Raw genomic sequence first — 57,671 nt, forward strand, 5'->3', positions numbered from 1 at the left:
GGCCGCGGGCCGAACGCCCGGCGGCGTGCTCGTGGCGGCCGGCGCCGGGGACAATGCGGGCGCGGCGCTCGGGCTCGACGCGCGCCCGGGCGATGTCGTGGTCTCGATCGGCACGAGCGGAACGGTGTTCGCGGTGACGGAGCATCCGGTCGCCGACGCCAGCGGCACGGTCGCGGGCTTCGCCGACGCGACCGGGGCGTGGCTGCCGCTCATTGCGACGATGAACGCGGCACGCGTGCTCGACGCGATCGCCGAGCTGCTGGGCATCGACCACGACGAGCTCGGGCGGCTCGCGCTCGAGGCCGAGCCCGGGGCGGGAGGGCTCGTGCTCGTGCCGTATTTCGAGGGCGAGCGCACCCCGAACCTGCCCGACGCGACCGCGTCGCTCACGGGCATGACGCTCGCGAGCACGACGCGACCGAACCTCGCGCGCGCGGCGATCGAGGGGCTGCTGTGCAGCCTCGCCGACGGGCTCGACGCGGTGCGCGGGCAGGGCGTCCAGGCGCGGCGCGTGCTGCTCATCGGCGGGGCGGCGCGCAACCGGGCGGTGCGCCGGATCGCGGCGCAGGTCTTCGACGTGCCGGTGGTCGTGCCCGCCGCGGGCGAGTACGTCGCCGACGGCGCGGCGCGACAGGCGGCGTGGGCATTGACTGGTGACCGGCCGACCTGGCCCGTCGTACTCGACGCCGAGCTCAAGCCCGAGCCCGTACGGGCCATCCGTGAGGCCTACCGGGCGGCGGCTGCTCGCGCGTAGCGTCTGACCGCTCACCTCGCTGAGACGGAGCCATCGCGCGTCGTCGGAGCTAAGCAAGACAGCTCAGGTCGGAGCCAGACGATGCCTGGCGGTGTCTGCTGCAGCGGAATACCTGGATGGTCAGAATGCGTTGCGTAGGTCATCGCCGATCTTATCCGTCTGCGTTCGCAGATTGGTGACGACCTCGATCCCCGGAATCGAGTGCGTCTTCATGAGGCTCTCGGCTCCCTCTAGCTTGCCCTGGGCAGACTTCAGCGAGTCCAAGAAGAGGTCCGTCGTCTTCATGTCCATCATCGGCGGTGTGGTCTCGAGTCCAGTGACGAGGGTCTTCGCCGAGCTTTTCGCTTTGGTGATGTGGAAATCGGCCGACAGCAGCAGGTCCTTCAACTCGCTATTGGACGTCCTGAACAACCTGTCCAGCACCGAGGTGTCGAGCTTGGCGACGGACTTGTACGCATTGACCAGATTGCGCTGCTGTTCGGGCGTGAACGCCTCGTCGACCGTACGTTCGCGGTTGGTGGGTGTGACGCGCGAGAGGACGGGAGACCAGCCGTCGTTCTCGACGACGATGATCGGGTACTCCCCGCCCGATTCACTGCTTGTCGGATCGTCGCCGTCATCGGCGTTCGAATCGCCGTCATCGGACTTTCGCGAGTCGTCGTCGGCATCCGGCTTCGACCGAGGGCGTTGCTCGGTCACGACGGGCGTGGCTTTCGTCTCGGTCTGCGCCACCTGCTCGGGCGCCCCACTGCCGGTCGCAGAGGCCACCTTCTTGCTCCGTGTGAAGTATTTGACAGCTCCGCCGCCACCCAGGATGCCGAGCCCTGTGGCGAAGACCACCCACGCGGCGATCATCGTGACTTCCGGCGCAAGGAACCGCGGGCCACTGAGGGCGATGAACAGCTCGGCCCCCGCGGCCGCGAAGTCGAGCCCCGCGACAAAGGCGCCGATCCCACCCATGACCGTGAACAGCGTGCTGGGGTTTGAGAGCATGAGCGCGGCACCGGCCGCCGTGAAGACGAATCCGGCGATCGCGAGCCCGACGTTGACCCAGTCGTCTATGGCTTCCCGGCCCGACGGGTCGACGTTGGTGATCGGGTTCAGGTCGCCGAACGCGTAGAGGTTCGCCAGGGGAGCGTCGTCTTCGGTGAGGAATCGTGCCTGTTGCGGGTCGTAGGTGCGCGGCCCGAGGGGTTGGGTGCCGTCGCGGTAGGTGTACTCGGCGGCGTACTGGAACGGGTTGTACGCGAGCTCGCCGATCCCCGCCGGCATGCGCCCGGAGCGGTCGCCGGTGACGGTGGCGACCCCGTAGTCGGAGTACGTGTATGTCGTCGTGCGCGCGCCGGCCTCGTCGGTGAGGTCGGTGACGTTGCCGTGTCGGTCGGTGCCGAAGTATGAGGTGCTCGCGGCCTCGCCGTCGGCGCGGGTGGTCCGCGCGTGTCGGGTCGTGCCGATCAGGTAGCTCGCGGTCCCCTGGCTCGCGGCCGGGGTCTCGTGGACCTCGTTGATCAGCCGGACGCCGTCCCAGTAGTACCGGGTCGCACCGGTCGAGGTGGTGTGCTCCTTGCGCGCACCGTCGGCCCAGTACGTCGTCTCGATGCGTACGCCGTCGGGTGTGGTGTGCGCCAGGAGCCGGTCCGCGGCGTCGTACTCGTACCGGTCGCCGTCGGCGGAGGCCAGCAGGTTCCCCTCGACATCGAACTCCTGGGCCCGGCGCTGCCCGTCGGCGACGATCGCCGTGAGCTCACCGACCGCCGAGTACTCGAACTCACGGGTCGTACTGACCGCCTCGGCGGTGTCCGGGTGGGTCGTGACCGTCTCGGCGGCGAGGTCGCCGCCGATGGTCGGCTCGTACTCGGTCCGGGTCAGCACCCGGCTATCGGCGCCGTCGCCTTCCCGGATGTTCGACCGCACGAGCCGGTCGAGCGCGTCGTACTCGTACTCCGTGCGCGTCACGTGCAATCGGCCGTCGTCGCCTCGCACCCGATCGATGCGACTGCTCAGCGTGCCGGCGGGGGCGTACGTGTATTCGCGCTCGGAGAGGACCCCATCGGGCGCAGTCGTGACCTCGGTCGAGATTTGCGCGGCACTCGTGAACGTGTAATCGGTTCGCACGCCGTTCTCGCGCTCGAGCGAGTTCACCCGGCCGTAGTCGTCGTAGCCGTATCGCATCCCGCCCACCGGGGCGCCGTCACGATCGGCCTGCGTCGCCGCCACGAGCGCCCCGGCCTCGTCGTACGCGTACGCCGTGCGATTGCCGTCCGCGTCGATCGTGGCCGTCGCATTGCCGAACACGTCGTAGTCAGTCGTCGTGACCAGGTCACCCGACGTCTCGCGCACGGGATACCCCGCCGCATCGTAGTACGTGGCCACCCCACCGAGCTCGTGCAGCACGTACGCGTACGGCGTCTCCCCCACCGACCCATCGGCGCGCGCCGGCACCACCGCGCCGGCCGCCGCCGCCGCGAACGACACGTCGTTGCGCGGATAGCCCGCGAGCCCGGTCGGCGCGGACGCGTCCATCTCGAACGCCCCGCCCGAGGCCGGGTGTACCCAGACCCCGCCGGTCACACGGATCTTCGAGACCCCGAACGACCACCCTCGACCGAGCGGAGCCGGCTCCACACCCAGTGCACGCGAGTCCCACGCGAGCTGCACCCCACCGGCGGGGAGCGAGAAGCCGAACGATCCGTCGAGCTCACCGATCGTACCCTCGAGCCCGTCGGCCAACGAGAACGAGCCCAACTGCACGTCGCCCGCCGTGTCACCGGGCGCCGAAGCCGCCCAGACCGGCGACACCAGCCCGCCGGTCAATCCGGCACACAAGACCGCACCGGTGACGAGTAGCCAGCCCCGACTTCGCCCATGCTCTGTGTGGTGCCGCGCATGTCGCATTCGCCAACTCCCTCACCATCGCAGTCACACCAGTATATTCGTACTCACGGTGGCTGCAGGTCGACGTGTGGAGAAGCCACGTCAGACCGCCGATACCGTCGAGCGCCGCGCGGTGGACCGACGCTGCGAACTCGGAGCTCGGGACACCAGCAATCCTGTGGCGAAGCGCATCGAGGCCCCGCCCACTGGTCGAGTGCCGCCCGACACGATCTCGATAGGCGTGCCCTCGCAACCGGCTCGGGAGACCGGCTCACCCGGTCTCGAAACCCGTTCGACCTCGTCGTCAGCTCCTCGACCAGCGACTCGGCGCGGAAAGGGTCAGGCGGGCGAGGCCTGGCGAGCGAGCGCGCGGCCGGCCTCCTCGAGCCAGCGCGAGGGGTCGGCCATGGCTGCGGCGCCGCCACCGGCTAGGTCGGTGAGCGAGACGGATGCCACGAACGAGGCCGGCTCGGCCGTGATCGCGCCCGCGGCGAGCGCGACCGGCACGTCGGCGTCACGGGCGATGCGCGCGACCTCGGTGGGCGCCTTGCCCGCCTCGGACTGCCCGTCGAACCGACCCTCGCCTGTGATCACGAGGTCGGCTCCGGCGATGGCGTCGGCGAGGCCGACCGCGTCGGCGACGAGCTTCGCGCCCGCACCCATCTCGGCGCCCCACGCCAGCAGCCCGAACCCGGTTCCCCCGGCGGCACCCGCGCCGGCTGCGCCGGCCAGCGGTCCGCCCTCGGGCATGAGCCGTGCGAGCCGGGCGAGGTTCGTCTCGATGATGCTCACGAGGGCGGAGTCGGCGCCCTTCTGCGGCCCGAACACGGCCGCGGCGCCGTACTCCCCCAGCAGCGGATTGGTCACGTCGCCGACGATGAGCACGCCGCGCGGCGGACGCGTGCGGAGGTCGTCGAGCTGCACGTCGACGAGGTCGGCGAGCCCGCGGTTGCCATGCGAGATCGGCTGCCCCGAGGCATCCGAGAACCGTGCACCCAGTACCGCGAGCGCGGCGACGCCGCCGTCGCTCGACGCGCTGCCGCCGAGGCCGACGAGCAGACGCGTGACGCCCGCGTCGAGTGCGGCGACGATCGCCTCGCCGAAACCTCCGGTGTGCGCGTCGAGCGGCCGCAGCGGATCGACCAGGTCGAGCCCGCTCGTCGCGGCAAGCTCGACGACCCCGGTGCCGTCTGGCAGCCGCACCCACGACGTCTCGACCGGCGGATCCCCGTCGACGGGCCCGCTGACCGTGATGGACCGGCGCTCCGCGCCCGGCACCGACGCCTCGAACGCGTCGAGCGTGCCCTCGCCGCCGTCGGCCATGGGGCGCAGCACGGTCTCGTCGCCGGGGCGCTCGGCCGCCCAGCCGCGCGCGAGCGCCGCGGCCGCGTCGGCGGCATCGATCGTGCCCTTGAACGAGTCGGGGGCGATGACGATGCGGCTCATGCGTCGGTTCCTCGGGGGTCGGGGCGGCTGGTCGGGCGATCGGATGCCTCGGGCGCACCGCCGCGAGCGTCGGGCGCATCGACCGTGCCGGGCGCAGCGGGCCCGCCGGCACCGCCGGACGGATCAGGCCCGCGCGCCGCGCCGGACGCACCAGGCCCACCGGCCGCGTCAGACCTGGTGGGCGCGCCGACCGCGCCGGGAGTACTCGGCGCCGGCACCTCGCGGAGCCAGCGCAGCGCGCGATGCAGCAGCTCGCGGTGCTCGGCTGAGGCGTAGGAACGGACGTCGTGCCCGAGCGCCGAATAGACGAGACGCGACCGGCCGAGCTCGCGTGCCCAGACGAGGGGATGCCGGATGCCGTCTTCCTCGTGTTCGGCGATCGGCTCGATGACGCCAGTGAGCGGCAGGCCGGTATAGCACTCGTCGAGCACGGTGAAGTCGTCGAGGCCCTCGCGGATCAGGTGGCGCCCGACGAGGTGCACGCTCGCCTCGCCGATGGGCGGATGCCACGACTGGCCCGCAATCCACCGCGCTCCAAGGGCCGTGCCGAAGGCCGGCAGCTCACGCAGCGTCGCCGCAGCCGAATGCACCGCGAGCAGGCCGATGCCGCGTTCGAGCGCGGCGTCGAATCGGGCCGCTGCCCGCGTGACGAGCGCGCCGGCGGGCGCGCCGGGGTCTGGCGCATCGTCGGGAAGCGGCCCGTCGGGGTCGCCCGCGTTGACGATGACCACGCGCACGTCGTCAGCCAGGTCGGCGAACCCCTCGACCGGACCGAGCACGATCTCGACGTCGAACCCCGCCTCGCGAGCGATCGCGGCGAGCTCGGCGCTCGTCTCGGCGTACGAATGCCATGGGTCGGCCGTCCGGCCGGACCCGCTCAGGATGACCGCACGCATCGACCCTCCCTCGGTGTCGTCTGCATGCTATCGCGGGGGCTGCCTAGAAGTCCTCGGCCAACATGAGCGCCGCATCGAGGTCCATGTCATCGCTGCTCGCAGCGGGCGATCCACTGCCGGGCGCTCGTGGAGTGCCGAGTGTCGCGGGGGTCGCGCCAGGGACCTTGCGGAGGTGTTCCTCAGCCGCCGACAACCACGCGAAGGCGTTCTCGGTCGCCAACTCGAGCCGCACGTCGATCTCCACGAGGTCCTCCAGCGCGGCCCGAAGATCGCCCGCGGGATCCAACGGCAAGTTCGCTCCTTGCGCCGCAAGCTGCTTCGCCCGTTCGAGGTCGACCAGGCCGACGTTGAGACGCACTGTCGCGTCCGAAACCCCACCCGAGGCGAAGGACGCTCGGAGCGCATCGACATCGATCTTGCTCAGATTGGCATGCGACTCGCGGAACTTGCTGTGGAGCCTGGTGATCTGCGCGGCAGGATCCTCGTCGAGGATCTCCCCCTCGGCGCTCTCGGGCGCACCGTCGGCCTCTTGACTCGAGCTGCTCGGGTGCTTCGACGGAGGTCGGCCGACGTTCACAGGCCGCTCGCGTCCATCTGGAACGCCCCACCCGACGCCGGATACACCCAGACGCCGCCGGTCACACGGATGCTCCCCAGGCCAAACGACCAGCCGCGACCGAGGTGCGCCGCATCCGCGCCAGAGGCGCGCGAGTCCCACGCCAGGTGCAGGCCGCCGGCCGTGAGTGAGAACCCGAACGAACCGTCCAGCTCTCCGATCGTCGCGTCGAGTCCGTCGCCGAGGGCGAACGACCCCAGCTCCACCCGGCCCGCCTCGCCAGGCTCGGCGGCGGCCCACACCGGCGACACCAGCCCTCCGGTCAGGCCCACGCACAATATTGCGCCGGTCAGCACCCGCCAACCCGTGGCACGCGTGCGCCCAGGGCCGAGTTCGACTGTTCGTTGCATCCTCTTGCACTCCCCGCGGTGTCGAGCGTAGAGCAAAGTACTATCTGTATACTGCCACTCCGCCGAACATCATCGGGTGAGCTCCCGAATGGGTGCTCAACCTCCGGCGGGCGGGAACGCGGGCCGGACGCCGCGCTTCCGCCGTTCCTGGCTCGCATCGGCTTCAACGCGTCGCCGGAATCTAGTACTCGTTGTACACGACCGCGTCGCGGGTGAGGGGATTATCCGAATCCAGGAGATTCAGGTCCCGCGGCGAGTCGAGGCTCGGTGGGGTATCTTCTCTGGACAAGAACCTGACCGGGGTCGGATCAGGGTCGAACCCGTCCATCAGTTTGGATTGGAATACCACGCCCGGCTTCAATGCGTCGCCGAGCACCTTATGTGCGTTCTCAATCTCCTGTGTTGCGTAGTCCTTCTTGGCGCCCGTGACCCAGCCCTTCTTCACGATCTTCGTGAGGCGCTTGTTCGCGAGGACGATGTGGGCGAACGCGGCGCGCTCGTATTCCAGGATCTTGGCATCGACTTCGCGAAGCTTCTTCTCGGGATTCTGGTACGCAGAATAGTCCATCATCAGCTGGCGGTTGCGGGCATCCCTGGCGAGCGAGATGTTGTTGACGGCGGTGTTGACGTGCAGTCCGTACTTCCCGTCCGTAACCTTGAGCGCAGCCCTTTGCAGACGACTGATCTCGATCGAATCGACGTGGCTGCCGCGCCGACTGGACTCGATGAGCACTTCGCTCGTGACCTGTTCCAGGCTCTTCGGGGGCGCGGTCGAACCGCTCACAAGCGGTGTGGTCTCATCGACTTTCTCCACCGCCGCCTTCATTCCGAAGCGGCCGGCGAGCTTGGCGCCGATCGCGCCGATCCCCATGGCGAGGCTGGTGGCGAAGAGACCATAGGCGGCGATCTCCATGGCCTTGGGGTCGGTCCACTGCACCTTGCCGAGCCCTCGCGCGAGCTCGAATCCGGCGAGCGCGGCATCGCCCCCAGCAAGCACCCCGCCGACGAACCCGAGCACGCCGGAGGCGCCACCGCTGAAGGCGAAGAACATGCCCGCGGCCACGGTGACCACGAACCCGGCGATGAGCGGGCCGAGGTGGTTCCAGTCCACCTGGGCCTGGCGCCCGCTCGGGTCGACGTTGGTGATCGGGTTGAGGTCGGCGAACGCGTAGAGGTTCGCGAGCGGCGCATCGTCCATGCTCAGGAACCGGGCCTGCGCCGGGTCGTATGTGCGCGGGCCGAGTGGCTGGGTGCCGTCGCGGTGGGTGTACTCGCCGGCGTACTGGAACGGGTTGTACCCCAGCTCGCCGATGCCAGCGGGCTGCGCGGCCACCTGGTCGCCGACCACCGTCGCCACCCCGTAGTCGGTGTAGTCGTACGCGGTGGTGACGCGACCGTTCGCATCGGTGAGGTCGGTGACATTGCCGTGCCGGTCGGTGCCGTAATACGACGTGATCGCGGTACCGTCCTCGGCGCGGATGCTGCGTGCCTGCCGGTTGGCCCCGATCAGGTAGCTTGCCGTGCCGTGCTCACCGGCCGCCTCGTGGACCTCGTTGATCAGCCGGTCGCCGTCCCAGTAGAACCGGGTCGTGCCGGTCTCGGTCGACTGGTCCTTGCGTGACCCGTCGGCCCAGTACGACGTCTCGATGCGGACCTCGTCTGCGGTGGTCCGGGCGATCTGCCGCCCGGCCTCGTCGTACCGCGCGACCGTCGTGTTGCCGAGCACGTCGGACTCGGTCAGCCTGCCGCCGTGCACGAGCGAGGCCACCGACACCGCCGAAGACTCGATCGGCGTACCGGCCGCGACCGTCTGCACGACGCGCTCCGTGCCCGTGGCCGGGTCGAGCTGCCTCGACCACCGGGTCACGACCGGCACCGCCGTCGCGTCACCGCCGGGGAACACGCGCTGCTCAGTCACGAAGCCGTCTTCGACGTCGCGCTCGACCCGGTCGGTGCGGACGAGCTCGCCGCCCTCGCGCCCCGACCACAGCTCGGTCGCCTCGACGACGGCGCGGTCATCGCGCAGCTCGTACCTGGTCGAGCTCACGAGGCCGTCGGGCGCCGTCGTGGTCTCCTCGGTGACGAGGCCGATCGGCAGCGCGCGCCCCGCGAGCACCTCGCCGTCGTAGGCCCGCCGGATGATCGTGCCGTCGGTCGAGGTCCGTGACACCATGCGGCCGAGCTCGTCGAACTCGTACGACTCCGTGACCGATCGCGTGCCACCGCTGCGACCGTGGTGCGTCGTCGTGACCGAGGTCGGTTTCGCGTCCGCGGCCGGCGCGCCCGGCGTCTCGGCTCGCTCGGCGTAGGCGTACGCATGCTCCTGCACGACGCGCTCGCCCGACGCGGACGTGACCGAGACGGCACGCTCCATGATCCGTTGCGCTCCGGTGCCCGACCCCGCGACCGTCGACCCGATGCGGGTCTTGCCGTCGGAGAGCGACGTCTCGAACTCGAGCGCCGCTGCCGCGGCACCACCGCCTGAAGCCAGGTCTACCGGGCCGGACACCGCCGGCCACCCTGACGGCGAGATCTGCCCCTCGACCGCCCACCGCCGCTCGCTCAGCTGACTCCCGCTCACATCGTCGACCACGCGCACACGATCCACGCGCGCGACCGCGTCGAGCGACGACCGCCACTCGACGACCGTCGACGCACCGGCGGGGGTCGAGACCCGCTCGACGAGCCCCTGATCGCCGTAGGCGATCGTGGTGCGCGCACCCACCGGATCGGCCACGGCTGACACCCGCCCGCCGTCGAGCTCGACCTGCCATCGGCCACCGGCGCCGGACCCGTCGGCCGGGTCGGTCACGTTACTCCCGGGCGCGATCGTCACGCGCGACGGATCGGACCAGTCCAGCGCCGTCACGATGCCGTCGGCACCGACCACTGCGACCAGCTGCCCGGCCTCGCCGGCCGCCCACCGCCAATCGATGCGATCGCCCTCGACCACGAGCTTCGCGAGCGGATACCCGGCCGCGTCGAAGTAGGTCGAGACCCCGCCGAGCTCGTGCAGCACGTACGCATACGGTGTCTCACCCACCGAGCCGTCGGCCCGAGCCGGCACGACCGCGCCCGGCTCGGCCGCGGCGAAGCGCACCTCGGACCCCGGATACCCCGCCAGCCCCGTCGGCGAGGTCGCACTCATAGCGAAGGCGCCACCCGACGCGGGGTGCACCCAGACTCCGCCATCGACGCGCAGGGTCGCCAGCCCGAACGACCAGCCCGGCCCGAGACCCACGGGGTCGGCAGCCGCGGCGCGCGAGTCCCACGCGAGCTGCAGCCCGCCGGCGGACAGCGTGAAGCCGAACGATCCGTCGAGCTCGCCGATCGTGCCCTCGAGCCCGTCGCCCAGCGCGAACGACCCGAGCTGCACGTCGCCCGCTTCGCCACCCGGCGACGAGGCGGCCCACACCGGCGACACCACTCCGCCGACCAGCCCCGCGCACAACACCGCGCCGGTGACGAACGACCACTGCTTCACTCCGCCGAGTCGCGCTCGGCCCCCGACTTCCGTCGGGCACTCACGGGTCTGCCGCATCACGCGAACTCCTCTGTTCCCCATTTGTCGGCTAGTATATTCATTTCAGCCCGACCGATGCACAGCCTGTGGAGAGCGCGACCCGAACGACGAGCCGACGCGCCGACGAGCCGACGCGCCGACGTGAGTCAGCTTTCCCGCACGATCCTCCAGTCGTGCGGCTCCAGCACGACCCCGCCCACCGACTCCCCCGAGACGAGATCGGTGCCCCGCACCGGCACCTCGACCGGTTCGGCGCCGTGGTTGATCACGGTCAGCACGTCGCCGCGACGCGCGACCTCGACGCCTTCGGGCAGCCCCGCGAGCACGGGCGCCACCCCCGTCGCCGCGAGCACGTGATCGACCACGGCCTGCACGCCCGCCTCATCGGGAATCGTCGCGACATACCGCGCACTCCCGCCACCGCCACCGGCACCGGCCCGCACCGTCACCGCCGGCGCCCCCGCACGACGGCCCGCCGTGAACGACGCCTCGACCGAGGCATCCGTCACCCGCAGCTCCTCCGCGAGCAGCGTGCCCATGCCCGCACCCGCCACGCCAGAGAACGGCGCGAAGCGCTCTCCCGGCTCGCTCGCCGGCGCGTCGGGCGCGACCATCGCACCGAAGTCCTCGACCCGCAGGCCGAGCACGCCGCCCAGCTGTGTCTGGAACCCACCCATCCGGAACCGGTCGATCTCGTCGACGACATCCGTGAACGGCCCGGTCACGAGATGCCCGCCGCCCTCGACGAACGCCGCGAGCGCGGCCGCGCCCTCCTCGCGCAGCAGGTACAGCAGCGGCGCGATGACGAGGTCGTAGCCCTCGCCCACGCGCTCGGGCGTGACGAGATCGACCTGCACGTGCCGGCGGTGCAGCGCGCGGTACCAGCGCTGGACGACGGCGAGATAATCCACCTGGTTCTGGGGGTGATCGGAGCCTTCCACGGCCCACCAGTTCTCCCAGTCGAACACCAGCGCGACGCGCGCGTCACGAGCTCCCGCCGGCAGCGACGGCAACGCCGCGAGGTCCGCCCCCAGCGCGACCACCTCACGCCAGGTGCGCGTACCCGTGCCCGCGTGCGGCAGCATCGCCGAGTGGAACTTCTCCGCACCCGCGCGGGACTGCCGCCACTGGAAGAACAGGATGCCGTCGGCGCCGCGGCCGATCGCCTGGGCGCTCAGCGCGGCCATCTGGCCCGGCGCCTTCGGCGCGTTCGCCGGACGCCAGTTCAGGGCGTTCGTCGCCTGCTCCATGAGCAGCCACGGCACGTCGGGCTTGAGCGAGCGCAGCAGGTCGCGCTGGAACGCCGCTGCACGGAACGACTCGGGGTCGTTCGGGTCGGGGTAGCAGTCGTCGCTCAGCACGTCGAGGTGCGGCGCCCACTTCGCGTAGTCGGCGGGCTTGAACGCGCCCATGAAGTTGGTCGTGATCGGCTGTGTCGCGCCGGCGGCGCGGATGAGGTCGCGCTCCATGAGGAAGCACTCGAGCAGCATGTCGCTCGTGAACCGCCGGAAGTCGAGCATCTGGCCTGGATTTCGGCTGTACGGCGCCTTCCGTGGCGGGAAGACCTCGTCGAACGACCCGTACCGCTGCGACCAGAAGTTCGTGCCCCACGCCGCGTTCAGCGCGTCGATGTCGGCGTACCGCTCGCGCAGCCAGCGTCGGAACGCGTCGCGCGCCGCATCCGAGTAGTCGGCGTGCAGGTGGCAGCCGTACTCGTTGTTCACGTGCCAGAGCACGACCGCCGGATGCCCCGCGTACCGCTCGGCGATCGCGGTGACGAGCTCGCCCGCGAGCCGGCGGTACACGGGCGACGACGGCGCGAACTGCTGGCGGCTGCCCGGCCAGTACACGCTGCCGTCCTCGTCGCGCGGGAGGATCTCGGGGTAGGCCGCGCTCGCCCACGGCGGCGGCGACGCGGTCGCGGTCGCGAGGTCGACCGCGATGCCGCCCTCGTGCAGCAGCTCGATGACCCGGTCGAGCCACGCGAAGTCGAACTCGCCCTCGCGCGGCTGGATGCGCGCCCACGCGAAGATGCCGAGGCTGACCGTCGTCACGCCGGCCTCGCGCATGCGGGCCACGTCGTCGGGCCAGACCTCTTCGGGCCATTGCTCGGGGTTGTAGTCGGCGCCGTAGTGCACGGGGATTCTCCATCGACTCGGGGTGCGGGGCGGTCTGTGAGCGCCCTCACCGGCACGGGGATGCGGCACGTGCGCTCAGCTTCCCCCTAGGGACATCCATCTAGGATGCCATGGTTGAGACGATTCAAAACCGGAGCGCCGACTCCGACGAGACGAGCCCGACGCGACCATGGAAATGTCCATGCTGCTTCGTGAATCGACTATGGGTGCAGGCCGCATGAGGCGCGTAGCGTCACATCCCGCACCCGCATTCCCCTCCCATGCAAAGGAGCATCCCATGTCGCTTCGTGACCACCGGCGCACCCGCACCGGCGTCGCCCTCGCCGGAGCCGTCGTCGCGACGCTGGCTCTCGCCTCGTGCGCGAGCGGCGACGCCTCGTCCGACTCGTCGGGCTCGGGCGAGCCCGTCGAACTGACCTTCCAGTCCTGGGTCCCGAACATCGACCAGGCCGTCGACGCGTTCAACGCCGCGCACGACGACATCCAGGTGACGCTCGAGACCATCACGGCCGGCCCCGACGGCGGCTACGCGAAGATGTTCTCGGCCGTCCAGGCCGGCAGCCCCGCCGACGTCGCCCAGGTCGGGTACGACGCGATCCCCGAGTTCCTCGTGAACGACGCCGTCGAGGACATCACCGAGTACGTCGGCGACTCGGCCGACCTGTTCACCGACTGGCAGTGGCAGACCGGTGTCTTCAACGACTCGGTCTACGCCGTGCCGCAGGCCTCGGGCCCGCTCGGCCAGTTCTACCGCAAGGACATCTTCGACTCGCTCGGCCTCGCGGCGCCGACCACGTGGGACGAGTACTACGAGGCCGCCAAGGTCATCCGTGCCAGCGACCCGAACCGGTACATCGCGGCCTTCGCGTTCAACCAGGCACCGTGGCTGATCGGCCTCTCGCAGCAGGGCGGCGGCGAGTGGTTCACGCCCGAAGACGACGCCTGGACCGTCGCCATCGACGACGAGGACACCCTCAAGGTCGCCGCGTTCTGGCAGAAGCTCATCGACGAGGACCTCGTGAAGCTCGAGGCCGACATGTCGAGCGAGTGGAACGCCGACATCCAGAACGGCAACATCGCGAGCTGGATCTCGGGCTCCTGGGCCGACGCGATCGTGCGTGGCACCGCGCCCGACACGGCAGGCAACTGGGCCGCAGCGCCGATGCCGCAGTGGACCGCCGGTGAGAACGTGTCGGCGACGTGGGCCGGCGGCTCGGCCAGCATCGTGCTCAAGGGCTCGGAGCACCCCGCCGAGGCCGCCGAGTTCGCCCTCTGGCTGAACAGCGACCCCGAGTCGGTCTCGATCCTCACGAGCGTCGGCGCCGGCTGGCCTGCCATCAAGGACACGTCCGCGATCGAAAGCCTGCAGGACGACCCCGAGGTGTTCGCCTTCTACGGCGGGCAGAACATCTGGGAGGTCTTCGCCGAGTCCGACGCCGCGGTCTCGACGAACTGGACTTGGCCGCCGCTGTCGCAGACCCTGTTCGCCGACCTCACCGACAACGTGAAGGCCGCGGTCGAGTCGGGCACGCCGCTCCCCGAGGCGTTCACGCAGACGCAGGCCGACTTCGTCGCCGCGCTCGAAGGCAAGGGCATCTCGGTCGCCGAGTAGGCCCAGCGGGGCGGGCCGGATCTTCCGGCCCGCCCCGAACCCGCCTCCGGCCGGATCAGCGGATGCCCCGGGGCATCCGTTCACCGCATCACCAACCGGATGCCTCGCCGGCAGCCGGTCCAGCACCACCCGAAACACCCGAGGAGTCACCGTGTCGGCAACCACCGCCGCTCCGCTCGCCCGACGTGGAAGCCGCCGCACCCCCGCTGCCCTGTGGGTGCTGCTCGTGCCGTTCCTCGTCATGTTCGCGGCGTTCTTCGTCGCGCCGATCGTGTTCGCGATCGTCGACAGCCTGTTCACGCAGCGGTCGAGCGGTCTCGGGCTCGGTGCGCCGACGCGCGAGTTCGTGTTCCTCGACAACTACCTCGGCGCGCTGTCGAACCCGTCGTTCATCGCGAGCCTCGGCCGCCTCGTGTTGTTCGCGGCGATCGAGGTGCCGCTCATGGTGGTCACCGCACTCGGCCTGGCGCTGTTGCTCGGTGCCGCGGCCGCGAGATTCCCGCGGTTGTTCCGTGTCACCTACTTCATGCCCTACGGCGTGCCGGGCGTCATCGCCTCGCTGCTGTGGGGCTTCCTGTACATCCCGGCGACGAGCCCCGTATTGCAGTTCCTCAGCAGCCTGGGCATCCAGGTGAACCCGCTGTCGAGCGACGCGGTGCTGTTCGCGATCGCGAACATCGCGCTCTGGGGCTTCGCGGGGTACAACATGCTCATCCTGATCGCGGCGCTCGACGCGATCCCGTCGGAGCTGTACGAGGCCGCGCGCCTCGACGGCGCGGGCGAGTGGCGCATGATCTGGCACATCAAGCTGCCGCTCATCCGGCCGTCGATCGTGCTCATCACGCTGTTCACGATCATCGGCACGCTGCAGCTATTCGTCGAGCCGCTCGTGCTGCGCCCGCTCACGACCGCGATCAGCTCGGACTTCACGCCGAATCTCGCCGCGTACAACCAGGCGTTCGCGCAGGGCAACCCGAACCTGGCGGCGGCCATGGCCGTCATCGTGGCGGTGCTCGCGTTCGCGTTCTCGGCGCTGTTCCTGCGGATCGTCAACCGGAAGGGGAACCGCGCATGGTGACCACCGACTCCCCCACGCGCGCCGCGGTCACGGTCGACGCCGACGCCTCGGGCCGTGCGCGCCGCGCGCGCCGGGCTCCCGCGCCCATCGCACGACCGGTCGGCCGCCCCGGCGGCGTCGCCGGCATGGTGCTCGTCAATGCCGCGCTCGTCGTCGCGGCCATCTATTTCCTGCTGCCGATTGTGTGGGTGCTCATCGCGGCGACGAAGTCGCCCGGCGACCTGTACTCCACGTTCGGGCTGTGGTTCTCGGATGCGCCGCAGGCGTGGGAGAACCTCGTGTCGCTGTTCACGCAGGACGGTGGCGCGTTCTCGATCTGGATCGTGAACTCGGTCATCTACTCGGGCGTCGGCGCGCTCGTCGCGACGGTGATCTCGACCGCGGCGGGCTACGCATTCGCGAAGTACGCGTTCCCGGCAAAGGAGACGTTGTTCTGGACGATCCTCGGCGGCGTGCTGGTGCCCGCGACGGTCATTGCGCTGCCGCTGTACTTCCTGCTGAACTCGGTCGGGCTGACCGGCTCGTACTGGAGCGTGCTGCTGCCGTCGATGGTGAGCCCGTTCGGCGTGTACCTCGCGCGCATCCACGCGAACTCGTCGGTGCCCGACGAGGTGATCGAGGCCGCGCGTATCGACGGCGCCGGCGACCTGCGGATCTTCGCGTCGATCGCGACGCGCATGATGACGCCCGCGATCGTCACGATCTTCCTGTTCCAGTTCGTCACGATCTGGAACAACTACCTGCTGCCGCTCGTCATGCTGAACGACACGCGGCGGTTCCCGATCACGCTCGGGCTCACCCTCTGGAACTCGCAGATCCAGCGCGACCCGGCATTCACGACGCTCGTCGTGACCGGGTCGGCAGTGTCGGTGATCTTGCTCGTGGTGCTCATGGTCTCGTTGCAGCGCTTCTGGAAGGCGGATCTGACGGCGGGCGCCTCCAAGGGTTGACCGGCTGCAAGGCTGGGCGGATGCCTCGCGGCGGGCGCCCTGGCAACGCCGCGCGCCCGTCGTGGTGAATCACGACGGGCGCGCGGCGTCGAGTCGGCAGCTGGGTGACGGAGGAGGGATCAGCCTTCCCGCACCATCTACCCGCCGAGGGATCGCAAATTGCAGGTGCGAGTGGGTCTATTACCAACCACCGGTGTAGTCGCCGCCGTCTTCACCCGAGCTGCTGTCCCTCTTGAGAGGGGCTGGCTTGCCGTCCCCGACCCCGCTGACGTGCCTGGTCGCTGGCGGGGTGCTGTCGGCGGAGGGAACGTGGTAATCCGTGTGCGCGTCCGCCGGGATGTCGACCACAGCCTTCTTGACGCCGAGCACCTCATCAGCCTGCTCCAGAGCCGTGCGGACGGTCCCAGCGTGAATCGCGTGATGTCCCTGCGGGTCGATCTTCGACAGCCGTGCCTGCGCCTTCGTGAGGTGCTTCTGCACGTCCTTTGCGTACATCACGAGGTTCGCGTCGATGTCAGCGAGCTTCTGCACGAACGTGTCGTAGTTCGCGGCTCTTGCGGCGTCGTTGCCGGGGTCGGGGAGGTTCGTATAGTTCGTCCTGAGGGTCATGAATCTCTTGAGCACGCGCCCCACGTGCGCGTCGAGCGTGAGCGTGACCGTCGCGAGATGCGTCTGGAACTTCAGGTCGTTGACGGCTTTGACGGCGTTATCGAGTTCAGTGACACCGATCTTTTGGAGGTCAATGGAACGGCCCTCGATTCTTCGAATCAACGTTTCCGCGTCGAGGCGCTTGCCGACACTCTGAGCGATCTTGGTCACACCAGCGCCGATGAAGAGCGCGGCGCTCACTGCGGCGAAGGTCCATGAGGCGATCTCGACTGCCTCCTTGTCGACCCACTGCACCTTCCCAAGCGCGTGGGCCACCTCGAACCCGGCGAGCACGGCGTCGCCGCCGGCGACCACGCCCGTGACAATGCCGAGCGCGCCAAGAGCAAAGCCACCGCTTGCCAGGAACGCCAGCGCGCCGACGAACGCCATCGCGAACCCGACCGCGACCGCGCCGAGTCGGAATGTGTCGACCTCCGACTGCCGCCCACTGGGATCGATGTTGGTGATCGGGTTCAGGTCGCCGTAGGCGTAGAGGTTCGCCAGGGGCGCGGCGTCTTCGGTGAGGAAGCGTGCCTGAACGGGGTCGTAGGTGCGCGGCCCGAGGGGTTGGGTGCCGTCGCGGTACGTGTATTCCGCGGCGTACTGGAACGGGTTGTACCCGAGCTCGCCGACACCGCCGGGAAGCGGGGTGGACTGCGCACCGGTGATGGTCGGCACACCGTAATCGGAGTACGCGTACCAGGTCCGGATCGCGCCATCCTGATCGAGGAGCTCGGTGACGTTCCCGTGCCGGTCGGTGCCGTAGTACGACGTGACCGCCGGCCCATCCCCGGTATCGGTGATGCGCGCCTGCCGGCTCGTGCCGATCAGGTAGCTCGCGGTGCCGCCCTCGCCGTCCGTGGTCTCGTGGACGTCGTTGAGCAGGGTGGCCCCGTCCCAGTAGAACCTGGTCGAACCGGTCTCGGTCGTGCGTTCACGACGGCTGCCATCGGCCCAGTACCTGGTGCCGATCTGCACGCCGTCGATCGTGGTCTGCACGATCGGGCGGTTCGCGGCGTCGTATTCGTACGCGGCGCCGACCCCGGACACGGTCAGGTTGCCGTCGGCGTCGAACTGCTGCGCACGCCGGTCACCGTCGGTCTCGATCGCGAGGAGTTCACCGACCTCGGAGTACTCGAACCGGCGTGTGGTGCTGACCTGCTCGGCCGTGTCGGGGTTCGTGATCACCGTCTCCGCGGCAAGGTCCCCACCCACCGTCGGCACGTACTCGGTGCGTTGCACGACCCGGCTGTCGGGTGCGTCGCTCTCGTGCACACTCGACCGGATCAGCCGCTCACGCAGGTCGTACTCGTACGCGGTGCGTGTGGCGTCCAGCTGCCCGGCGTCGTTCCGGACCCGGTCGACCCGGCTGGTCATCCGCCCGAACTCATCGAACACATACGACTCCCCCGCCGACCGCGACGCACCCTGCCCATCATGGAAGACCGTCGTCGCCGCGACCGGCTTCGAACCCGCGACCGGCGCACCGGCCGACGCATCCGGCTCGGGATACTCGAACGCCTGCTCCTGCACCACCCGCTCACCCGACGTCGCCGTCACCGCAACCGCACGCTCCGTCAACCGACGCTGCGCATCGACCGTGGAATCAACCCGCGTCTTCCCATCCGACAACCACGCCTCATACCCCGGCGCACCCGGCGCGGCGACAGCCAGCGCCGCACCGCCCACCGCGACCGACGCGTCGACGAACGGCCACCCACTCGGCACCGCCCCACCATGCACACCCCACTCGCGCACGCTCAGCTCGGCACCGGTCACCTCATCGACCAGCCGAACCCGGTCCACCCGCGCCACACCATCGGTCGACGCCTGCCACTCCACCACCGTCGACCCACCCGACGGCGTACTCACCCGCTCCACCAGGCCCGCACCGTCATACCCGACCCGAGTGGACCCCCCACCCGGACCGGACACCGCCGACACCCGACCACCATCGAGCTCGACCAGCCACCGCCCGCCCACACCCGAACCCTCGACCGGCGCCGTCACATTACTCCCCGGCACGATCACCAGCCGCGACGGATCCGACCAATCCAGCGACGTCACCGACCCATCAGGGCTCACCGCGGCAAGCAACTGGCCGCTCCCCCCAGCCTGCCAGCGCCAATCCAACCGGTCACCACCGACCACCAGCTTCGCGACCGGGAACCCCGCCGCATCGAAATACGTCGACGCGCCACCCAGCTCATGCAACACGTACGCGTACGACGTCTCGCCGACCGACCCATCGACCCGCGCCGGAACGACCGCGCCCGCCTCCGCACGCGCGAACCTCACATCCGACCCCGGATACCCTTCCAGCCCCGAAGGCGACGTCGCACTCATCGGGTACGCCCCACCGGTCGGCGGGTACACCCAGACACCCCCGGTCACCTTGAGCGTCGTCAACCCGAACGACCAGCCACCACCCAACCGCACGGCATCGGTCGCCGCGGCCCGCGAATCCCACGCCAGGCGCAACCCACCCGCCGCGACCGTGAACCCGAACGCCCCGTCCAGCTCACCGATCGTCGCCTCGAGCGCGTCGCCGAGCGCGAACGACCCCAGCTGCACGTCGCCCGCCTCACCGTCGGGCGGCGCCGCCGCCCACGCCGGCGAGACCAAACCCCCGACCAACCCGGCGCACAACACGGCGCCGACGGCGAGCCCCCACCTCCCGAGCCCGCGTTCTCGAGATCGGTCGACTCGACATTGGTCGGCACGCAGCATTGCACACTCCAAACTCATGGATATCGAAGGGATCAAAGTGCACTCTAATATACTTCTACGGAAGGTTCCATACCTGTTTCAAGGAATCGCCTCGGGTCTCGGGAATCGCCCCACTGCGCGTCGCGGTCGGCTGACGAGCCTCGTGGCGGATGCCTCGGGCCCGGTGCCGTGCGCCGATTCAGGCGTCGGCGGGCTGGCGGCGCAGTGCGAGGTACTGGTGCACGAAGGCGATAGCCATGCCGCCTTCGCCGACGCCCGCCGCGACGCGTTTGACCGAGCCCGAGCGCACGTCGCCGATGGCGAAGATGCCGGGCACGCTCGTCTCGAGCGCGAACGGCCGGCGGTCGAGCGGCCAGGCGCCGGCGTCCGAGGCATCCGTGCCCGTGAGCGTGAAGCCGTGCGCGTCGCGCACGACGTCCGCCGGCAGCCAGCCGGTGACCGCGTCGGCGCCGATCATGATGAAGACGACCGTGAACGAACGCCGGGTCGTGTGCTCCGCCCGGCGGTCGTAGACGTCGACGGACGCCAGCTCGCGGTCGCCGTGCAGCGCCGCGATCTCGCTGCGCGTCTCTACGGCGATGCCGCCGTGGTCGCCGATCTGGTCGATGAGGTAGCGCGACATGCTCGCCTCGAGCGATGGACCGCGAACCAGCATCGTGACGGTGCGGGCGTGTCGTGCGAAGAAGATCGCGGCCTGTCCGGCGGAGTTGCCCGCGCCGACGATCGCCACGTCGGCGCCTTTCGCGAGCGCGGCGTCGCTGCGTGCGGCGCCGTAGAAGACGCCGTTGCCGAGGAACCGCTCGATGCCCGGGACCGGCAGTGTGCGCCACGCCACGCCGGTGGCGACGATCACGACGGGGGCGCGCAGCGTGTCGCCGCCGTCGAGCACGACCTCGTGCAGTGCAACACCCGCACGGCCCGGCCGGATGGTCTCGACCGTGCGCGTCACCACGATCTCGGCGCCGAGACGTTTCGCCTGCTTGAGCGCACGGCTCGCGAGGTCGTCGCCCGAGATGCCGAACGGGAACCCGGTGTAGTTCTCGATGCGGGTCGAAGTGCCGGCCTGCCCGCCGGGCGCGAGCGACTCGATCACGACGGTGCGCAGCCCCTCGGCTGCGGCGTTCACCGCAGCGGTGAGCCCGGCCGGCCCGGCGCCGAGGATGACGACGTCGTAGTCGGTGGCCGTGGGCTCGACCTCGAGCCCGGCCGCGACGGCGACCGCGCGCAGGCTCGGGGCGACGAGCCGTGCACCGTCGGCACGTTCGAGGATCGGCCAGGAGGCGCCGGTTCGATCGGTGTCGGGCGCGTCGACGGTCACGCGCTCGAAGGCAACCTGGTTGCGGGTGAGGAATCCTGCGATCTCATGCGTGCGTGCGTGCTGCCGGGGCCCGACGAGTCGCACCTCGGTCTCGGGTTGTTCGGCGGCGAGGTCCTGGAGGGAGTCGAGGTAGCGGCGCGCGAGCGACGCGACGCGCGCCGGGATCGACGGCGCCATCGAGGCGACGGTGTAGAACGCCGTCACGTCGAGCTTGACGATCCGCGCGGCGCGGTCGGCGCGGCCGCTCGCGGGGAACGGCGTGCTGAGCGTCATCGGCACCTCGCCGAAGAACTGCCCGGGCTTGCGCCGCCCGATCACGCGCTCCTCGCCGTTGACGACCTTCGTGATCTCGGCGCCGCCCTCGACCACGACGAACAGCGCCCGCTCGTCGCCCTCGTGCGCGAAGTACTCGCCGGGGACCAGCCGGATGTCCTCGACCGCGTTCGCGAGGTACACGAGCGTCGGATCGGGCAAGGGCGCGAAGATCGGGATGGCCCGGAGTTCGCCGATCGTGATCATTCGCCGAACGTATCGAGCAGGTGCCGCACCGGTCAACGGACCCAGGTCGCCGATGTTCGGTGCACCGACGCTCGGTCGCCCGTCAGAAGTCCGCATCGAGCAGCGGGCGCCGGCTGTCGTCCGGCGACACGCTTCGGAGCAGGAGCGGAGAAGCCTCGCTCCGGTCCGGCGACGACTCCCTGGAACTGCGCGACGAGTGGGCTGGCGTGGGAACCGGGGTCGTCTCCTTGGCGAACAGGCCACCGATCTCCTTCTGCATCGCTCCCACCCGGCTGAACGCGTCGCGCGCCTGTTCCGTTCCGGCGAGACCCGACCTCGCCTGCCTGCGGAGCCGGGTCTCAGCCGCAGACAAGTAGACGCGAGCGGCCTTCAGATCGTACGTGAGGCTGTGATGCACGGTCTTGACGGCCGTGCGCGTCTGTTCCAGCACGTTGCCGCCGAAATCACGTGCGGTGTTCGCCTCGGTCGCCGCGATCGATTTCGCGAAGCGCAGATGCTTCAGCGCATTGTCGACGGTCTTCGCCGTCGCGCGATCCGTGAGGTTCGCCGCCGCACCGGCGAGCCCGTCCAGATCGGCATTGGCCAGCCAGGTGTTCCAGCGCATGATCTGCTGTTGCCGCCGTTCGAGGCTGCTCACCCCGTCGCTCAGGCGATCGGCGCAGTTCATGAGTTCGAAGCAGGTCGTCGCGGCTTTGCTGCCGCCGCGCGCCGCCCACCTGGCGGCCGCACCCCCGAAGCCGACGACGACGCTCGCGGCGGCGAACGCCCAGGAGGCGATCTCGATGGCGCGGTCATCCTTCGCGATGTCGATCCTCTGGCTTGCCTCGATGGCCTGAATGGCCGCAAGCAGGGTGTCGCCGAAGGCGATCGCGACACCGATGAACCCGAAGACGTTGAACAGTATGCCCGGCGTCATGACCATCGCCAGGCCACCGAACAGGGCCATGCCGAACGCGACCGCGCCGACGATGGTGTGCATCAGGTCCTTTTCGGCGTCGCGTCCGGTGGGGTCGATGTTGGTGATCGGGTTGAGGTCGCCGTAGGCGTACAGGTTCGCGAGGGGTGCGTCGTCTTGAGTGGTGAAGCGGGCCTGTGCCGGGTCGTAGATGCGCGGGCCGAGGGGTTGGCTGCCGTCGCGGTACGTGTATTCGCCGGCGTATTGGAACGGGTTGTGGCCGAGCTCGCCGATGCCTGCCGGAAGCTGGTCGGGCTGGTCGCCGGTCACGGTTGCGATGCCGTAGTCGGTGTACGCGTACGAGGTGGTGACCGTGCCGGTGTGGTCGGTCAGGTCAGTGATGTTGCCGTGTCGGTCGGTGCCGTAGTACGACGTGCTCGCCGCGTCATCGGCGGGGCGGATGCTTCGGGTGTGCCGAGTGGCTCCGATCAGGTAACTCGCGGTGCCGTGCGCGCCGTCGGCGGTGTCATGCACGTCGTTGAGGAGCCGGTCGCCGTCCCAGTAGTACCGGGTCGACCCGGATTCGGTCGTGTGCTCGCGGCGTGAACCGTCGGCCCAGTACCTGGTGCCGATCCGCACCCCCTCCCCGGTGGTGTGCGTGACCGGCAACCCCGCCGCGTCGAAATACGTCGACACCCCACCCAGCTCATGCAACACGAACGCATACGGCGTCTCACCCACCGACCCGTCCGCCCGCGCCGGCACCACCGCACCCGGCACCGCGGCCCGGAACACCACATCCACACCCGAATACCCATCAAGCCCCGACGGCACCGACGCATTCATCGCGAACGCCCCACCCGACGCCGGATACACCCACACCCCACCAACCACCCGCACCGTCGCCAACCCGAACGACCAACCGCCACCGAGCCCCACCGCATCGACCGCCGCCGCACGCGAATCCCAGCCCAGCTGCACCCCACCCGCCGACAGACCGAACCCAAACGACCCATCCAACTCACCGATCGTCCCCTCAAGCGCATCCCCCAGCGCGAACGACCCCAACTCCACCCCACCCGCACCACCACCAGGCGGCTCAACCGCCCACCCCGGCGACACGAGCCCGCCGACCAGGCCGACGCAGAGCACCGACCCGATGGCGATCGCCCAGCCCGCCCGGCCTCCGGATTCGATCCCGCAGCCACGTTCCACTCGACTCTGACCGGCACGCGCCATGACACACTCCAAGCATTCGACGATTGCATGTCAATATACTTGAACTCACCACATCGAGTAGTCCACTCGGCCGGCCCATTGTGGACAAGTCCCGCGGCGAGCGCGTCCGGGCCACGACACGGCCGCCCGCTCAGCCCTTCCGCTGCACCCGGTACTCCGTCGGGCTCATCCCGTGCACGCGGCTGAACTGCCGCGAGAAGTAGAACGCGTCCGCGTACCCCACGTCACGAGCGATCTCGGACACATGCAAGGCGGTCGTGTCGAGCAGCCTCCGCGCCCGAGCCATCTTGAGTGCGGTGTGATAGGCGAGCACGCCACCACCCGTCGCCTCCCGGAACAGCGCCCCGAGATGCGAGGTCGACACGCCCACGAGCCGCGCCAGGTCCGAGACCCTGATCGCCCCGTCGACCCGCTCCTCGAGATACCGCATCGCGCGTTCGAGCGGCTCGCCCTGCTCGGGCAGCTTGCGGTCGACCGCCAGCTGCGTCATGAGTCGCCACGCGATGCCCGCGGTCGCGAGCAGCCGAGCGGGCGACTGGTCGCGTTCGAGCGCCGACACGATCTCGTCGAGCAACACGGTCACGCGGTCCAACGCGCGCAGCGACACGAGCGGCCGACCCACGTCCGCCCCCACGGCGGCCCACAGGTCGGCGAGATCACTCCCGCGGAGATGACACCACCAGATCGTCCATGGATGCTCCGGATCAGCCCCGTACGAGTGTGCGGCCCCCGGCGGCACGAGCACGGCCGTCGACGGGCTCACCCGCACGCGCGTCCCGTCCAGGTCGAGCCAGCCGGCGCCGTCGACGCAGACGATGACGATCGCCTCCTCGGCGCCTCTCTGCCGCACACGCAGGTGCCCCCCGGCCCGCGGGAACCAGCCCGCGTCGGTCACGACGAGCCGCCGCGTGACCGGTCGCGCGAGCGCCTCGGCGACCGCGGGCCTCGGCACCACGCACAACCGCTGGTTCTCGAACCCGTCGCGACGCTCCACGTCCTCATCCTGTCATGGCCGCGCAGCGCCACGGCGTGGAATCGTCCATGTGCGTCCGACGATCGGCCATGTGCCAGAGACATCCGCCGACCTAGCGTTGACGCGTGACTTCCCCGAACCACCCCATCGCGCTGCCCGACGCCCCCGAGTCGCAGCAGCAGATCCTCGAGGCCGGCGGCGTCGCCTGCTGGGAGGCCCCGCTCACGATCGACACGTACGAGCCCGCCGAGCCCGACCGCTACCCGCTCTTCCTCGACCGGCGCGTCTATCAGGGCTCGAGCGGCAAGGTGTACCCGATCCCGTTCACCGACCGTATCCAGTCCGAGAAGGCGCCGCGCGCCTGGCGCGCGATCCACCTCGAGAACCGGTGGGTGCGCCTCGTGCTGCTGCCCGAGCTGGGCGGCCGCATCCACATCGGCTACGACAAGACCGCCGACTACGACTTCTTCTACCGCAACAACGTGATCAAGCCCGCGCTCGTGGGCCTCGCTGGCCCGTGGATCTCGGGCGGCGTCGAGTTCAACTGGCCGCAGCACCACCGGCCCGCGACCTACCTTCCCGTCGAGACGACGATCGAGCACCACGACGACGGCTCGGTCACGGTCTGGCACAGCGACCTCGACCAGCTGCAGCGCATGCGCGGCAGCCACGGCATCCGGTTGCACGCCGACCGGGCGCTCATCGAGCTCGACGCGCGGCTCACCAACCGCACGGATGTGCCGCAGACCTTCCTCTGGTGGGCGAACGTCGCAGCCCGGTCGCACGAGCGCTACCAGTCGTTCTTCCCGACCGATGTGCGCTACGTCGCCGACCACGCACGCCGTGCGATCACCGCGTTCCCGCGAGCCGACCGCCCCTACTACGGCGTCGACTACCCGGAGCTCGCGGCCGAGCGCCCCGATGCCGATCGCATCGACCTCTACTCGAACATCCCCGTGCCGACGTCGTACATGATCACCGACACCGCCGACGACTTCTTCGGCGGCTACGACCACGACGCCCGGGCCGGGTTCGTGCACTGGGCCGACCGCGCGATCGCGCCCGGCAAGAAGCAGTGGACGTGGGGCGATGGCGAGGTCGGCCATGCCTGGGATCGCCACCTCACCGACGGCGACGGCCCGTACGTCGAGCTCATGGCGGGCGTCTTCACCGACAACCAGCCCGACTTCAGCTGGCTGCAGCCGGGCGAGACCCGCGAGTTCCGCCAGTTCTGGTACCCGATCCGTGAGATCGGGCCTGCGGTGCAGGCCACGCTCGAGGCGGCGGTGGCGGTCGAGGTCAGCGAACGCGGGCCGGATGCCTCGGGCGATACGGATGCCCCGGGCGGAACGGATGCCCCGGTCGGAACGGATGCCTCGGGCGATACGGATGCCCCGGTCGGAACGGATGCCCCGGTCGGAACGGATGCCCCGGGCGCCGGCGCCCGTCGTACCGTGCGCGTGGGCATCGCGACGACCGCCGCGCACGAGTCGGTCGCGATCGAGGTCCGCCGGGGCGAGGCGGTGCTGGCCGCGTGGACGACGGCGATCAGCCCGGAGCATCCGTTCACCGCGACCGTCGACGCGACCGGCGACCTGACGCGCGACGACCTCGTCGTCGTCGCGACCGCCGCGGGCCGCACGCTCGTCGAGTGGCGCGCGCACGAGGTGCCCGCGGGCGAGCCGTGGGTCGCCACCGAGCCGCCCGCCGCCGCCGACATCGACAGCGCCGACGAGCTCTACCTGACCGGGCTGCACCTCGTGCAGTACCGCCACCCGACGCGCGCCGCCGAACCGTACTTCGCCGAGGCGCTGCGCCGTGACCCGGGCGACAGCCGCGCACGCATCGCGCTCGCGCGCCTCGCGTACGACCGCGGCGAGCTCCACGTCGCACTCGACCACCTCGACCGCGCGGTCGAGCGGCTCACGCGACGCAACCTCAACCCCCAGCACGGCGACGTGCACCTGCTGCGCGCGCTCGTGCTCGAACGTCTCGGGCGCGAGCAGGAGGCGGGCGATGCGTTCGGCAAGGCCGGCTGGGACGGCACGCTCACGCTGCCCGCCGCGCTCGGCCGCGCCCGGCTCGCGCTCCGCGCCGGTGACGCGGCACGTTCGCTGCAGTTCGCCGACGCCGCCCTGGCAGCCGACCCCGCCAGCCCGCAGGCGATCGCCGCGCGCATCGTCGCGCTCCGCGTGCTCGGCGCGGCGACGTCCGCGAGCGCACCGTCGTCCCTCGGCACGACCGCTGCCGCGACCGCCGAACGCGAGCTCGCGGCTGCGCGAGCGGCCGACCCGCTCGACCCCCTGCTCGCGGCGCTCGACGACGCGCTCGACCCGGTCGACGCGCGTACGCTCGTGACGATGGCACACGAGCTGCACCGCATGGGCGATCGCGCCCGCGGGCTCGCGCTCGCGCGGCGCGCGAGCGCGGCCGAACCCGGTCCCTTCGGCAATCCGGCACCGCTCGCGCACTACACGGTCGCGGCGTTCCTCGAGACCGACGGTGATGCGGCCGGTGCCGCCGAGGCCCGCGCCGCCGCCCGCGCGGCTGATCCGCGGCTCGCGTTCCCGGCGGGCCTCGACGACCTCGCCGTGCTCGAGGCCGCCCTCGCGGCCGACCCCGCCGACACGCGGGCCGAAGGCTACCTCGGCTGCTGGCTGCTCGATGCCGGCCGCACGGCCGACGCGCTCGTCGCGCTCGACGCGGCCATCGCAGGTGGCGATCCCACCGCGACCGGATCCGAGACCGACTCCGCTGCGGCCCGCTCCGCGACCGACCCCGCCGGGGCGGCCGACCCCGTCGTCTGGCGCAATGCCGCGGTCGCCCTCGTGAACACGGGCGGCGACCTCGCGGAGGCCGACCGCCGCTACGGCATCGCCCTGCGACTCAGCCCTGGCGACGCCCGCCTCGTGTACGAACGCGACCAGCTCGCCGCGGTCCGCGGCATCGCCGCCGCCGACCGGCTCGCCGCGATCGAGGCCGCAGGCCCCGGCGTGCTGATCCGCGACGACCTCGCGATCGGCTCCGCGAACCTCCTCGTCGACGTCGGCCGCGCCGACGAGGCACTCGCCTTCCTGGCGGGCCGTGCGTTCCAGCCGTTCGAGGGCGGCGAGGGCCAGGTCATCTCGGTGTTCGACCGGGCGAGCGCCGCGGTCGCCCGCGACCTGCTCGCCCGCGGCGAGACCGCCGCGGCGATCGAGCTGCTCGAGGGCGGCATCCGGGTGCCCGAGCACCTCGGCGAGGGCCGCCACCCCGCGGTCGTCGTCGCCGAGCGGTTCGTGCTGCTCGGCAACGCGCACGCCGCGCGCGGGGATCGCCTGTCCGCCGAGGCGGCCTGGCGCCGCGCACGCGACGGCGGCGGGCCACTCGCCGCCGGCGAGCACGTCGTCACCGCGGGCGACGCCTGGATCGGCCACGCGCACACGCTGCTCGGCGAGACCGACGCGGCCGAGCGGGTCTGGGCCGCGCTCGAGGCCCGCGCCGATGCGCTCGACGCCGCCGCCGACACGGTCGACTACTTCGCCACCTCGCTCCCCGAGCTGCTGCTGTTCTCGGTCGACACGGCCGAGCGCCGCGCCGCCGAGGCGCACGAGCTCCGCACGCTCGCCGCCGCAGGCCGAGCCGGAGGGCGGGCCGCCGCATGACCGAGCGCTACCTGGGCACGCCCGCCGCACCCGCGGCGCCCGAGCCAGGCCTGACCGGCCCGATCCCCGGGCATCTGCCCGAGCGGCTCGCGATCAGCCTGTGGGACTTCTCGTGGTACACGCGTGCCGGCGCCGGCGAGCCGTACGAGCACCTCGACCGTGCCATGGCCGAGACCGTCGACCGCGGCTACAACGCGATCCGCATCTGCGCCGCGCCGCTGCTCGTCGCGGGCGGGCTGCAGGTCGACGGCGCACGCCTCGACGACCTGGCCGCCGATCTGCCGATCGAGGGGCTCGGCGCGGCCACCACCGGCGGCTACTATGGCGAGCGCACGCGCTGGTACGACACGCCGGGCGGCTATTCGATCGACGTGCGCTCGCGCCTCTTCGAGCTCGTCGAGACCGCGAAGCGGCACGGCGTCGTCGTGATCCTCGCGAGCTGGGAGTACCAGCAGTCGCCCTCGTTCGCGGGCGACGAGCGCTGGTTCCGGGCGATCGACCAGGTGCCACTCGCCGACCGGTACCGCGTGCTCGCCGAGGCCTTCGACCGCATCCTCGCCGAGCTCGAGGCATCCGGACTCGCCGACGCGATCGCGTTCACCGAACTGCACAACGAGGTCGACTTCTCGATCCTGCCGCCAGTGCAGGAGGGCGGCGAAGCCGCCATCGAGTGGCTGCGGTCGAGGCATCCGAACCAGCTCGTGACCGCGAGCTACGGCAAGCCGCCGCACCTGGCCATGCACCGGCTCTCCCCCGCGCTGGGCGTGGCGCAGTTCCATGTGTACAGCTACGGCGTGCTCGACGCCCTGCAGCGGCGCATCGACATCCGGTCCGAGGGCACCGAGGGCTTCCCGAACGCCGAGCTGCGCGCGCTGCTGCGCCCGGACGCGCCGAGCTTCGCCGAGTACGGCCGGCCCGCGCCGTGGAAGCTCGAGGCCACCGTGATCACCGACCAGATGATCTACGGCTACGACCAGCTCGACGCGGACGCGTGGGACACCTGGCTGTACGACCACTACGGCGAATACCGCGAGGTGATGCTGCGCGAGATCGAGTCGCGCGTGATCGCGATCGCCGAGTGGGCGAGGTGGCGCGGCGTGCCCGCGGTCGTGGGCGAGGGCTGGGTCGGCTACACGCCGCTGCACGGCACGTTCGAGGAGGGCCCGGTCGGCCGCGCGCTCGCCGAGCACGGCGTGCGCACCGCGCTCGAGCACGGCGTCTGGGGCGTGGTCGCGTGCTCCAACGCGGCTCCGCATCACCCCATGTGGGCGGATGCCACGTGGCAGCGCCGCGTCAACGCGCTGGTGACCGGCGCCGCCTGACCCACCGAGGCGACACGCGACGCTCGACCCCTGGACGACCGTCCTGACAGACCCCTCCCATGCGAGCATCCCTCACGATACGATGAGGCGCCCCGTACCGATGCAGTCGCGTGCCCAGGAGGACCCATGTCCGAGTCCAGCCCCACCGCCCCGGCGACCCTTCACGATGTGGCCCGTGAGGCGGGAGTCTCGCTCGCGACGGCCTCGCGCTCGCTGAACGGCAGCACGCGGCGCGTCAACGACGACTACCGCCAGCGGGTCATCGAGGCGGCGGCACGGCTCAGATACACCCCGAACCTCTCCGCGCAGGCCGTCGCGCGCGGCACCACGACGACGGTGGCCCTGGTGGTCGCCGACCTCACCGACCCCTACTTCTCCTCGATCGCGTCGGGCGTCATCGCCGAAGCCGATCGAGAGCGATTGATCGTGACCATGGCCGCCACCGAACGCGATCCCGAACGCGAGCTCGACCTCGTACGACGTCTGCGCGGCCAGCGTCCGCGGGTGATCGTGCTGGCGGGCTCGCGGCCAGAGGTCGACGAGACCGGCGCCGCCCTGGCCGCCGAGCTCGCCGCCTACGAGGACGCGGGCGGCCGCGTCGTGCTCATCAGCCGCAACGAGCTCGGCTTCCGCACCGTGCGACTCGGCAACCGGGCGGGCGCAGAGGCGCTCGCCCGAGAGCTGCTCGGGCTCGGCTACCGGCGGTTCGCGGCCATCACCGGCGCCGACGACCTGCGCACGACGAGCGATCGGCTCGACGGGTTCCGTGCCGGGATCACGGCCGGCGGCGGCCGGCTCGATGATGCCGACGTCATGCGTGCCGCACTCACGCGAGACGGCGGGTACGCCGGCACTCGCGAGCTGATCGAGCGCGGCCTCGACGGTGTCGAGCTGGTGTTCGCTGCGACCGACGTGATGGCCATCGGCGCACTGTCGGCCATCCGCGACGCCGGGCTGGCACCGGGTCGCGATCTCGCGGTCGCAGGCTTCGACGACATCGCCACGGCTCGCGACGTCAGCCCGTCGCTCACGACGGTGCACCTCCCGCTCGATGAGATCGGCTGCCGCGCGCTCCGCCTCGCCCTCGACGAGGCCGGTGGCGACGCCTCGATCGAACCCCTGGTCGTCCTCCGCGATTCCACCCCGCGGCGCGACTGACCTCCGTTCCTGGGCCGCTACTCCGGGCCGCTACTCCGGGCCGCTATTCCGAGACGCGGGTGGGCGCGGCGGCTCGGCGGCGTTCCTCCATAATGCCGACGAACACGCCGTACACGCCGGCCGACGCGACGATGCCGATGACGAAGGCCCAGGCCGCCGGCCGGTCCCACGCGACGTCTCCGCTCCGGATGACGAGGCCGAACAGCATGGCGGCGAGACTCACGAGCTGTGCCTGGAACACCCATCGGAACGACGACCAACGACGGTCGCGGAGCATCCAGATGTTCACGAAGCCCGGCAGCGTCAGCACCGCGCCGACGACCCGCGCGGTGAGCGGAGTCACCTCCCAGCCCCAGGTGCCGATCAGCATCAGGGGCATGCTGAACAGCACGAGCCCGGTGACCGCGGCCGCGCCGCCGACGAGGGCGAGCGATACACGCCACGGTGCGGGGATCTCGACGTCCCCCGGCTCCATCGTGCGCGGGTCGTGCCGGACGTTGAGGATGAGCGCGAGCAGCGTGAGCGGCGGCGTGAGCACATACAGGGTCGCCCAGGTCACGAACGACGGATGCCCCGGGTGGAAGCGGTCCCAGTGCAGCGCCGTCGCGGTGCCGAGGAGCGTCGCGAACACGACGACCGCAGGGAACCCCCATGCGACACGATGCCAGGCACGCTGCCGGACGACCTGGATGAAGAACCAGATCCCGCCCGCGTAGGCCGATCCCAGAAGGGTCGCCGTGAGCGGCGGCAGGATGGTCCACGCGAAATGGGTCTCGGTCTCCCCCGGCAGCCCGAGCAGCAGCACCGCCGCGACGACGAGGAAGGGCAGGATGAGCGCGCCCACGACGCGCGTGAACGGGAGGACCCGATCGTCCCGCGCGGCGGTCATGTGGGCTCCCCCACGATGCCCCGCCTCGCCTCGGGAGGCGGCTTCGCCGGGACGCCCGGCCCGGAGTCATCGGGCACCGAGGCATCCGGCACCGAGGCATCCGGCCCCGCAACCCTCGTCGCCGAGGCATCCGCCACCGAGGCATCCGCCACCGAGGCATCCGGCCCCGCAACCCTCGTCGCCGCGGCATCCGCCACCGAGGCATCCGTCGCCGCCAACGCGACCGCCTCGGCGACGCGCAACCCGCGGCCGGTGCGCCGGCCCGCCGCGAACTCGCCCGCGAGCGGCCCCGCCGTGAATGGCTCGACGAAGGGCCCGAAGAAGCTGAACGAGGGCGCGTTGTAGAGACCCGTGCGCTCGCGCAGCACCTCGGCCGCGCCGAGCAGCTCGCCCGAGCGGCGTGCGTCGCCGCGTGCGGCGGCGACCGCGACGAGCCCCTCGAGTCCGTACGCGACACCCTCGTCGTGGCCGAGCCCGTGCGACAGCGCGAGACTCCGCGAGAACTGCGCAGCCGCCTGCCCGACCGCTCCCTGCAGGATCTCCGCCCAGCCGCGGTGGTGCATGGCGATGGCGGCACCCAGCTCATCGCCCTGCGTCGTCGCGACCCGGAGGCTCGCATCGAAGTACCCCTGCGCCGCGGCGAGCTGCTGCTGCACGAGCGCGATCCGGCCCATCGTGACGAGCGCCATGGCCTCACCCCAGTGGTCGCCGGCCTCGCGGAACCGGTTCAGCGCGGTCTCGAGCGCGACCCCGGCGCGCTGGGCGTCGGGGCGCTCGGCGCCGAGCAGCGCGAGCCCGAGGGAGATGAGCGCGAGCGCCTCACCCGACCGGTCGCCCGCGCGGTGGAACCGTTCGGCGCTCTCCTCGAGCCCGGGCACGACCCAGTCGTTCGGGTTCTGCCAGAACCCGATCGCACGCGTGAAGTAGAGCGCCGTCGCACGTGTGAGATCGTCGAGGTCGCCGTCGGCGTCGAGCAGCTCGGTCATCCAGGCGTGGACGGCGCCGAGATGCCCGTCGACCCACCAGTACACGTAGAGGGTCCACGCGAAATGCGCGGCGAGCTCCGACTGTCCGGTGTCGAGCAGATGCCGCATCGCGGCACGCAGGTCGTCGGCCTCCTCCGAGAGCCGCGCGACCCAGGCGTGCTGCCGCGGCCCCTCGAGCTCGGCCTCGGCCTGCTCGCCGAGCGCGACGTACCAGCGCGCGTGCACATCACGGAGCTCACGCGCATCGGCGCGGCCGTCGAGCTGCTCGCGGGCGTACTCGCGCACGGTCGCGAGCATCGTGAACACCGCCCGGTCGCCGTGCTCCTGCTGATGCACGAGGCTCCCGTCGACGAGGGCCGCGAGGTCGTCGAGGAGATCGCCGTCGGCGATGCCGGCCGCGACCGCCTCGACCGCTTCGAGCGGGAAGGCACCCGCGAACACGCCGAGCCGGGTGAGCAGCTCGGCCGCGGACGGTTCGAGGAGCTGCGTGCTCCACTCGATCGCGCGCCGCATGGTCCGTTGCCGTTCGGGCAGGTCGCGCGGTCCCCCGGCGAGCAGCGGCAGCCGACGGTCGAGACGGTCGAGCAGCGCCGCGGGCGTCAGCACCCGTGCCCGCGCGGCCGCGAGCTCGATTGCGAGCGGCACCCCGTCGAGCGCGACACAGATCCGCGCGACGTCGTCGGCGTTCTCGGTCGTGAGCTCGAAGTCGGGCGTCGCCGCGCGCACGCGCTCCACGAAGAGCGCGACCGCGGGATTGCGCGCCGCTTCCCCGACGGCGGCCGCCGCGCGCTCGGGATCGGGGAGCGGCAGCGGGCCGACCTCGACCCCGTGCTCGCCGGAGACGCGCAGGAGGATGCGGCTGGTCACGAGCGCACTCACGGTCGGCACGTCCGCGAGCAGCGCGCGGAGCTCAGGTGCCGCATCGACGACCTGTTCGAAGTTGTCGAGCAGCATGAGCAGCCGACGACCGTGGAGCGCCGTCCGCAGCTTCTCGTCGAGCCCGCCGCCGCCGAGGTCGCGCACGCCGATCGCCTCGGCGACCGCTCGCGTCACGAGCGCAGGGTCGGTCACGGGCGCGAGGTCCACGAAGGCGATGCCGTCGGCGAATCGGTCGTGCATCGCGCGCGCCGCCTCGATCGCGAGCCGGCTCTTGCCGATGCCGCCGGGCCCGGTCACCGTCACGAGGCGGGCGTCGCCACCCAGCAACCCGGTCACCGTCTCGAGCTCGTGGGCACGCCCGATGAGCGGCGTGAGCACGGCCGGCAACGTGGCTTCCGCCCGGAACCCGGCCGTCGCCTCGTCGTCCGGTTCGGCGCGCACGCCGGCGCCCGCGAGGGCGAACCGCTCGGCGAGCAGCGTCGTGAGGTCGGCGCGCACGAGCGCGGCGAGATCGTCGGGACCGCTGAACGACACGTACGACGCCCCGTCGTCGTCCCGGATGCGGTGCAACAGCTCGGCGAGCCGAGGCTCGCGCGTCGACGCCGCCTCCTTGACGTACACGAGTTTCGGCAGCTCGGGCGGCGCGAGCCGGTACTCGTCCTCGAGCCCGGAGATCTCCTCGCCCGGCGCGACCCAGCCGTACCGTTCCCCGTAGAGGCCGACGAAGATGTCGCTCTGCGCGAGGTAGGCGCGGTAGAGCTCGCGCGGCGGGTGGGGGCGCGCGCCGAGCTCGAACATGACGGGCGCGAGCCCGAGCTGCTCGATCGCGGCGCGCACGGCGCGTCGCTCAGGCGCCAGCTCCTTGAGCGTGGAGCTGACGAACACGCGGAGGCGCTGGTCGGGTGTCCTGATCGCGCCCGCGACCCGGTTCATGAGGGAAAGTCTGGTTCTCCGGCGTCCGGCTGTCCAGAGGCGGTGCGTGAGGCGTAGCCTGGCGGCGTGCGCTGGTCGCGCACGACCGTCGATCGGAGGCGGGCATGGTCGAGGACAACACCGACGTCGCGCAGACGGCTCCGATCATCCTCGTCTCGGCCGCGGGCGAGGCCGGGCGGTCCGCGATCGCGGCCCTGCGCACGCGCTATTCGGCCGACTACGAGCTCGTCGTCGTGGGCGATCCGGCGGATGCCTCGGGGGCCGCGCCCGCGGCCGGCCAGGCCGAGCGCCCCGCCGAGGCGCTCGATGCGGTCGTTGCGGGCCCGGCCGAGGCGCTCGACGCGGTCGCTGCACGGCGCGCCGCCGCGCTGGCCGAGGCGCTCGACGCCGCCGCCGCGGCGCATCGCGCGATCGCCCTCGCGCTCGTCGACGCCGCCGCCGCGGGCGACGGCGGGAGCCTCGCGGGCATGCGCGAACGCTGGCCCGACGCTCGGCGCTCGTTGCTCATCGGCTGGGGCGGGTGGGCCGACGCCGTCACCACCCGAACACTGCTCGAGCTCGCGTCCCAGGGGCGGGTCGACGGCTACGTCGTCGCGCCCGACAGCCCGCACGACGAATCGTTCCACGCCGAGATCACGGGGTACCTCCGGGAGTGGGCGGTGGCCTCGGCCGTGCATCCGGCGAGGTTCACCGTGGTCGGCGACGACGGCGACCCCCGCGTGCACGCCGTGCGCGCGCGACTCGCCCGCCAGGGCACGCCCGCGCGGGTCATCCAGTCCGAGCAGCCCGAGGCTGAGACACTCAGGACCCTCGGCCGCCCCTCGGCAGCCGTCCTGGTCGGCACCCCCTCGGGCGACGTGCTCGCCGACCCGACCGACGCCGACCTCGCACGTGCCGCGGGCCTCACGACCGAGCTCCCCGACCACGAGGTCGAGGTCACCGTCGTCGGGGCCGGACCGGCCGGTCTCGCGGCCGCGGTCTACGCCGCGAGCGAGGGCCTCGACACCCTCGTGCTCGAGTCGGGCGCGGTCGGCGGTCAGGCCGGATCGAGCTCGTTGATCCGCAACTACCTGGGATTCCCACGCGGCGTCTCGGGCGCCGACCTGGCGCTCCGCGCCTACCGGCAGGCCTGGATGTTCGGCGCCTCCGTCGCGCACGCGCGGCACGCCACCGGCATGCGGGTCGGCACCGGCGGCTTCGAGCTCGACGTCGACGGCACCGACCGTGTGCGCACGCGCAGCGTGGTGCTCGCGACCGGCGTGAGCTATCGGCGGCTGCGCGTTCCGGCCCTTCGGGCATTCGTCGGGGCATCCGTGTTCTACGGCGCGTCCTCCGTCGAGGCGCGCGCCCAGCGCGGCCGTGACGTGCTCGTCATCGGCGGCGGCAACTCTGCCGGGCAGGCAGCGCTGCACCTCGCCCGGTTCGCACGCTCGGTCGCGCTCGTCGTGCGCGGGCCGTCGCTCGCCGAGAGCATGTCGCAGTATCTGATCGACGAGCTCGCCGATGCCGGCGTCGGACTGCGCACCAATGCGCGGGTCGTCGATGCGCGCCCCTCGGCGGCCGGCGACCGGCTCGGCGCCGTCGTGCTCGAACACACCGACAGTGGCGACCGCGACGAGGTGCCGACGGACTCGCTGTTCGTCACGATCGGCGCGCGCCCGCACACCGACTGGCTGCCGCCGGAGGTGCTTCGCGATCAATGGGGTTCGGTGATCACCGGGGCCGAGGTGCTCACCGAGGGCGGGCGGCGTGCGTGGCCGCACGACCGCCCGCCGGAGCCGCTCGAGACCTCGGCGGCCGGATGCTTCGCGGTCGGCGATGTGCGCCGCGGCTCCGTGAAGCGCGTGGCCGCCGCGGTCGGCGAGGGGTCGGTGGTCGTGTCGTCGGTGCACCGGCACCTCGGGGAGCTGCAGCTCGGCTGACGGAGCTGCGGCTTTGCTGACAGAGCTGCGGCTCGGCTGACGGAGCCGCGGCTCGGCTGACAGCCGCGGCGCCCACCCTGTCGACCCCCAGGTGCGCTCGCTACGCTGGTCCGGTGCCGTTCGATCTCCGTAGCCTGCCCGTCGATCGCCGCTCCGCGTCACTCCTCGGGAAGCGCGGCCTGACCTATCGTGCCGTCGACCCGGCCGACCGTGTCGAGCTCGACGCCTGGCTGCACGCCGACCAGCGCGGGTTCCACGAGCCCCGCCCGACCGCCGCGGAGCTGGACTTCGAACGCACCGTGTTCGGGGACCGCCGGCTCCTCGGCGTCTACGACGCGACGGCGACCGAACCCGAGATCCCCGTCGCCACGATCTCGGGCTGGCCGACCGGCCTCAGCGTGCCGGGCGACCGCAGCGTCGACGCCTGGGCCGTGAGCTCGGTGACCGTCGCTCCGACGCACCGACGTCGCGGCATCGCACGAGCACTGCTCGAGGCCGAGCTCCGTGCCGCCACCGAGGCTGGTGCCGCCCTCGCCGTGCTCACGGTCACCGAGGCGACGATCTACGGACGGTACGGCTTCGCGCCCGCCGCGCGCAGCGCGACCGTCTCCGTCGACCGGCGGCGCGCCCACTGGAGCGGACCGGATGCCCCGGGCCGGGTCCACCTCGTCGAGCCGGCGTCGCTCCGCGATCTCGCGCCGCAGCTCGCGCGCCGCGCGGTCGCCCGCACGCCGGGTGAGATCGACCGGTGGCCGGGACTCCTCGACCGGGTGCTCGGACTCGTCGAACCCGACGCCGAGCGGTCGCGTCGCGTCCGCGCGATCCGGTACGACGACGAGCGCGGTGAGCCGCAGGGGTTTCTGACGTACCGGGTCACTCGGGAGCCCGATCGACCAGGCGTCTTGCAGACAAACTTCATGGCCGCCGCGACCGACGACGCGGAGCGGGCGCTCTGGCGCACCCTGGTCGAGGTCGACTTCATCGACGAGGTGCGCGCCCTGCTGCGCTCCGTCGACGAGCCGCTGCCGTGGTTGCTCGAGGATCGTCGCGCCGTGACGGTGAGCGACGTCGTCGATCACCTCTGGGTCCGCGTGCTCGATCCGGTCGCCGCGCTGCGTGCACGCCGGTACGGCGCCCCGGGCTCGCTCACGCTCGAGATCGAGGACCCGCTCGGGCACGCCGACGGCACCTTCGAGCTCGAGGTCGCGAGTGACGGGCGCGCCGAGGTCAGCCGGGTCGAGGCGCCCGCCGACGCCCCGGCCGCCGCCGCACGCCGACGCCGCAAAGCAGGCACGCTGCGACTCGGCGTGCGCGAGCTCGGGGCGATCTACCTGGGCGACGTCCGCCCGACGACCCTTCTCCGTGCGGGGACGGTGACCGAGACCGGGCGCGGCGTCGCCGCCCTCGCCGACCGCATCTTCGCCGCCTCCAGGGCCCCACAGCTCAGCATCTGGTTCTGAGCGGCCGGCCTCCGCCCGAAGCATCCGCTCATCACGTCACCAGTCCGAGGCATCCCCTCACCCGCGCCATCCCCTCACCCGAGCCATCCCCTCACCCGCGCCATCCCCTCACCCGCGCCATCCCCTCACCCGCGCCGTCTCCTCAGGCGCCCATTCCCTCACGCCCCCATTCCCTTGCTCAGGAAGATCGCGCACCCAACCGGCGTGTCGGGGCGCGGCACGCCGCAGCCGCACAGATTCTTCCTGCACAGGAAGCGCGCCGTCACGCACACTCCGCGGCCCACTCCCGGCGCCCGCCGGGCCACTCCGTCCACCAACGCGACCGATTCCCTGCTCAGGAAGATCGCGCACCCGACCGGCGTGTCGGGGCCGGGCACGCCGCAGCCGCACAAATTCTTCCTGCAGTGCGAGACCCGCCGCAGTCGCGGGGTCACGTGAGCTGCATCGCGCGCAGCGGACACGAAGAAGGGGCGCCCGGAACGGGTGCCCCTTCGTCGTGTGCCGACCGGTTACGGCGCGGGGGTCGGCGTCGGGGTCGGGGTCGAGTCGTTCGACTCGAGCGAGCTCTCGCTCGCGGCCTGCGTCACGAACGCCTGGAACTCGCTCGCGTCGGTGAGCGAGCCCGAGTAGGACTTGCCGTTCACGAGCACCGTCGGCGTGCCCCGCACGCTCTCGATCTCGGAGTTCGGGATGGGCCCGGCGAGCGCGCGCGCCGTGGAGTCCTGCACCCAGGACTTGAATCGGGTCTCGTCGATGCAGGCCTCAACCTCGCTGAGCGAGGACACCCCGACGTCGGACGCGAGCGCCTTGAGCTCCTGGTTCGACAAGCCGGTCGAGCCTTCGGCCGGCTGGTTCTCGAAGAGGATCGCGTTGAAGTCGAAGAACGACTCGGGCGACTGGTCGGCGACGCACGCCGCGGCGTTCGCGGCCCGGAGCGAGTACTGCGTGCCGGCGGACTTGTTGGAGAGGATCGCGATGGGATGCACCTCGAGCGTGGCCGCCCCGGACTCGACGAGCGTGCGGAGGGTCTCACCGTTGGTCGCTTCGAAATCGCCGCAGAAGGGGCAGAGGTAGTCGACGTAGGTGACGATGTTCGCGACATTGCCGCTGTCGTCCTGCTCGGTGGGAACGGGGTCTTCGCCCGGGTCGAGCGCGGGCGTCTCGACGGCGGTGATGGTGCCGTCGGCGCCGGTCAGCACGATGCCGTCGCTCGCCATGTTGGCCGGGCCCGGGCCGGCAGGCTTCACATTGTTGAAGATGAGCGCGCCGATCAGGGCCGCGACCGCGACGACCACGACGATGACCCCACCCTGAATCAGGACCTTCTTGCGCTTGTCCTTCTTCTTCTGCTGTTCGCGGAGGACCTTGGCCTTCTCCCTGGCCGCCTCTCTGCGATCGTTACGGGTGGGGCGTGGCTGACTGGATCCGCCGTTGCTCATCGATGGTCACTCCGGGACTGTGCTTTTCGGGGGCTCGCTGCTGTGTGGGCGCGCGGAAGTTCGCGTGTGAACGCCCTAACGATAGTAGGTACGGTGTCTGGGAAACACCCAGGTGCACGCCGCATGCCATACTGATGAGGCGTCGATGACGACGCGATCATCCATTCACTACGGATCGTCCGGCACGTACCTGCCGGTGAAGGAGAAGCACAACCATGGCATCAGTCACGTTCGACCAGGCCACCCGCCTCTACCCCGGCGGCACCCGACCGGCCGTCGACAAGCTCGACCTCGAGATCGCCGACGGCGAGTTCCTCGTCCTCGTCGGCCCCTCGGGATGTGGAAAGTCCACGTCGCTCCGCATGCTCGCCGGCCTCGAAGAGGTCAACGAGGGCAACATCTTCATCGGCGACCGCAACGTCACCGACGTGCCGCCGAAAGACCGCGACATCGCCATGGTCTTCCAGAACTACGCGCTGTACCCGCACATGACGGTCGCCGAGAACATGGGCTTCGCGCTCAAGATCGCCGGCGTCAACAAGGATGAGCGCGCCGCGCGCGTCCTCGAGGCGGCGAAGCTCCTCGACCTGGAGCCCTACCTCAGCCGCAAGCCGAAGGCCCTCTCGGGTGGTCAGCGTCAGCGTGTCGCCATGGGCCGCGCGATCGTCCGCCAGCCGCAGGTGTTCCTCATGGACGAGCCACTGTCGAACCTCGACGCGAAGCTCCGTGTGCAGACGCGCACGCAGATCGCGTCGCTGCAGCGCCGTCTCGGCGTCACCACGGTGTACGTCACGCACGACCAGACCGAGGCGCTCACGATGGGCGACCGCATCGCGGTGCTGAAGGACGGCCTGCTCCAGCAGGTCGGCACCCCGCGTGACCTGTACGAGAGCCCCCAGAACGTGTTCGTCGCGGGCTTCATCGGCTCGCCGGCCATGAACCTGTTCCACGCCGACGTGACCGACGGCGGCATCCGGTTCGGCACCGCCGTCGTGCCGGTCGAGCGCCAGGCGCTCGACCACGCGTCGGGCAAGGCCGTCACGGTCGGCGTCCGCCCCGAGGACATCCAGGTCTCGACCACGGCGAGCGAGGGTCTCGCGGTGACCGTCGACCTCGTCGAGGAGCTCGGCGCCGACGGCTACCTGTACGGCCACTCCGAGATCGAGGGCAAGCGCACCGACATCGTCGCGCGCGTCGACGGCCGCATCCACCCGCACGCGGGCGACACGGTCTACCTCACGCCGACGCCGAACCACGTGCACGTGTTCGACGCCGAGTCGGGCGAGCGCCTCGTGGACCGCGTCATCGCCGGCTGAGCGCCGTCACCACACGATCGGATGCCGGTCGGGCCTGCGGGCCCGGCCGGCATCCGTCGTTTTCGAGGGCCGCGGATGCCCCGCCCGCGCGCTCCCCTCCGCACTCGCGTCTTCCCTGCTCAGGAACACGCACACGACACGCCGTAACCACACCGCTGACACGCCGCACCCGGTCGTGGTCTTCCTGAGCAAGGAAACGGAAGGGGAACCGGCGGCCGAGGCATCCACCCGTCTCGCTTGCTTGACTCACTCGCTTGCCCGCACTCCCCCGGGCGCCTCGGCCCAGTTCCCAACGCAGGAACACGCGCGCGACACGCCGCAACCACACCGCTGACACGCCGCACCCGGACGTGATCTTCCTGAGCAAGGAAACGGGAGGGGAACCGGCGACCGAAGGCGGCGAGGCCGCGCACTCCATGAATCCGGATACGCTGAACACGATGAGCGGCTCACTCTCGATCACGTCGGCGATGGCCGACCCCGCACTGCTCGACCTGCCGTGGGACCTCCCCCTCGAGGCTTGGCCGAGCGACACGATCGCGGCGCTGCCGAAGGGCATCTCCCGGCACCTGGTGCGCTTCGCGCACCTCGGCGGGCATGTCGTCGCGATCAAGGAGACGACCGCCGAGATGGCGCGCGGCGAGTACGAGATGCTGCGCACGCTGCAGCGGCTCGAGATTCCTTGCGTCGATCCGGTCGCGGTGATCACGAACCGCACCGACGCCGAGGGCGATGAGCTGAAGCCTGTGCTCGTCACGCGGCACCTTCGATTCTCGCTGCCGTATCGCGCCCTGTTCTCGCAGACGTTGCGCCCCGACACAGCAACCCGCCTCGTCGACGCGCTCGCGGTGCTCCTCGTGCGCCTGCACATCGTGGGCTTCTTCTGGGGCGACGTCTCGCTGTCGAACACGCTGTTCCGGCGTGACGCCGGCGCGTTCGCCGCGTATCTCGTCGACGCGGAGACCGGCAAGCTCTACCAGGGCGGCCTTTCGAACGGGCAGCGCGAGAACGATCTCGAGATCGCGCGGGTGAACATCGCGGGCGAGTTGCTCGACCTCGAGGCCGGCGGCCGGGTGGCCGACGAGCTCGACCCGGTGCGGATCTCGAACGGCATCGTCGACGCCTATCGCAAGCTCTGGGCGGAGCTCACCGAGACCGAGAGCTTCCCGGGCGCGGAACGCTGGCGCATCAACGAGCGCGTCCAGCGGCTCAACGAGCTCGGCTTCGACATCGAAGAGCTCGCGATCAAGACGGATGCCTCGGGCACGACCGTGCGCATCCAGCCGAAGGTCGTGGACGCCGGCCACCATCAGCGACGGCTGTTGCGGCTCACCGGGCTCGACGCGGGCGAGAATCAGGCGCGGCGTCTGCTCAACGACCTCGATTCGTACCGTGCCACGTACGGCAAGGCCGATCTCGATGAGGAGATGGTCGCACACGAGTGGCTCATGCGCGTGTTCGAGCCCGTCGTGCGGGCGATTCCCATGGAGCTCCGCGGCAAGCTCGAACCCGCCGAGGTGTTCCACCAGCTGCTCGAGCATCGCTGGTTCATGGCGCAGAAGGAGGGCCGGGACATCCCGCTCGCCGAGGCCGTGACCAGCTACGTCAACGAGGTGCTTCGACACCGGCGCGACGAGGCGACCATGATCGACCCGCCGACCGGCGCGATCACGACCGCCCTGCCCGTGCTCGAGACGTCCGCGATCCCGGTCGTCGACCCCGACGACGAGGACGACTGGCGCGCCAAGGTCTGACTCCGGCGGCCTCGCGCCGCCCTTCCCTCCTCGCTCCCGCCTCGCTCCCGCGCGTGAGGACGGCATTCGGGGTTGGGAAGCGATTCCCAACCCCGAATGCCGTCCTCACGTGATGTGGCGTCGAGGGGTCAGAATTCGACGACCCGGTTCTCGCCGATGTCGGGCTGTTCCTTGGTGAAGAACGCCTTGGTCGCCTTGGCGGCGGCGACGATGCCGCTTTCGGTCTTCGCCCAGTACTCGGCGCTCTCCGGCAGCACCTCGAGCACCACGATCTCGGGGTCTTCGCGCCCGCCCGGGAACCACGCCTCCGCCGCCGGCCCCCAGAGCTCATCGATCGCGGCGGCGTTGTCCTCGACGAGGCGCGCCGTGCCGGCGAGTGAGAGGTAGCCCGCCTTCGACGCGAACGAGACGTTCACGCGCGGGTTCGTGCGGATCTCCTCGACCTTCGGGCTCGGGTCCTCGATCAGGAACCGGATGGTGCCGTCGAAGCGCTTCTGCAGCACCGCCAGCGGGCGGGCGTGCAGGGAGCCGTCGCCCCCTTCGGTGGTCAGCATGGCCACGTCCGCAGAGGTGACGATGTCGGAAATACGGTCCAGCGCGTCGTTGTCCATGGCTTCGACGCTACGCACCGCACGCCCCGTCGCCGACCCCTTGCCGTCCGCCCCGCCGAGTGTTAACGATCTGCGCCGGGCATGGCCGGATTTCGACATCATTCGGCGCAGATCGTCATCACTCGGCGGCCGGGGCGGGGGCGGGCGGGGCGGGGCGGGGCGGGCGAGGCGGGCGGGTCAGTGGGCGGCGCGGAGCTTGGCGATCTCGTAGAGGGTGACCGATGCGGCGATGCCGGCGTTGAGGGACTCGGTCGCGGAGCTGATCGGGATCGACACGACGGCGTCGCAGGTCTCGGTGACGAGGCGCGAGAGCCCCTTGCCCTCCGAACCCACCACGACGACGATCGGGCGGTCGGCGAACGACAGACCGGGCAGCATGGTGTCGCCGCCGCCGTCGAGACCGAGCACGAACACGCCGCGTTCCTTGAACGCCTTGAGCGTCTGGGTCAGGTTCGACGCCATCGCGACGGGCACGCGGGCCGCCGCGCCGGCCGAGGTCTTCCAGGCACCGGCGTTGACCCCGACGGACCGGCGCTGCGGCACGATGATGCCGTGCCCGCCGAAGGCGGCGGTCGACCGGATGATCGCACCCAGGTTGCGCGGGTCCGTGACGCCGTCGAGCGCGACGAACAACGGCGTCGCGTCATCGGCGAGCACCTCGTCGAGAAGCTCGATCGGGTGGGCGTACTCGTAGGGCGGCACCTTGAGGGCGAGGCCCTGGTGCACGCCGCCCTCGCCGGCGAGCCGGTCGAGCTCGGGCCGCATGACCTCGAGGATCGGGATGCCGCGGTTCGTGGCCATCTTCATCGCCTCGCGGACCCGGTCATCCATCTCGACGCGGGTCGCGACGTACAACGTGGTCGCGGGGATGCGCGTGCGCAACGCCTCGACCACCGAGTTGCGACCCGTCACGATCTCCGACTCGTCGCCCGAGCGCGAGCGGTTCGCGGCACCGGATGCCCCGCGCGGGGCGCCGGAGCCGCCGCGCGACGCGCCGGGACGCCCCTTGCCGCCGGACGCCTTGTACCGCTCTTCGGCCGCCTTGCGCTTGCCGGCGGGGTGCCAGGCCCGGTCCTCCGCCTTGGGCGTCGGCCCTTTGCCCTCGAGCGACTTGCGCCCGTGACCGCCCGTGCCGACCTGCTTGCCCTTGCTGCCCTTGCGCACTGCGCCGGGGCGGCCCTTGCCGCTGCTGCCCTTCATGTGGTGAGGCTCCAATGCGTTCCTGAAGACGAGTCTTCGATCGTGATGCCCGCGTCGGCGAGCTCGGCGCGGATCCGGTCCGCGGCCTGGTAGTCCTTCGCGGCGCGTGCGGCATGGCGGTCTTCGATCCGGCGCTCGACGAGCGCACCGAGAGCGGATGCCGCGGGGCCGGCGTCGCCCGTCGCCCAGTGCGGGTCGCGGGGGTCGATGCCGAGCACGCCGACCATCGCGACGACGTGCCCGTGCGCGGCCGCCGCGTCGTGCAGCTGTTCGGCGTCGAGCGCCTGGTTGCCCGCCCGCACGGTGTCGTGCAGCACGGCGAGTGCCTGCGGCACGCTGAGGTCGTCGTCCATGGCCGCGGCGAACGCGTCGGGCACGACGGGGCTGCCGACGCCGGCGAACCGCGTGCCGGCCAGCCGCCGCTCGACCCGCGCGAGGAACGTGCGGATACGGTCGATCACGGCTTCGGCCTCGGTGACCGACGCGGGGCTGTAGTCCAGCGTCGACCGATAATGTGCGGCGCCGAGCAGATAACGGATGGCGAGCGGTGACCCGAGCTCGAGCAACTCACTCGCGTACACCGAGTTGCCGAGCGACTTCGACATCTTCTGCCCGCCGACGTTCACCAGACCGTTGTGCACCCAGTAGCGGGCGAACGCATCGCCCGCCGCGGTCGTCTGGGCGAGCTCGTTCTCGTGGTGCGGGAAGCGCAGATCGAGGCCACCGCCGTGCACGTCGAACTCGGGCCCGAGGTATCTCGCGGACATCGCGGAGCACTCGATGTGCCAGCCGGGCCGCCCGCCGCCCCAGGGCGAAGCCCAGGAGGCCGACTCGGGCTCGCCGGCCTTGGCGCCCTTCCAGAGCGCGAAGTCGCGCGGGTCGCGCTTCCCGCGCGGGTCCGCATCGGGTGCGGCCTCCATGTGGTCGCGGGATTGCCGTGTGAGTTCGCCGTAGGACGGCCAGCTCGCCGTGTCGAAGTACACATCGCCCGAGGCATCCGGCGCCGCGTAGGCGTGCCCGCGCTCGATGAGGCGCGCGATCAGCGCCTGCATCTGCGAAATGCTCGCGGTCGCGCGCGGCTCGTAGGTGGGCGGCAGGATGCCGAGCGCCCGGTAGCCGGCGGTGAACTCGAGCTCGACGCGGTACGCGAGCGCCCACCACTCCTCACCGGTGACGGCGGCGAGGATCTTGTCATCGATGTCGGTGACGTTCCGGATGAAGGTCACGTCGAACCCGCGATAGCTGAACCAGCGGCGCAGCAGATCGTAGACGAGCGCACTCCGGAGGTGGCCGATGTGCGGGCTCGACTGCACGGTCGGACCGCAGACGTACATGCCGACGTGCCCCTCTCGGAGGGGCACGAAGTCACGCAGGGCCTGCGCCTTGGTGTCGTACAGTCGGAGCGTCACCCGTCAAGCCTAGCGGCGCGGCGCGCGGCGCCGAGCGCGGCGGCGCACGGCGCCGAGCGCGTCAGACCGGGCCGACGACGGCCGTCGCGATCGCGGCGACGCCCTCGCCCCGGCCGGTGAACCCCAGCGCGTCGGTCGTGGTCGCCGACACGCTCACGGGCGCACCGAGCGCCGCACTCAGCACGGACTCGGCTTCGGCGCGGCGCGGCGCGAGCTTGGGGCGGTTGCCGATGACCTGCACGCTCACGTTCCCGATGCGGTACCCGGCACGCTCGACGAGCTCGCGCGCCCGGCCGAGCAGCACGGTGCCGTGCGCGCCCGCGAGCGCCGGGTCATCGGTGCCGAAGATCGAGCCGAGGTCGCCGAGTCCGGCGGCCGCGAGCACCGCGTCGACGATCGCGTGACTCGCCGCATCGCCGTCGCTGTGGCCCGCGAGGCCACGACCGTCCGGCCATTCGAGCCCCGCGACCCACAGCGGTGTGCCGGGATCGTCGCTGAAGGCGTGCACATCCACACCCGTGCCGACGCGCGGCATCGGCGCGGGCGCGCCGGCGACCGGGTTCGCCGCCCGACCCTCGCGCGCGAGCCGATCGTGCACGAGCTGCTCCGCCCGGTGCAGGTCGGCGGGCACGGTGACCTTGAAGGCGCGCGCGTCGCCCGGGACCACGTCGACGGGGAGGCCGATGGATGCCACGAGCGCGGCGTCGTCGGTGAACTCGGCTCCGGCCGTGGCGTAGGCGCGGTCGAGCGCCTCGCGCGGGAAGCCCTGGGGAGTCTGGACGGCCGCGAGCGTGGACCGGTCGACCGTGTCGATCACGCGATGCGACGGGTCGACGCGCTTGATCGTGTCGACCACGTCGAGCGCCGGGATGACGCCGTGTCCGCGCGAGCGCACCGCCTGCACCACCTCGTCGAAGACGAGTGACGGGGTGAGCGGCCGGGCCGCGTCGTGCACGAGCACGGTGTCGACGAGACGCGGCAGCAGCGCGAGGCCGCGGGCCACCGAGTCCTGGCGGCTCACGCCGCCCTCGACCACGTCGAGCGGTGCGCCGGCCGCCTCGGCGACGGGGCCGATCATGGCGCGCGCCGATTCGACCCGCCCCTCAGGGACGACCAGCACGACGTGCGGCGTCTCGTGCATGCCGAGCGCGGCATCCACCGCCAGCTCGAGCATGGTGCGACCGGCCAACGGCACGAACGCCTTCGGCTCGGAGTGGGCCAGTCGTGAGCCGCTCCCGGCGGCGACGATGATCACGGCGACGGTCGATGCACTCACAGTGCGAGCCTATGCCCGATCGCCTGCGGGGTCTCGATGTGATCGCCTACGCTCGGCCCTCGACCAGCGGCCGTGCCGCCGGTCGAGGAACCGAGCGTGGTCGAGCGCTTAGGAGGCCAGCACCTCATCGAGCACGACCGAGGCCTGCTCTTCGTCGGTCTTCTCCGCGAGCGCGAGCTCGGAGATCAGGATCTGACGCGCCTTCGCCAGCATGCGCTTCTCGCCGGCGGAGAGGCCGCGGTCCTGGTCGCGGCGCCAGAGGTCGCGCACGACCTCGGACACCTTGATCACGTCGCCCGAGGCGAGCTTCTCGAGGTTCGCCTTGTAGCGGCGCGACCAGTTGGTGGGCTCCTCGGTGAACGGTGCGCGCAGCACTTCGAAGACACGGTCGAGGCCTTCTTTGCCGATCACGTCGCGAACGCCGACCAGGTCGACGTTCTCGGCCGGAACCTCGATGACGAGGTCGCCCTGGGTGACGTTCAGCTTGAGGTACAGCTTCTCCTCGCCCTTGATAACTCGTTTCTTGACTTCGACGATCTTTGCGGCGCCGTGGTGGGGGTAAACGACGGTCTCGCCAACCTCAAAAAGCATGAATCGGTGTCCTTTCGGCAACTTTCAGGATATCACACCAAGTTCCTGCTAAGGTTCCGCCTCCAGTTCCGGCCATCGCCGTACGCTATGCTCGACACGATCCCGCGCGCCCCGGCCGTTCCGTGCGCGCGCACCCGCACTTGGAGGTTCTGTGAAGGCGCGTCTCGCGGCATCTGCCGCCCTGGCACTCGGCATCGTCGTCGGCGCGAGCGGCTGCTCGATGATCACGTACCAGGCGACCACCGAGGTCTATGACCCGAGCGACGGCGTCGCGGCGAACGTGGGTGATCTCAGCCTGCGCAACATCCTCGTGATCATGGAAGAGGGCGCCGACGAGGGCAACCTCATCTTCACGGTGGCCAACTCGGCCGAGGCCGCCGAGCTCACGGCAGAGCCCGCGAGCGGCGACTCGGTCGTGCTCGAGGTCGGGTCGCGCGAGCAGATCGTGCTCGGCACCGGCGACGAAGACGCGCTCCTGCTCGAGGGCATCGACACCATGCCGGGTGCCATGCTCGACATCTACTTCCACGCCGACGGTGCCGAGGGCGTCGAGATCCGCGTGCCGGTGCTCGACGGGCGACTCCCCGAGTACCGCAAGCTCGTCCCGTAAGCGCTCACGCGCGTATCGAGACCTGGTCAGCGGCCTCGATGGGCGTCGTTCCCCGACCGGATGCGGGCTACGCCTCGAACCGGTACCCGAGTCCGCGCACGGTCACGAGCTGCACCGGGTCCGACGGGGTGCGCTCGATCTTGGACCTGATGCGCTTGATGTGCACGTCGAGCGTCTTGGTGTCCCCGAAGTAGTCGGAGCCCCAGACCCGGTCGATGAGCTGGCCGCGCGTCAGCACCCGGCCGGGGTTGCGCATGAGGAGCTCGAGCAGCTCGAATTCCTTCAGCGGCATCTGCACCGCCGACCCGTCGACCTCGACCGTGTGACGGTCGACGTCCATCCGCACTCGGCCACCCTCGAGCACGGCCTCGTCGTACTCGAGTGCCTCGACGCGACGGCGCAGGACCGCACGGATCCGGGCGAGCAGCTCACGCGTCGAGTACGGCTTCGTGATGTAGTCGTCGGCGCCGAGCTCGAGGCCCACGACGATATCGACCTCGGAGTCCTTGGCCGTCAGCATGATGATCGGCACGCTCGACCGCGTGCGGATCTCACGGCACACCTCCGTGCCGGGAATGCCCGGCAGCATGAGATCGAGCAGCACGAGGTCGGCGCCGTCGCGATCGAACGCGGCGACCGCGTCGCGGCCGTCGGCCGCGACCTCGATCTCGTAGCCCTCGCGCTCGAGCAGGAAGGCGAGCGGCTCGCTCAGTGCGGTCTCGTCTTCAACGAGCAGGATGCGGGTGGTGCTCACTCGGATGCTCCTCCGGTCGGAACGGCCGTGGCGGCCTCGGGTGGGGTGACGGATGCCTCGCCGGCGGCGCCGGCCTCGGTGGTCTCCGCGGCCTGCTCGATCGCCTCGCCCTCATCGGCGATCGGCAACCGGATGGTGAAGGTCGCACCGTGGCCGAGACGCGACCAGACGCGGACATCGCCGCCGAGGTTCTGCGCGGTGTGCTTGACGATACTGAGGCCGAGCCCGCTGCCCCCGGTGTTCCGGGCGCGGGCCTGATCGACGCGATAGAAGCGTTCGAACACCCGCTCGAGGTCTTCCTCGGCCAGCCCGATGCCCTGGTCGGTCACGGCGATCTCGACGATTCCGGCGTCGGCGTCGGTACGGACGCCGAGGCCGACGCGACCGCCGTCGTTCGAGTAGGCGATGGCGTTCGCGACGAGATTGTCGATCGCGACGGTCAGCAGTGCGCGGTCGCCCCAGACCTTGGCGCGACTCTTCGCCTTGATCGCGACCTCGATGTGCTTGGCGCCGGCGAGGACGCGATTGTGCTCGACCGCGGCGCGGCAGGCCTCGTCGACATCGACGAGCTCGTCGGGGCGAAGGGCGTCCCGCGCCTGAAGCCGGGACAGCTCGATCACCTCCTGGGTGATGTGCGCGAGACGGGCGGACTCCACGCCCAGGCGGTTGGCGAAGCGCCGCACCTGCTCGGGCTCGTCGGCCGCCAGATCGATCGCCTCGGAGAGCAGGCTGACCGACGCGATCGGCGTCTTCAGCTCGTGACTGATGTTGGCGACGAAGTCGCGCCGCACCTCGTCGAGCCGATACGCGTCAGTGCGGTCCTCGGCCAGCAGCAGAACGAATCGCGTGCCGAGCCGCGCGATGCGCACCCGGAGCCGCAGCTGCGCGGTGGCGGCGAAGCCGCGTGCGAGCACGAGCTCCTCGTCGGCGGGCTCGCCGGTGCGGCGCACCCCCGCGGCGAGGTCGATGAGCTCGTCGTGCACGAGGCTCTGGCCGCGGATGAGACCCATCGAGAGCGCTCCGGGCGAGGCGCGCAGCACATTGTTGGACGGGTCGAGCACGATCCCCGCCGACTCGAGCACGTCGAGCACCTGATCGATCCCGTCGGGGACGGTGGGTGCGACGACTCGAGCGGCCGCGCTTCCGCGGCGCTCGGCCATGTGCAACACGACCATGAACGCAGCGCCGAGAAAGACGCCGAAGGCCAGCGCGGCGAGCACCAGCCAGGTGGACTCCATGAGGTCCACGATAACGATGCGTGAAGCCCGCCAGCACCACAGTGGCCTCGTACGGCGGTACGTTAGGAAGTGTTCAGGTTCGCGGCACCTGGTGTTCACCGGCCACCGAGAGGATTGCCGGGCCGGACCGAACCGGCGTGCCCGCGCGCAGCGTGCGGGCCTACGAGATCAAAGGATTCGTGTCATGCGTGAGGTGTTCCAGCAGGAACTGCGGGAGGTGCAGGACGGCCTCGTCGAGATCGCCGGCCTCGTCGCCGATTCGATCGAGAAGGCGACTCGGGCGTTCAACGAGTCCGACGTGAGCCTCGCCGAAGAGGTCATCGCGGAGGATCCGCGCATCGACCAGGCGACGGTGGCCCTCGACGAGCTCGCGATCACGATCCTGGCCCGGCAGCAGCCGGTCGCGCGCGACCTCCGCATCGTCGTGAGCGCGCTGCGCATCAGCGCCTCGCTCGAGCGCATGGGCGACATGTCGACGCACATCGCGCAGTTGTCGCGATACCGCTTCCCGGACAAGGTCGTGCCGAAGTCGCTGCGCAGCACCTTCGCCGAGATGGGCCGACTGGATGTCGAGATCGCCCGCAAGCTCGCGCGGCTGCTCGACAACGAGGACGTGCACCTCGCCGAGGAGATCCGCAACGACGACGACAAGATCGACGCGCTGCACCTCAGCGTGTTCGACAAGGTGCTCGGCGAGACCTGGAAGGGCGAGGCGGTCGACACGGTCGACGCGACCCTCGCCAGCCGGTACCACGAGCGGTTCGCCGACCACGCGGTCTCCATCGCGAAGAAGGTCCAGTATCTCGCCACCGGCGACTGGGTGCCCGAGCCCGTCAACTGACGCGCTTCGAACGACAGCACGGGCCGGGAGCGTCGCTCCCGGCCCGTGCTGTCGTTCGTCCTGTCGTTCGTGGCGGACAGCTCCGTGAACGGTCGCGGATGGCGGGTGTTGCTGCGCAACACCCGCCATCCGCGACCGTTCGGCGAGAAGATCGAGTGGGTTACTTCTTGCCCTGCGCGGCGACCGCTGCGGCGCCCGCGGCGGCGGCCTCGGGGTCGAGGTACTCACCGGGCTTCGTCGGCAGGAAGTCGTCGTCGAGCTCGTAGACCAGCGGGATGCCGGTCGGGATGTTGAGCTCGGCGATGTCGTCGTCGCTGATGCCCTCGAGGTGCTTCACCAGTGCGCGCAGCGAGTTGCCGTGGGCGGTGACGAGCACGGTCTTGCCGTCGGCGAGGTCGGGGATGATGTCGCTCTCCCAGTACGGGAGCATGCGCGCGATGACGTCTTTCAGGCACTCGGTGCGCGGCAGTTCGTCGTCGGCGAGGTTCGCGTAGCGCGGATCGCCGACCTGCGAGAACTCGGCGTCGTCCTCGAGCGGCGGCGGCGGCACGTCGAACGAGCGGCGCCAGAGCTGGAACTGCTCTGGCCCGTACTTCTCGAGCGTCTCGGCCTTGTCGAGGCCCTGCAGGGCGCCGTAGTGGCGCTCGTTCAGCCGCCAGGAGCGGCGCACGTCGATCCAGAGCCGGTCGGCCTCCTCGAGGGCGATGTCGGCGGTCTGGATGGCCCTGGTGAGGACCGAGGTGTGCAGCACGTCGGGCAGCACACCCTGTTCGGCCAGCAGCTCACCCGCACGCTTGGCCTCGCCGCGGCCGAGCTCGGAGAGGCGCACGTCGACCCAACCGGTGAACAGGTTCTTCTGATTCCATTCGCTGTTGCCATGACGGAGCAGCACGAGGGTGTGAGGCATGCGTCCAGCCTATGGCCTGCCAGACTTGGGCCATGCCCGTCGGTTCCATCACCCGCGGCACCACGAACACCAATCGCCTCCGCCGTGTCGACCGGTGGATCGCGGTGCATCCCGCGCTGCGCCGCGCCGCCGACCCGCTCGTGGTCGACCTCGGGTACGGGGCGAGCGGGGTGACCGCCTTCGAGCTCGCCGCACGGCTCCGCCGGGTCCGTTCCGACGTCGAGGTCCTCGGCCTCGAGATCGATCCCGCGCGTGTGCGCACCGCGACCGAGCAGCTCGCCGCGGTCCGCGCCGGAGGCACGCCCTTCCCGGCGGACCTGCCCGTGTCCTTCGGCGTCGGCGGCTTCGAGGTGCCGACGCAGGCAGGCCGCAGGCCGGCGGTGATCCGGGCGTTCAATGTGCTGCGGCAATACGACGAGGCATCCGTTCACGACGCGTGGTCGCGCCTGCGCGAACGGCTCGCTCCCGGCGGACTCGTCGTCGAGGGCACCTGCGACGAGCTCGGGCGCATTTCAAGCTGGGTCGGCCTCGAGGCATCCGGACCCGTGACCTTCTCGATCAGCCTGCGCCTGCGCGACCTCGACGCCCCTTCGATCGTCGCCGAGCGCCTGCCGAAGGCGCTCATCCACCGGAACGTGCCGGGCGAACCCGTGCACGCACTGCTCGCCGACCTCGACCGCGCCTGGCGCGTCCACGCGCCGCAGTCGGTCTACGGGCCCAGTCAGCGCTTCATCCGCGTCGCCGAGACCCTCAAGGCCGACGGATGGCCCGTGCACGCCGACGCCCGCCGCTGGCGCCTCGGCGAACTCACCCTCGACTGGCCCGCGGTCGCCCCGAACTGAGTACTCTAATATAGAGGGTGCGACCGGCGCAGTGCTCTTGAGCAGCGGCGCAACCTGTTCCTCAGCCGGCCCAGTCGCCTCCTGAACGGTTCGCCTTCACCGCAGCGAGGGAGACCTATGAACTACGAACCTGGGTGGTCATTCGATCCGGCACAGATCGACGCTGAGCGTATGGCGGCGTTCGACGCACCGCTCTACGTCATCGAGCCCGATGAAGCACCTCGCCTGCTCGGGTGGAGCTGGGAGGTTCACAACGACGAACCGATCTTCGGTGAAGCGGGCTATGTGACCGATACGGGAGGCCCAATTCGCATCCGAACCTGGAAATCAGCCCCCGGCGGAACGCGCGAAGCGATCAACGCGCACCTGGCTGACCTGATCTCGAACGTCGGTGCGGGCGCGGAGTCCATGACAGACGCGAACGACACCACGGTGCTGGTGAACGGGACCTCGGTCACGGCGAGCGCATCCACGCTGGGCCGATTCCTGTTCCTTTCCTTCACCTACGAGGGCCTGCTCATCACCATGGCGCATCCGGTCGCCAGTGCCACGCCCACCCTCACCACACTCGTGCGCGAACCACCGGCCGAGTAGCGGGGACTACGGGCGGTGCACGCCGAGGCGCGGGAGGCGCGGGACGTCGACCGCGGACGCCGCGTCGGCCGGGACGATCTCGACCTGGGCGGCGGCGACGTCGATGCCGTGGCTCTCGACGATGAGCGGCAGATCGGCGGGGACCGCGCGTTTCACGACGGCGAGGGCGATCGGGCCGAGCTCGTGGTGCATCGCGCTCGAGGTGATGCGGCCCACCTGGCGACGCTCGGGCGCCTCGCCCGCCGCCGGCTCGGGACGCGTCTTCTCACCGACGACGACCTCGCCGGGCACCGGCAGCACGGTGTCGCTGCCGTCGAGGTGCAGCAGCACGAGCCGTCGCGGCGGCCGGCCGAGGTTCAGCACCTTGGCGACCGTCTCCTGGCCCTTGTAGCAGCCCTTGCCGAGGTCGACGGCACTGCGCAGCCAGTCGAGCTCGTGCGGGATGGCCTTCTCGTCGACCTCGGTCGCCTGACGCGGGCGCCAGGCCGCGATGCGCAACGCCTCAGCGGCGAGCGCGCCCGCCGCCTCCACGCGGCCGGCCGCGACCGCGGCCGCGGCGTCGGCGAGCGCGGCACGCGGTACGAGGCGTTCCACCCAGCGCCAGTCGGCGGCCGGATGCCCCGCCGCACGCGCGTACTGATGCCCCGACGCCGTTCGCCACGGGTCGACCCAGTCGAGCGCGACGCCGTTCGGAGCACCGGCGGGCACGGCCAGATCGAGCGGCTCGGCGCCCATGGCCCCGAGCACCGCCCAGTCCGCACTGACGTCGGCCACCTCGACGCGCAACATGAACCGCATGCGGTCGAGGAATGCGGCCAGCGCCGACGCATCCGGCCCTTCGACGATGAGCCAGGCGGTCGTGCCGTCGTCGACGACGTGCGCGACGTGTTCGATGTGCCCGTTGGCGTCGAGCAGGAGCGCCTCGGCGCTCTCGCCGGCGGCGAGGCGTGCGAGGGCCTGGCTCGCCATCGAGTGCAACCAGGTGAGCCGGTCGGGGCCGGTGACCGTGACGACGCCGCGGTTCGACAGGTCGACGATGGCGCGGCCGGACTCGAGCCGGCGCTGCTCGACGTTGGGATTGCCGTAATGCGCGGGCACGCCCGCGTCGATGCCCTCAGCGGGCACCGCGCCGGGCCGCGACAGGAACGGCGACGCGCTCATCAGTCGGCCTTCGCGAGCCGCGCGGATGCGTGCGTGCGCAGGTCTTGCCCGAGCGCGGCGACGTCCCACGCCCAGAGCAGGTGCTGGTCGACGAGGCCGTACAAACGGGTCGCGGCGGCGTAGTCCTTCGCGCCGCTCGTGCGCATCACCGCGTCCGTCGCGAGATCGATCCGCGGACCCTTCACCTGGCCGAGGTACAGCTCGCTGACGCCGCCGGGGTGCACGATCTGCACCTCGAGGTCGAACCCGCCGTCGGCGTTGCGGAGCTGCTCGACGTCGTCGGCGGTCGAGTACGTCGGCTCGCCGACCGCGGGCAGCATGGCCGGGCCGGGATCGCCCTCGCCGAGCGGCCGGGCAAGGCGCCAGTACCCGGTCTCCGTCGTGAGCGGACGCGGGTCGCCGCCGGGTTCGGCCGGGAACATCCAGGTGTACGACGTGTAGTTCAGATGCGGGAGCCCGTCATGACTGAACGAGACCCGCTGTCCGAACTCGTGCGTGACCGACTCCTCGCCGATCTTGTAGTCGATGACGCCCGAGCCCTCCCAGACCCCGAGGAGCCAGGAGAGCGGAACCAGCTCGGCCGGGAGGCCGACGGGCAGCTCGATCATCGCCACGGCTGCATCAACGCCTAGCGCTGACCCTTGAACAGTTTGTAGACGACGACGCCGCTGATCCAGGCGATCGCCAGGCTCGCGAGCCCGAGCAGGCCGATGAAGAAGAGTTCGAGGGCGAGCAGCTCTGACATGCTGCCGAGTCTACCCCGGCCCGCTAGGCCAGCGGCGCGAGCAGCAGCGCTGCCAGGCCCACGATGACGGCCGAACCGCCGACCGACGTCCCGGCGCGCGAGACGAACCCTTCCGGGCGCCGTGTGACGAGTTGGGCGACGAGCGTGGTGAGCACCGCCAGACCGAACACGACGGCGAGCGCGCCGTACCGGCCCAGGGCCGAGTCATCCGTCATCCAGGCATCGCCGGCGACCGCGCCGGCGACCACCGCGATCGACCCTGCGAGCGCGACCAGCCAGGCCGCGCCGATCGCGACGCCCGACGCCGTGGACGAACTCGTCTCCATCACTCCCCTGTTCCGCGCCGGGTGTCCGGCGTCCGCCTCGGGCGAGGCATCCGTTCACCGTCCCGTAGTATTGACCGCACCTTACTACTGGAGGCGTGTGACTGCCGAGGAGGTGCTCCCGTGGCGCAGCTGTTGATCCTGTCGCCGGCGGCCGACGAAGACGTCCTCCCCGCTCTTTCGCTCTTGACCCATCGGACGCGTGTGATTCCTGCGTCGCCCGATCAGCTCGTCCGCGCGCCCGAGTCGGACCTCGTGTTCCTCGACGCGCGTACGAACCTCGCGGGCGCGAAGGCGCTCGCCCAGATCCTCCGCACGACCGGGCTGTCAGCACCGCTCGTGCTCATCGTGACCGAGGGCGGCCTGACGGCCGTGACGCCCGACTGGGGCGTCGACGACGTCGTGCTCGAGCAGGCGGGCCCTGCCGAGATCGACGCGCGGATCCGGCTCGCGATCGGGCGTGCGCAGTCGACGCAGCCCTCGGAGCGCATTCAGACGTCCGGCGTGGTGATCGACGAGGCGAGCTACTCGGCGAAGGTGCGCGGCCGGCCGCTCGACCTCACCTACAAGGAGTTCGAGCTGCTGCGCTTCCTCGCGGCGCATCCGTCCCGAGTGTTCACGCGCGAGCAGCTGCTCAGCGAGGTGTGGGGGTACGACTACTTCGGCGGCACCCGCACCGTCGACGTGCACGTGCGGCGGCTGCGCGCGAAGCTCGGCGATCTCGACAGTCTCATCGGCACCGTCCGCAACGTCGGCTACCGGTTCAACGTGCACGACGAGGACGAGCCGTCGCAGGTCGCCTCCCGTTGACCTTCCGGACACCTCCTCGTCGCGGCCCGGTGGCATGATGAGGAGATGACCGACACCCTCGACGACGATCGCACCTCGAGCGACTTCGACGATGATTTCGAGCCGTTCGACGTCGAGGGCGCGCCTGAGCTCCCGACCGAGCGATACCTCGACCGCGAACTCAGCTGGCTCGCGTTCAATCAGCGGGTGCTCGAGCTCGCCGAGGATCCGCGGCTGCCGGTGCTCGAGCGGGCGAACTTCCTCGCCATCTTCGCGTCGAACCTCGACGAGTTCTTCATGGTCCGGGTCGCCGGGCTGAAACGTCGGATCGCGACCGGGCTCGCGGTGCCGACGAACGTCGGCCGCGCCCCGATCGATGTGCTCGAAGACATCTCCAGGGCCGCCCACGAGTTGCAGGAGCGGCACGCGGCGGCGTACCAGCGACTCGTGAAGCCGGCGCTCGCCGAGTCAGGCATCCACGTCGTGGCCTGGGCCGAGCTCGACGAGGCCGAGCAAGAGCACCTGCGCGGCTACTTCTCGCAGCAGATCTTCCCGGTGCTCATGCCGCTCGCCGTCGATCCCGCGCATCCGTTCCCCTACATCTCGGGGCTCTCGCTCAACCTGTCCGTTCGCGTCCGCAACAGCCGGACCGGGCGGCAGGAGTTCGCGCGCGTGAAGGTGCCGCAGATGCTGCCGCGCTTCGTGCAGGTCAGCGCGACCGAGAAGGTCGACGACGTCAGGTACATCGCGCTCGAGGACCTCATCGCGAACCACCTCGGCGACCTGTTCCCCGGCATGGAGATCCTCGACCATCACGTGTTCCGCGTCACCCGCAACGAAGACGTCGAGATCGAGGAGGACGAGACCGAGAACCTGATCAAGGCCCTCGAGAAGGAGCTGCTGCGGCGACGCTTCGGGCCGCCGATCAGGCTCGAGGTCACCGACGACATGGACGACGTGACGCTCGGTCTGCTGGTGCGCGAACTCGACATCTCCGAGCGGGAGGTGTACCGGCTGCCGTCGCCGCTCGACCTCGGTGGGCTGTTCGATCTCGCCCGCATCGACCGGCCCGATCTGCACTTCCCGACCGCCGTGCCGACGACGAACGCACAACTGCAGCCGTCCGAGCCGAACCGGCAGGCCGACATCTTCGAGGCCGTCTCGCGCAAGGACGTGCTGCTGCACCACCCGTACGAGTCGTTCGCGACGAGCGTGCAGGCCTTCCTCGAACAGGCCGCCGCCGACCCCAACGTGCTCGCCATCAAGCAGACCCTCTACCGCACGTCGGGCGACAGCCCGATCGTGGAGGCCCTGATCGACGCGGCCGAGTCCGGCAAGCAGGTGCTCGCCCTCGTCGAGATCAAGGCCCGCTTCGACGAGGCCGCGAACATCACCTGGGCGCGCAAGCTCGAGAAGGCCGGCGTGCACGTCGTGTACGGCCTCGTGGGTCTGAAGACGCACTGCAAGCTCGCGCTCGTGATCCGGCAGGAGCAGGGTCGGCTGCGGCACTACAGCCACA

Annotated in this window: 42 protein-coding genes (2 of these 42 cut by a window edge); 17 read left to right on the top strand and 25 right to left on the bottom strand. The window is 70.9% G+C overall.

Going from position 1 to position 57,671, the window contains the following annotated elements; genetic code table 11:
* On the top strand, nucleotides 1-754 hold the 3' portion of the coding sequence (gene xylB, locus QU602_RS13380; protein ID WP_308796958.1) for a xylulokinase. 650 nt of this gene lie to the left of the window's left edge; 754 of the gene's 1,404 nt are visible here — the last part of the coding sequence; its start codon lies off the left edge, out of view; its stop codon occupies nucleotides 752-754.
* A gap of 120 nt (nucleotides 755-874) precedes the next feature.
* Here the strand turns inward: xylB and QU602_RS13385 are convergent, their stop codons facing one another.
* The 7 genes from QU602_RS13385 to QU602_RS13415 form a co-directional block, all read right to left on the bottom strand.
* Nucleotides 875-3,568, bottom strand: coding sequence for an RHS repeat-associated core domain-containing protein (locus tag QU602_RS13385; protein ID WP_308796959.1), 2,694 nt, complete (start codon nucleotides 3,566-3,568; stop codon nucleotides 875-877).
* Nucleotides 3,569-3,967: 399 nt separating this feature from the next.
* Complete coding sequence (locus QU602_RS13390) at nucleotides 3,968-5,074, bottom strand: glycerate kinase (protein ID WP_308796960.1); 1,107 nt, start codon at nucleotides 5,072-5,074, stop codon at nucleotides 3,968-3,970.
* A complete protein-coding gene (locus QU602_RS13395) occupies nucleotides 5,071-5,970 on the bottom strand; it encodes a ThuA domain-containing protein (RefSeq protein ID WP_308796961.1) in 900 nt (299 codons plus the stop codon). Before QU602_RS13395 ends, QU602_RS13390 begins: the two co-directional genes overlap by 4 nt.
* 43 nt (nucleotides 5,971-6,013) lie before the next feature.
* Nucleotides 6,014-6,547: a hypothetical protein gene (locus tag QU602_RS13400; protein ID WP_308796962.1), complete on the bottom strand. Its 534-nt coding sequence runs from the start codon at nucleotides 6,545-6,547 to the stop codon at nucleotides 6,014-6,016.
* Complete coding sequence (locus QU602_RS13405; protein ID WP_308796963.1) at nucleotides 6,544-6,936, bottom strand: hypothetical protein; 393 nt, start codon at nucleotides 6,934-6,936, stop codon at nucleotides 6,544-6,546. Before QU602_RS13405 ends, QU602_RS13400 begins: the two co-directional genes overlap by 4 nt.
* Nucleotides 6,937-7,117: 181 nt before the next feature.
* The gene (locus tag QU602_RS13410) at nucleotides 7,118-10,420 is read right to left on the bottom strand and encodes an RHS repeat domain-containing protein (RefSeq protein ID WP_308796964.1); all 3,303 of its coding nucleotides are present in this window, start codon (nucleotides 10,418-10,420) and stop codon (nucleotides 7,118-7,120) included.
* A 185-nt stretch (nucleotides 10,421-10,605) separates the two neighbouring features.
* Nucleotides 10,606-12,597 carry a beta-galactosidase gene (locus QU602_RS13415; protein ID WP_308796965.1) on the bottom strand — a complete coding sequence of 664 codons (1,992 nt, stop codon included), beginning with the start codon at nucleotides 12,595-12,597 and terminating at the stop codon, nucleotides 10,606-10,608.
* Nucleotides 12,598-12,874: 277 nt separating this feature from the next.
* On the opposite strand from QU602_RS13415, the gene QU602_RS13420 reads away from it, so the two are divergent.
* The 3 genes from QU602_RS13420 (at nucleotide 12,875) to QU602_RS13430 (ending at nucleotide 16,237) form a co-directional block, all read left to right on the top strand.
* Nucleotides 12,875-14,209 carry an ABC transporter substrate-binding protein gene (locus QU602_RS13420; RefSeq protein ID WP_308796966.1) on the top strand — a complete coding sequence of 445 codons (1,335 nt, stop codon included), beginning with the start codon at nucleotides 12,875-12,877 and terminating at the stop codon, nucleotides 14,207-14,209.
* Nucleotides 14,210-14,360: 151 nt separating this feature from the next.
* Nucleotides 14,361-15,287: a carbohydrate ABC transporter permease gene (locus QU602_RS13425; RefSeq protein ID WP_308796967.1), complete on the top strand. Its 927-nt coding sequence runs from the start codon at nucleotides 14,361-14,363 to the stop codon at nucleotides 15,285-15,287.
* On the top strand, nucleotides 15,281-16,237 hold the full coding sequence (locus QU602_RS13430) for a carbohydrate ABC transporter permease (RefSeq protein WP_308796968.1): 957 nt from the start codon (nucleotides 15,281-15,283) through the stop codon (nucleotides 16,235-16,237). The genes QU602_RS13425 and QU602_RS13430 overlap by 7 nt, the downstream gene beginning before the upstream one ends.
* Before the next feature lie 180 nt (nucleotides 16,238-16,417).
* Here QU602_RS13430 and QU602_RS13435 read toward each other — a convergent pair whose 3' ends face one another.
* The 4 genes from QU602_RS13435 to QU602_RS13450 form a co-directional block, all read right to left on the bottom strand.
* Complete coding sequence (locus QU602_RS13435; RefSeq protein WP_308796969.1) at nucleotides 16,418-19,615, bottom strand: RHS repeat domain-containing protein; 3,198 nt, start codon at nucleotides 19,613-19,615, stop codon at nucleotides 16,418-16,420.
* A 178-nt stretch (nucleotides 19,616-19,793) separates the two neighbouring features.
* On the bottom strand, nucleotides 19,794-21,452 hold the full coding sequence (locus QU602_RS13440; RefSeq protein WP_308796970.1) for an FAD-dependent oxidoreductase: 1,659 nt from the start codon (nucleotides 21,450-21,452) through the stop codon (nucleotides 19,794-19,796).
* An 82-nt stretch (nucleotides 21,453-21,534) separates the two neighbouring features.
* Entirely contained in the window at nucleotides 21,535-23,586 is a 2,052-nt protein-coding gene (locus tag QU602_RS13445) for an RHS repeat-associated core domain-containing protein (protein WP_308796971.1), read from the bottom strand.
* 130 nt (nucleotides 23,587-23,716) lie between these two features.
* Entirely contained in the window at nucleotides 23,717-24,580 is an 864-nt protein-coding gene (locus QU602_RS13450) for an AraC family transcriptional regulator (RefSeq protein ID WP_308796972.1), read from the bottom strand.
* Between the two features lie 104 nt (nucleotides 24,581-24,684).
* Between QU602_RS13450 and QU602_RS13455 the strand changes: the two genes are divergently transcribed.
* The 3 genes from QU602_RS13455 to QU602_RS13465 all read left to right on the top strand — a co-directional run bounded on the left by QU602_RS13455 (nucleotide 24,685) and on the right by QU602_RS13465 (nucleotide 30,683).
* Nucleotides 24,685-28,203: a DUF5107 domain-containing protein gene (locus QU602_RS13455; protein ID WP_308796973.1), complete on the top strand. Its 3,519-nt coding sequence runs from the start codon at nucleotides 24,685-24,687 to the stop codon at nucleotides 28,201-28,203.
* Nucleotides 28,200-29,525 carry a cellulase-like family protein gene (locus tag QU602_RS13460; RefSeq protein ID WP_308796974.1) on the top strand — a complete coding sequence of 442 codons (1,326 nt, stop codon included), beginning with the start codon at nucleotides 28,200-28,202 and terminating at the stop codon, nucleotides 29,523-29,525. Before QU602_RS13455 ends, QU602_RS13460 begins: the two co-directional genes overlap by 4 nt.
* Nucleotides 29,526-29,651: 126 nt before the next feature.
* Entirely contained in the window at nucleotides 29,652-30,683 is a 1,032-nt protein-coding gene (locus QU602_RS13465) for a LacI family DNA-binding transcriptional regulator (protein WP_308796975.1), read from the top strand.
* A gap of 43 nt (nucleotides 30,684-30,726) precedes the next feature.
* On the opposite strand, the gene QU602_RS13470 is transcribed toward QU602_RS13465, so the two are convergent.
* Both QU602_RS13470 and QU602_RS13475 read right to left on the bottom strand, forming a co-directional pair.
* A complete protein-coding gene (locus tag QU602_RS13470; RefSeq protein ID WP_308796976.1) occupies nucleotides 30,727-31,572 on the bottom strand; it encodes a hypothetical protein in 846 nt (281 codons plus the stop codon).
* Nucleotides 31,569-34,370 (bottom strand): ATP-binding protein, encoded by a 2,802-nt coding sequence (locus tag QU602_RS13475; protein WP_308796977.1) that lies wholly within the window; start codon nucleotides 34,368-34,370, stop codon nucleotides 31,569-31,571. The genes QU602_RS13470 and QU602_RS13475 overlap by 4 nt, the downstream gene beginning before the upstream one ends.
* A 104-nt stretch (nucleotides 34,371-34,474) precedes the next feature.
* On the opposite strand from QU602_RS13475, the gene QU602_RS13480 reads away from it, so the two are divergent.
* Nucleotides 34,475-36,292 carry an NAD(P)/FAD-dependent oxidoreductase gene (locus QU602_RS13480; RefSeq protein WP_308796978.1) on the top strand — a complete coding sequence of 606 codons (1,818 nt, stop codon included), beginning with the start codon at nucleotides 34,475-34,477 and terminating at the stop codon, nucleotides 36,290-36,292.
* A gap of 113 nt (nucleotides 36,293-36,405) precedes the next feature.
* Complete coding sequence (locus QU602_RS13485) at nucleotides 36,406-37,752, top strand: GNAT family N-acetyltransferase (RefSeq protein ID WP_308796979.1); 1,347 nt, start codon at nucleotides 36,406-36,408, stop codon at nucleotides 37,750-37,752.
* Nucleotides 37,753-38,261: 509 nt separating this feature from the next.
* Here QU602_RS13485 and QU602_RS13490 read toward each other — a convergent pair.
* Nucleotides 38,262-39,191 carry a DsbA family protein gene (locus QU602_RS13490; RefSeq protein ID WP_308796980.1) on the bottom strand — a complete coding sequence of 310 codons (930 nt, stop codon included), beginning with the start codon at nucleotides 39,189-39,191 and terminating at the stop codon, nucleotides 38,262-38,264.
* Nucleotides 39,192-39,406: 215 nt separating this feature from the next.
* Here QU602_RS13490 and QU602_RS13495 point away from each other — a divergent pair, with 215 nt between their 5' ends.
* A complete protein-coding gene (locus QU602_RS13495; RefSeq protein WP_308796981.1) occupies nucleotides 39,407-40,507 on the top strand; it encodes an ABC transporter ATP-binding protein in 1,101 nt (366 codons plus the stop codon).
* Between the two features lie 440 nt (nucleotides 40,508-40,947).
* Entirely contained in the window at nucleotides 40,948-42,261 is a 1,314-nt protein-coding gene (locus tag QU602_RS13500; RefSeq protein ID WP_308796982.1) for a DUF4032 domain-containing protein, read from the top strand.
* 128 nt (nucleotides 42,262-42,389) lie between these two features.
* On the opposite strand, the gene QU602_RS13505 is transcribed toward QU602_RS13500, so the two are convergent.
* The 5 genes from QU602_RS13505 to QU602_RS13525 all read right to left on the bottom strand — a co-directional run bounded on the left by QU602_RS13505 (nucleotide 42,390) and on the right by QU602_RS13525 (nucleotide 47,348).
* Nucleotides 42,390-42,872, bottom strand: coding sequence for a pyridoxamine 5'-phosphate oxidase family protein (locus QU602_RS13505; RefSeq protein ID WP_308796983.1), 483 nt, complete (start codon nucleotides 42,870-42,872; stop codon nucleotides 42,390-42,392).
* Between the two features lie 177 nt (nucleotides 42,873-43,049).
* Nucleotides 43,050-44,072 carry a 23S rRNA (guanosine(2251)-2'-O)-methyltransferase RlmB gene (gene rlmB / locus QU602_RS13510; RefSeq protein ID WP_308796984.1) on the bottom strand — a complete coding sequence of 341 codons (1,023 nt, stop codon included), beginning with the start codon at nucleotides 44,070-44,072 and terminating at the stop codon, nucleotides 43,050-43,052.
* Entirely contained in the window at nucleotides 44,069-45,481 is a 1,413-nt protein-coding gene (gene cysS, locus QU602_RS13515) for a cysteine--tRNA ligase (protein ID WP_308796985.1), read from the bottom strand. Before cysS ends, rlmB begins: the two co-directional genes overlap by 4 nt.
* A gap of 61 nt (nucleotides 45,482-45,542) precedes the next feature.
* Nucleotides 45,543-46,757 (bottom strand): 2-C-methyl-D-erythritol 4-phosphate cytidylyltransferase, encoded by a 1,215-nt coding sequence (gene ispD, locus QU602_RS13520; RefSeq protein ID WP_308796986.1) that lies wholly within the window; start codon nucleotides 46,755-46,757, stop codon nucleotides 45,543-45,545.
* Between the two features lie 108 nt (nucleotides 46,758-46,865).
* Nucleotides 46,866-47,348 carry a CarD family transcriptional regulator gene (locus QU602_RS13525; protein ID WP_308796987.1) on the bottom strand — a complete coding sequence of 161 codons (483 nt, stop codon included), beginning with the start codon at nucleotides 47,346-47,348 and terminating at the stop codon, nucleotides 46,866-46,868.
* 151 nt (nucleotides 47,349-47,499) lie between these two features.
* Here QU602_RS13525 and QU602_RS13530 point away from each other — a divergent pair, with 151 nt between their 5' ends.
* Nucleotides 47,500-47,958 carry a DNA modification methylase gene (locus tag QU602_RS13530; protein WP_308796988.1) on the top strand — a complete coding sequence of 153 codons (459 nt, stop codon included), beginning with the start codon at nucleotides 47,500-47,502 and terminating at the stop codon, nucleotides 47,956-47,958.
* A gap of 67 nt (nucleotides 47,959-48,025) precedes the next feature.
* Here QU602_RS13530 and QU602_RS13535 read toward each other — a convergent pair whose 3' ends face one another.
* The gene (locus tag QU602_RS13535) at nucleotides 48,026-48,712 is read right to left on the bottom strand and encodes a response regulator transcription factor (protein ID WP_308796989.1); all 687 of its coding nucleotides are present in this window, start codon (nucleotides 48,710-48,712) and stop codon (nucleotides 48,026-48,028) included.
* Nucleotides 48,709-49,950: a sensor histidine kinase gene (locus QU602_RS13540; protein WP_308796990.1), complete on the bottom strand. Its 1,242-nt coding sequence runs from the start codon at nucleotides 49,948-49,950 to the stop codon at nucleotides 48,709-48,711. The genes QU602_RS13535 and QU602_RS13540 overlap by 4 nt, the downstream gene beginning before the upstream one ends.
* Nucleotides 49,951-50,134: 184 nt before the next feature.
* Between QU602_RS13540 and phoU the strand changes: the two genes are divergently transcribed.
* Nucleotides 50,135-50,791, top strand: a complete 657-nt coding sequence (gene phoU, locus QU602_RS13545; RefSeq protein ID WP_308796991.1) for a phosphate signaling complex protein PhoU — start codon at nucleotides 50,135-50,137, stop codon at nucleotides 50,789-50,791.
* 160 nt (nucleotides 50,792-50,951) lie between these two features.
* Here phoU and QU602_RS13550 read toward each other — a convergent pair whose 3' ends face one another.
* Nucleotides 50,952-51,698 (bottom strand): phosphoglyceromutase, encoded by a 747-nt coding sequence (locus QU602_RS13550; RefSeq protein ID WP_308796992.1) that lies wholly within the window; start codon nucleotides 51,696-51,698, stop codon nucleotides 50,952-50,954.
* A 32-nt stretch (nucleotides 51,699-51,730) separates the two neighbouring features.
* Between QU602_RS13550 and QU602_RS13555 the strand changes: the two genes are divergently transcribed.
* Nucleotides 51,731-52,540: a class I SAM-dependent methyltransferase gene (locus tag QU602_RS13555; RefSeq protein ID WP_308796993.1), complete on the top strand. Its 810-nt coding sequence runs from the start codon at nucleotides 51,731-51,733 to the stop codon at nucleotides 52,538-52,540.
* Between the two features lie 117 nt (nucleotides 52,541-52,657).
* Nucleotides 52,658-53,134: a hypothetical protein gene (locus QU602_RS13560; protein WP_308796994.1), complete on the top strand. Its 477-nt coding sequence runs from the start codon at nucleotides 52,658-52,660 to the stop codon at nucleotides 53,132-53,134.
* Nucleotides 53,135-53,140: 6 nt separating this feature from the next.
* Here QU602_RS13560 and ygfZ read toward each other — a convergent pair whose 3' ends face one another.
* From ygfZ to QU602_RS13575, 3 genes are all read right to left on the bottom strand, one after another.
* Nucleotides 53,141-54,295, bottom strand: coding sequence for a CAF17-like 4Fe-4S cluster assembly/insertion protein YgfZ (ygfZ, locus tag QU602_RS13565; protein WP_308796995.1), 1,155 nt, complete (start codon nucleotides 54,293-54,295; stop codon nucleotides 53,141-53,143).
* Entirely contained in the window at nucleotides 54,295-54,903 is a 609-nt protein-coding gene (locus QU602_RS13570) for a nitrobindin family protein (RefSeq protein WP_308800179.1), read from the bottom strand. The genes ygfZ and QU602_RS13570 overlap by 1 nt, the downstream gene beginning before the upstream one ends.
* Nucleotides 54,904-55,063: 160 nt before the next feature.
* Nucleotides 55,064-55,366, bottom strand: a complete 303-nt coding sequence (locus QU602_RS13575; RefSeq protein ID WP_308796996.1) for a hypothetical protein — start codon at nucleotides 55,364-55,366, stop codon at nucleotides 55,064-55,066.
* A 120-nt stretch (nucleotides 55,367-55,486) separates the two neighbouring features.
* Between QU602_RS13575 and QU602_RS13580 the strand changes: the two genes are divergently transcribed.
* Both QU602_RS13580 and QU602_RS13585 read left to right on the top strand, forming a co-directional pair.
* Complete coding sequence (locus QU602_RS13580; protein ID WP_308796997.1) at nucleotides 55,487-56,173, top strand: response regulator transcription factor; 687 nt, start codon at nucleotides 55,487-55,489, stop codon at nucleotides 56,171-56,173.
* Nucleotides 56,174-56,218: 45 nt separating this feature from the next.
* A protein-coding gene (locus QU602_RS13585) for an RNA degradosome polyphosphate kinase (protein ID WP_308796998.1) crosses the window boundary here: on the top strand, nucleotides 56,219-57,671 show its 5' portion. Its footprint extends 725 nt past the window's final position; the window shows 1,453 of its 2,178 coding nt (coding positions 1-1,453); the start codon lies at nucleotides 56,219-56,221; its stop codon lies beyond the right edge, outside the window.

Source organism: Agromyces protaetiae, from assembly GCF_030866785.1.
In the GTDB taxonomy this organism is placed as follows: domain Bacteria; phylum Actinomycetota; class Actinomycetes; order Actinomycetales; family Microbacteriaceae; genus Agromyces; species Agromyces silvae.

Excerpts from the sequence above, each read along its gene's own strand:
- QU602_RS13390 (WP_308796960.1), bottom strand. The coding sequence starts at position 5,074 with ATGAGCCGCATCGTCATCGCCCCCGACTCGTTCAAGGGCACGATCGAT.
- QU602_RS13395 (WP_308796961.1), bottom strand. The coding sequence starts at position 5,970 with ATGCGTGCGGTCATCCTGAGCGGGTCCGGCCGGACGGCCGACCCATGG.
- QU602_RS13405 (WP_308796963.1), bottom strand. The coding sequence starts at position 6,936 with ATGCAACGAACAGTCGAACTCGGCCCTGGGCGCACGCGTGCCACGGGT.
- QU602_RS13420 (WP_308796966.1), top strand. The coding sequence starts at position 12,875 with ATGTCGCTTCGTGACCACCGGCGCACCCGCACCGGCGTCGCCCTCGCC.
- QU602_RS13430 (WP_308796968.1), top strand. The coding sequence starts at position 15,281 with ATGGTGACCACCGACTCCCCCACGCGCGCCGCGGTCACGGTCGACGCC.
- QU602_RS13435 (WP_308796969.1), bottom strand. The coding sequence starts at position 19,615 with ATGCTGCGTGCCGACCAATGTCGAGTCGACCGATCTCGAGAACGCGGG.
- QU602_RS13440 (WP_308796970.1), bottom strand. The coding sequence starts at position 21,452 with ATGATCACGATCGGCGAACTCCGGGCCATCCCGATCTTCGCGCCCTTG.
- QU602_RS13445 (WP_308796971.1), bottom strand. The coding sequence starts at position 23,586 with ATGGCGCGTGCCGGTCAGAGTCGAGTGGAACGTGGCTGCGGGATCGAA.
- QU602_RS13460 (WP_308796974.1), top strand. The coding sequence starts at position 28,200 with ATGACCGAGCGCTACCTGGGCACGCCCGCCGCACCCGCGGCGCCCGAG.
- QU602_RS13465 (WP_308796975.1), top strand. The coding sequence starts at position 29,652 with ATGTCCGAGTCCAGCCCCACCGCCCCGGCGACCCTTCACGATGTGGCC.
- QU602_RS13470 (WP_308796976.1), bottom strand. The coding sequence starts at position 31,572 with ATGACCGCCGCGCGGGACGATCGGGTCCTCCCGTTCACGCGCGTCGTG.
- QU602_RS13475 (WP_308796977.1), bottom strand. The coding sequence starts at position 34,370 with ATGAACCGGGTCGCGGGCGCGATCAGGACACCCGACCAGCGCCTCCGC.
- QU602_RS13480 (WP_308796978.1), top strand. The coding sequence starts at position 34,475 with ATGGTCGAGGACAACACCGACGTCGCGCAGACGGCTCCGATCATCCTC.
- QU602_RS13490 (WP_308796980.1), bottom strand. The coding sequence starts at position 39,191 with ATGAGCAACGGCGGATCCAGTCAGCCACGCCCCACCCGTAACGATCGC.
- QU602_RS13495 (WP_308796981.1), top strand. The coding sequence starts at position 39,407 with ATGGCATCAGTCACGTTCGACCAGGCCACCCGCCTCTACCCCGGCGGC.
- QU602_RS13500 (WP_308796982.1), top strand. The coding sequence starts at position 40,948 with ATGAGCGGCTCACTCTCGATCACGTCGGCGATGGCCGACCCCGCACTG.
- QU602_RS13505 (WP_308796983.1), bottom strand. The coding sequence starts at position 42,872 with ATGGACAACGACGCGCTGGACCGTATTTCCGACATCGTCACCTCTGCG.
- rlmB (WP_308796984.1), bottom strand. The coding sequence starts at position 44,072 with ATGAAGGGCAGCAGCGGCAAGGGCCGCCCCGGCGCAGTGCGCAAGGGC.
- QU602_RS13525 (WP_308796987.1), bottom strand. The coding sequence starts at position 47,348 with ATGCTTTTTGAGGTTGGCGAGACCGTCGTTTACCCCCACCACGGCGCC.
- QU602_RS13540 (WP_308796990.1), bottom strand. The coding sequence starts at position 49,950 with ATGGAGTCCACCTGGCTGGTGCTCGCCGCGCTGGCCTTCGGCGTCTTT.
- phoU (WP_308796991.1), top strand. The coding sequence starts at position 50,135 with ATGCGTGAGGTGTTCCAGCAGGAACTGCGGGAGGTGCAGGACGGCCTC.
- QU602_RS13550 (WP_308796992.1), bottom strand. The coding sequence starts at position 51,698 with ATGCCTCACACCCTCGTGCTGCTCCGTCATGGCAACAGCGAATGGAAT.
- QU602_RS13555 (WP_308796993.1), top strand. The coding sequence starts at position 51,731 with ATGCCCGTCGGTTCCATCACCCGCGGCACCACGAACACCAATCGCCTC.
- QU602_RS13560 (WP_308796994.1), top strand. The coding sequence starts at position 52,658 with ATGAACTACGAACCTGGGTGGTCATTCGATCCGGCACAGATCGACGCT.
- ygfZ (WP_308796995.1), bottom strand. The coding sequence starts at position 54,295 with ATGAGCGCGTCGCCGTTCCTGTCGCGGCCCGGCGCGGTGCCCGCTGAG.
- QU602_RS13570 (WP_308800179.1), bottom strand. The coding sequence starts at position 54,903 with ATGATCGAGCTGCCCGTCGGCCTCCCGGCCGAGCTGGTTCCGCTCTCC.
- QU602_RS13575 (WP_308796996.1), bottom strand. The coding sequence starts at position 55,366 with ATGGAGACGAGTTCGTCCACGGCGTCGGGCGTCGCGATCGGCGCGGCC.